The 57,155-nt window shown below is 70.0% G+C and carries 48 protein-coding genes, 1 tRNA gene and 1 pseudogene (1 of these 50 running past the window's edge); 31 read left to right on the top strand and 19 right to left on the bottom strand.

Annotation, left to right across the window (positions count from 1 at the left end; translation table 11 throughout):
* Positions 1–712 precede the first annotated feature (712 nt).
* Positions 713–1,537: an ABC transporter substrate-binding protein gene (locus tag J7I98_RS12670; RefSeq protein WP_214920754.1), complete on the bottom strand. Its 825-nt coding sequence runs from the start codon at positions 1,535–1,537 to the stop codon at positions 713–715.
* A gap of 86 nt (positions 1,538–1,623) precedes the next feature.
* Here J7I98_RS12670 and J7I98_RS12675 point away from each other — a divergent pair, with 86 nt between their 5' ends.
* From J7I98_RS12675 to J7I98_RS12690, 4 genes are all read left to right on the top strand, one after another.
* Positions 1,624–2,559: a helix-turn-helix domain-containing GNAT family N-acetyltransferase gene (locus J7I98_RS12675; protein WP_214920755.1), complete on the top strand. Its 936-nt coding sequence runs from the start codon at positions 1,624–1,626 to the stop codon at positions 2,557–2,559.
* The gene (locus J7I98_RS12680) at positions 2,556–3,350 is read left to right on the top strand and encodes a sugar phosphate isomerase/epimerase (protein WP_214920756.1); all 795 of its coding nucleotides are present in this window, start codon (positions 2,556–2,558) and stop codon (positions 3,348–3,350) included. The genes J7I98_RS12675 and J7I98_RS12680 overlap by 4 nt, the downstream gene beginning before the upstream one ends.
* Before the next feature lie 644 nt (positions 3,351–3,994).
* Positions 3,995–5,668 (top strand): glycoside hydrolase family 3 protein, encoded by a 1,674-nt coding sequence (locus J7I98_RS12685; RefSeq protein WP_251020543.1) that lies wholly within the window; start codon positions 3,995–3,997, stop codon positions 5,666–5,668.
* A gap of 121 nt (positions 5,669–5,789) precedes the next feature.
* Positions 5,790–6,425, top strand: a complete 636-nt coding sequence (locus J7I98_RS12690) for a hypothetical protein (RefSeq protein WP_214920758.1) — start codon at positions 5,790–5,792, stop codon at positions 6,423–6,425.
* A 46-nt stretch (positions 6,426–6,471) separates the two neighbouring features.
* On the opposite strand, the gene J7I98_RS12695 is transcribed toward J7I98_RS12690, so the two are convergent.
* The 5 genes from J7I98_RS12695 to J7I98_RS12715 form a co-directional block, all read right to left on the bottom strand.
* Positions 6,472–7,905: a S28 family serine protease gene (locus tag J7I98_RS12695; RefSeq protein ID WP_214920759.1), complete on the bottom strand. Its 1,434-nt coding sequence runs from the start codon at positions 7,903–7,905 to the stop codon at positions 6,472–6,474.
* 65 nt (positions 7,906–7,970) lie between these two features.
* Entirely contained in the window at positions 7,971–8,360 is a 390-nt protein-coding gene (locus J7I98_RS12700; RefSeq protein ID WP_214920760.1) for a hypothetical protein, read from the bottom strand.
* Between the two features lie 134 nt (positions 8,361–8,494).
* Complete coding sequence (locus J7I98_RS12705; protein WP_214920761.1) at positions 8,495–8,869, bottom strand: hypothetical protein; 375 nt, start codon at positions 8,867–8,869, stop codon at positions 8,495–8,497.
* Positions 8,870–8,938: 69 nt separating this feature from the next.
* Positions 8,939–12,718, bottom strand: coding sequence for an ABC transporter ATP-binding protein (locus tag J7I98_RS12710; RefSeq protein WP_214920762.1), 3,780 nt, complete (start codon positions 12,716–12,718; stop codon positions 8,939–8,941).
* 110 nt (positions 12,719–12,828) lie between these two features.
* Positions 12,829–13,746: a serine hydrolase gene (locus tag J7I98_RS12715; RefSeq protein ID WP_214920763.1), complete on the bottom strand. Its 918-nt coding sequence runs from the start codon at positions 13,744–13,746 to the stop codon at positions 12,829–12,831.
* 87 nt (positions 13,747–13,833) lie between these two features.
* Between J7I98_RS12715 and J7I98_RS12720 the strand changes: the two genes are divergently transcribed.
* Complete coding sequence (locus tag J7I98_RS12720; RefSeq protein WP_214920764.1) at positions 13,834–14,451, top strand: histone deacetylase; 618 nt, start codon at positions 13,834–13,836, stop codon at positions 14,449–14,451.
* Between the two features lie 122 nt (positions 14,452–14,573).
* Positions 14,574–15,050 carry a hypothetical protein gene (locus J7I98_RS12725; protein WP_214920765.1) on the top strand — a complete coding sequence of 159 codons (477 nt, stop codon included), beginning with the start codon at positions 14,574–14,576 and terminating at the stop codon, positions 15,048–15,050.
* A 91-nt stretch (positions 15,051–15,141) separates the two neighbouring features.
* Here J7I98_RS12725 and J7I98_RS12730 read toward each other — a convergent pair whose 3' ends face one another.
* The 3 genes from J7I98_RS12730 to J7I98_RS12740 all read right to left on the bottom strand — a co-directional run bounded on the left by J7I98_RS12730 (position 15,142) and on the right by J7I98_RS12740 (position 19,371).
* Positions 15,142–16,824 carry a thiamine pyrophosphate-binding protein gene (locus tag J7I98_RS12730; protein WP_214920766.1) on the bottom strand — a complete coding sequence of 561 codons (1,683 nt, stop codon included), beginning with the start codon at positions 16,822–16,824 and terminating at the stop codon, positions 15,142–15,144.
* Positions 16,821–17,804, bottom strand: a complete 984-nt coding sequence (gene speB, locus J7I98_RS12735; protein WP_214920767.1) for an agmatinase — start codon at positions 17,802–17,804, stop codon at positions 16,821–16,823. Before speB ends, J7I98_RS12730 begins: the two co-directional genes overlap by 4 nt.
* 82 nt (positions 17,805–17,886) lie before the next feature.
* Positions 17,887–19,371: a sodium:solute symporter gene (locus J7I98_RS12740; protein ID WP_214920768.1), complete on the bottom strand. Its 1,485-nt coding sequence runs from the start codon at positions 19,369–19,371 to the stop codon at positions 17,887–17,889.
* 183 nt (positions 19,372–19,554) lie between these two features.
* Between J7I98_RS12740 and J7I98_RS12745 the strand changes: the two genes are divergently transcribed.
* From J7I98_RS12745 to tesB, 3 genes are all read left to right on the top strand, one after another.
* On the top strand, positions 19,555–21,075 hold the full coding sequence (locus J7I98_RS12745; RefSeq protein WP_251020544.1) for a PucR family transcriptional regulator: 1,521 nt from the start codon (positions 19,555–19,557) through the stop codon (positions 21,073–21,075).
* 107 nt (positions 21,076–21,182) lie between these two features.
* A complete protein-coding gene (locus tag J7I98_RS12750) occupies positions 21,183–22,340 on the top strand; it encodes an acyl-CoA dehydrogenase family protein (protein WP_214920770.1) in 1,158 nt (385 codons plus the stop codon).
* 37 nt (positions 22,341–22,377) lie between these two features.
* A complete protein-coding gene (gene tesB / locus J7I98_RS12755; RefSeq protein ID WP_214920771.1) occupies positions 22,378–23,253 on the top strand; it encodes an acyl-CoA thioesterase II in 876 nt (291 codons plus the stop codon).
* Here tesB and J7I98_RS12760 read toward each other — a convergent pair.
* The 3 genes from J7I98_RS12760 to J7I98_RS12770 all read right to left on the bottom strand — a co-directional run bounded on the left by J7I98_RS12760 (position 23,243) and on the right by J7I98_RS12770 (position 26,031).
* Entirely contained in the window at positions 23,243–24,025 is a 783-nt protein-coding gene (locus J7I98_RS12760; protein WP_214920772.1) for a phosphatase, read from the bottom strand. The genes tesB and J7I98_RS12760 overlap by 11 nt on opposite strands.
* A gap of 106 nt (positions 24,026–24,131) precedes the next feature.
* Positions 24,132–24,755, bottom strand: coding sequence for a TetR/AcrR family transcriptional regulator (locus J7I98_RS12765; protein WP_214920773.1), 624 nt, complete (start codon positions 24,753–24,755; stop codon positions 24,132–24,134).
* Positions 24,756–24,822: 67 nt separating this feature from the next.
* Positions 24,823–26,031 carry a DUF418 domain-containing protein gene (locus J7I98_RS12770; RefSeq protein WP_214920774.1) on the bottom strand — a complete coding sequence of 403 codons (1,209 nt, stop codon included), beginning with the start codon at positions 26,029–26,031 and terminating at the stop codon, positions 24,823–24,825.
* A gap of 243 nt (positions 26,032–26,274) precedes the next feature.
* Between J7I98_RS12770 and J7I98_RS12775 the strand changes: the two genes are divergently transcribed.
* The 10 genes from J7I98_RS12775 to J7I98_RS12820 all read left to right on the top strand — a co-directional run bounded on the left by J7I98_RS12775 (position 26,275) and on the right by J7I98_RS12820 (position 39,345).
* On the top strand, positions 26,275–27,891 hold the full coding sequence (locus J7I98_RS12775) for a carboxyl transferase domain-containing protein (protein ID WP_214920775.1): 1,617 nt from the start codon (positions 26,275–26,277) through the stop codon (positions 27,889–27,891).
* A 13-nt stretch (positions 27,892–27,904) separates the two neighbouring features.
* A complete protein-coding gene (locus J7I98_RS12780) occupies positions 27,905–29,977 on the top strand; it encodes a biotin carboxylase N-terminal domain-containing protein (protein ID WP_214920810.1) in 2,073 nt (690 codons plus the stop codon).
* 8 nt (positions 29,978–29,985) lie between these two features.
* Positions 29,986–30,912 (top strand): hydroxymethylglutaryl-CoA lyase, encoded by a 927-nt coding sequence (locus J7I98_RS12785; RefSeq protein ID WP_214920811.1) that lies wholly within the window; start codon positions 29,986–29,988, stop codon positions 30,910–30,912.
* A gap of 2 nt (positions 30,913–30,914) precedes the next feature.
* Positions 30,915–32,075 carry an acyl-CoA dehydrogenase family protein gene (locus J7I98_RS12790; protein WP_214920776.1) on the top strand — a complete coding sequence of 387 codons (1,161 nt, stop codon included), beginning with the start codon at positions 30,915–30,917 and terminating at the stop codon, positions 32,073–32,075.
* Positions 32,076–32,210: 135 nt separating this feature from the next.
* Positions 32,211–33,236: an ABC transporter substrate-binding protein gene (locus J7I98_RS12795; RefSeq protein WP_214920777.1), complete on the top strand. Its 1,026-nt coding sequence runs from the start codon at positions 32,211–32,213 to the stop codon at positions 33,234–33,236.
* Positions 33,237–33,280: 44 nt separating this feature from the next.
* Positions 33,281–34,156, top strand: a complete 876-nt coding sequence (locus tag J7I98_RS12800) for a siderophore-interacting protein (RefSeq protein WP_214920778.1) — start codon at positions 33,281–33,283, stop codon at positions 34,154–34,156.
* A gap of 162 nt (positions 34,157–34,318) precedes the next feature.
* The gene (locus tag J7I98_RS12805) at positions 34,319–35,785 is read left to right on the top strand and encodes an aspartate aminotransferase family protein (protein ID WP_214920779.1); all 1,467 of its coding nucleotides are present in this window, start codon (positions 34,319–34,321) and stop codon (positions 35,783–35,785) included.
* Positions 35,769–37,034: a lysine N(6)-hydroxylase/L-ornithine N(5)-oxygenase family protein gene (locus tag J7I98_RS12810; protein ID WP_214920780.1), complete on the top strand. Its 1,266-nt coding sequence runs from the start codon at positions 35,769–35,771 to the stop codon at positions 37,032–37,034. Before J7I98_RS12805 ends, J7I98_RS12810 begins: the two co-directional genes overlap by 17 nt.
* On the top strand, positions 37,031–37,576 hold the full coding sequence (locus J7I98_RS12815; protein ID WP_214920781.1) for a GNAT family N-acetyltransferase: 546 nt from the start codon (positions 37,031–37,033) through the stop codon (positions 37,574–37,576). The genes J7I98_RS12810 and J7I98_RS12815 overlap by 4 nt, the downstream gene beginning before the upstream one ends.
* Entirely contained in the window at positions 37,573–39,345 is a 1,773-nt protein-coding gene (locus J7I98_RS12820; protein WP_214920782.1) for an IucA/IucC family siderophore biosynthesis protein, read from the top strand. Before J7I98_RS12815 ends, J7I98_RS12820 begins: the two co-directional genes overlap by 4 nt.
* A gap of 63 nt (positions 39,346–39,408) precedes the next feature.
* On the opposite strand, the gene J7I98_RS12825 is transcribed toward J7I98_RS12820, so the two are convergent.
* Complete coding sequence (locus J7I98_RS12825; RefSeq protein WP_214920783.1) at positions 39,409–41,094, bottom strand: beta-N-acetylhexosaminidase; 1,686 nt, start codon at positions 41,092–41,094, stop codon at positions 39,409–39,411.
* Positions 41,095–41,190: 96 nt separating this feature from the next.
* On the opposite strand from J7I98_RS12825, the gene J7I98_RS12830 reads away from it, so the two are divergent.
* The 3 genes from J7I98_RS12830 (at position 41,191) to glmS (ending at position 44,279) form a co-directional block, all read left to right on the top strand.
* Positions 41,191–42,060 (top strand): DUF4429 domain-containing protein, encoded by an 870-nt coding sequence (locus tag J7I98_RS12830; RefSeq protein ID WP_214920784.1) that lies wholly within the window; start codon positions 41,191–41,193, stop codon positions 42,058–42,060.
* Positions 42,061–42,136: 76 nt separating this feature from the next.
* A complete protein-coding gene (locus tag J7I98_RS12835) occupies positions 42,137–42,421 on the top strand; it encodes a hypothetical protein (protein WP_214920785.1) in 285 nt (94 codons plus the stop codon).
* 40 nt (positions 42,422–42,461) lie between these two features.
* Positions 42,462–44,279: a glutamine--fructose-6-phosphate transaminase (isomerizing) gene (gene glmS / locus J7I98_RS12840; protein WP_214920786.1), complete on the top strand. Its 1,818-nt coding sequence runs from the start codon at positions 42,462–42,464 to the stop codon at positions 44,277–44,279.
* Between the two features lie 144 nt (positions 44,280–44,423).
* On the opposite strand, the gene J7I98_RS12845 is transcribed toward glmS, so the two are convergent.
* Both J7I98_RS12845 and J7I98_RS12850 read right to left on the bottom strand, forming a co-directional pair.
* The gene (locus J7I98_RS12845) at positions 44,424–44,996 is read right to left on the bottom strand and encodes an acetate uptake transporter (RefSeq protein WP_214920787.1); all 573 of its coding nucleotides are present in this window, start codon (positions 44,994–44,996) and stop codon (positions 44,424–44,426) included.
* Positions 44,997–45,143: 147 nt separating this feature from the next.
* Positions 45,144–45,665, bottom strand: coding sequence for a universal stress protein (locus J7I98_RS12850; RefSeq protein WP_214920812.1), 522 nt, complete (start codon positions 45,663–45,665; stop codon positions 45,144–45,146).
* 334 nt (positions 45,666–45,999) lie between these two features.
* Here J7I98_RS12850 and J7I98_RS12855 point away from each other — a divergent pair, with 334 nt between their 5' ends.
* From J7I98_RS12855 to J7I98_RS12875, 5 genes are all read left to right on the top strand, one after another.
* Complete coding sequence (locus tag J7I98_RS12855) at positions 46,000–46,293, top strand: hypothetical protein (protein WP_214920788.1); 294 nt, start codon at positions 46,000–46,002, stop codon at positions 46,291–46,293.
* Positions 46,294–46,661: 368 nt separating this feature from the next.
* Positions 46,662–47,882: a helix-turn-helix domain-containing protein gene (locus J7I98_RS12860; protein WP_214920789.1), complete on the top strand. Its 1,221-nt coding sequence runs from the start codon at positions 46,662–46,664 to the stop codon at positions 47,880–47,882.
* Positions 47,883–47,887: 5 nt separating this feature from the next.
* Positions 47,888–48,490, top strand: a complete 603-nt coding sequence (gene orn / locus J7I98_RS12865; protein WP_214920790.1) for an oligoribonuclease — start codon at positions 47,888–47,890, stop codon at positions 48,488–48,490.
* 90 nt (positions 48,491–48,580) lie between these two features.
* Positions 48,581–48,653 (top strand) — tRNA-His (locus J7I98_RS12870).
* 374 nt (positions 48,654–49,027) lie between these two features.
* Positions 49,028–49,321: a hypothetical protein gene (locus J7I98_RS12875; RefSeq protein ID WP_214920791.1), complete on the top strand. Its 294-nt coding sequence runs from the start codon at positions 49,028–49,030 to the stop codon at positions 49,319–49,321.
* 70 nt (positions 49,322–49,391) lie between these two features.
* On the opposite strand, the pseudogene J7I98_RS12880 reads toward J7I98_RS12875, so the two are convergent.
* Positions 49,392–49,535: pseudogene (locus J7I98_RS12880) on the bottom strand (IS5/IS1182 family transposase); the annotation flags it as partial.
* Between the two features lie 65 nt (positions 49,536–49,600).
* On the bottom strand, positions 49,601–50,656 hold the full coding sequence (locus tag J7I98_RS12885) for a LacI family DNA-binding transcriptional regulator (protein ID WP_214920792.1): 1,056 nt from the start codon (positions 50,654–50,656) through the stop codon (positions 49,601–49,603).
* A 259-nt stretch (positions 50,657–50,915) separates the two neighbouring features.
* On the opposite strand from J7I98_RS12885, the gene J7I98_RS12890 reads away from it, so the two are divergent.
* The 4 genes from J7I98_RS12890 to J7I98_RS12905 are packed head-to-tail and all read left to right on the top strand — an operon-like array spanning position 50,916 to position 55,557.
* A complete protein-coding gene (locus J7I98_RS12890; RefSeq protein WP_214920793.1) occupies positions 50,916–52,250 on the top strand; it encodes an extracellular solute-binding protein in 1,335 nt (444 codons plus the stop codon).
* Positions 52,250–53,266 carry a carbohydrate ABC transporter permease gene (locus J7I98_RS12895; RefSeq protein ID WP_214920794.1) on the top strand — a complete coding sequence of 339 codons (1,017 nt, stop codon included), beginning with the start codon at positions 52,250–52,252 and terminating at the stop codon, positions 53,264–53,266. Before J7I98_RS12890 ends, J7I98_RS12895 begins: the two co-directional genes overlap by 1 nt.
* On the top strand, positions 53,263–54,111 hold the full coding sequence (locus tag J7I98_RS12900) for a carbohydrate ABC transporter permease (protein ID WP_214920795.1): 849 nt from the start codon (positions 53,263–53,265) through the stop codon (positions 54,109–54,111). Before J7I98_RS12895 ends, J7I98_RS12900 begins: the two co-directional genes overlap by 4 nt.
* A 36-nt stretch (positions 54,112–54,147) precedes the next feature.
* The gene (locus tag J7I98_RS12905) at positions 54,148–55,557 is read left to right on the top strand and encodes a GH1 family beta-glucosidase (protein WP_214920796.1); all 1,410 of its coding nucleotides are present in this window, start codon (positions 54,148–54,150) and stop codon (positions 55,555–55,557) included.
* Positions 55,558–55,611: 54 nt separating this feature from the next.
* Here J7I98_RS12905 and J7I98_RS12910 read toward each other — a convergent pair whose 3' ends face one another.
* Both J7I98_RS12910 and J7I98_RS12915 read right to left on the bottom strand, forming a co-directional pair.
* Complete coding sequence (locus tag J7I98_RS12910) at positions 55,612–56,505, bottom strand: proline iminopeptidase-family hydrolase (RefSeq protein ID WP_214920797.1); 894 nt, start codon at positions 56,503–56,505, stop codon at positions 55,612–55,614.
* On the bottom strand, positions 56,496–57,155 hold the 3' portion of the coding sequence (locus J7I98_RS12915; protein WP_214920798.1) for an alpha/beta fold hydrolase. The gene runs 192 nt beyond the window's last position; only the last 660 of its 852 coding nucleotides appear in the window; its start codon lies off the right edge, out of view; it ends in the stop codon at positions 56,496–56,498. The genes J7I98_RS12910 and J7I98_RS12915 overlap by 10 nt, the downstream gene beginning before the upstream one ends.

Raw genomic sequence — 57,155 nt, forward strand, 5'->3', positions numbered from 1 at the left:
GCGGGGTTTGGCTTGCGCCGCGTGCGTCCGTGCGGAGTTTGGCTTGCGCCGCGTGCGTCCGTGCGGGGTTTGGCTTGCGCCGCGTGGGTCTGTGCGGGGTTTGGCTTGCGCCGGTGGTCGTGGTGCGGGGTCGGGCCGCTCCGGGGGCGCCATTCGGGACTGCATGATTTAGCTGCGGGGCGGGGCTTTGTTTGCGAGGCCAGTAATTCGCGCACAAATCACGCTTTACGTCCCGAACAGCGCCCCCTGCGCGACCCGCCCCCTCGCCGCCGTTCGCATCCTGGTTCAGGCGGCCCGGTACCGGCGCCGGTCGGTGTTCAACGGTGTACGGGAGGGGGACGGGGCCGTAGGGAGTGGTGTTCGGGACGTAAAACGTGATGTGTGCGCGGGACGCCGGGAGGCTTTCGGTGACCCGGGAACGCAGCTAAATCATGCAGTCCCGGACGCCGCTCCCGTAGGCCCCGGCCCCCGGCACCACCACCGGCCCCGCACCGCCCTGGCCCCGGTACTCCGACAGGCCCCGTCCTAGCGCCGATGGGTGGCGTCGACCCGCTCGCGTCGGCGGGTTTCCGGCCGGAGGTCCGGGCGTTGCCCCCGGGAAGGCACAGCATGCAGTCCCGGACGCCGCTCCCGTAGGCCCCGGCCCCCGGCATCACCACCGGGCCTCGCAGCGCCCCCGCCCCCGGTGCTCCGACAGGCCCCGCAGCGCCCCCTACGTCTCCGCCAGCGCCTCCGCCAGGCCCCCGAAGAGCCCCGCCTGCGCCGCCCGGCTCGCCGGGAGTTCCGGGTTCCAGGGGAGGACGTGGACGTTGCCCAGGTGGGCGGGGTCCAGGGGGGAGGCGTTCATGCGGGTGTCGGCGAGGACCACGCGGGGGGCCAGCGCGGCCGCCTCCGGCCAGGTGACCGTCGACCAGTTCGCGCCGCCCTCCGCGGGCGGGTCCAGCAGGCGTACGCCCAGCTCGGCCAGGGCGCGCAGGTCCGGCCAGGCGTGGGGCCTGGCGAGGTGGACCTGGTCGTCGCCGGCCGGGGAGAGCGCCAGCACCGGGGCCTTCGCGGCGACCGTACGGAGGCGCTCGCGCGCGGCGTCGAGCGCAACCGCGGGCTCCGCGCCGCCGAGTGACGCGGCCAGCTCGGCGAAGCGCGCCCGGATCTCGTCCAGTGAGCGCCCTTGCCCCACATCGAGTACGGCGACCGGAACCTGCTCCTCCAGGTGCTTCGCCGCGTCCGGCGCGATGCCGTACACCTGGCCGCCGCCGTAGCTGACGGCGACGACGAGGTCGGTTCCGGCCGCCAGAAGCCGGTCGGGGTCGAACGCGCCGCCCGCGCCGAAGTACGTCACGTCGCCCACCGGGAGCGTGCCCGCCTTCGCCCGGTCGGGGGCCTCACCGTCGTGGTACGAGCCGAAGATGCCGAGGGGGCGCAGGCCGTGGTCCCAGAGGGTCGCGCCGGCCTGGATGTACGCGACGACCCGCGTCGGCCGCTGCCCGGCCGACGCCAACTGGCCGCGGTCATCGGTGAATTCCCATATCTCTGTCATGGCCGGAGTCCTGCCCCGTGGGGGGCTTCCGTACGCGACCACCCCGACATACCGTTGACTCAGTCAAGGAAATGCCGGAGTGGATCATGGCCGTTCAGGAAATTCGCGCGTTCAACCGCTTCTACACGAATCTCATCGGCGCGCTCGATTACAGCCGCCACCTCTACACCCCGTACACACTGACCGAATCCCGCGTCCTGTACGAGCTGACCCACTCCCCGCATACGGACGCGGCGGACCTGCGCACCCGCCTGTCGCTGGACGCCGGTTACTTGAGCCGGCTGCTGGCCAAGTTCGAGCGGGACGGGCTGATCGAGCGGAGCCCGTCCGAGGAGGACGCGCGGCGCCGGCGGGTCAGCCTGACAGCCAGGGGCCGGGAAGCGGCGGCCCTCCTCGACGAGCGCTCGCGCGAAGCCGTCGGCTCGCTGCTTTCCGGCGTACGGCCGGAGGAACGCCCACGCCTCACCGCGGCGATGCGCACGGTCCGGGAGATTCTCAGCAGCAGTACGCCGTACGCCCCCGAAGCGCCGGTGCTGCGCGACCCCGTGCCGGGCGACCTCGGCTGGATCGTGCAGCGGCACGGCGCGCTGTACGCCGCCGAGTTCGGCTGGAACGCCGACTTCGAGGGCCTCGTCGCCCGTATCGTCGCGGACTTCGCCCAGGACCACGACCCCCACCTGGAGCGCGTCTGGATCGCCGAGCTCGACGGCCGGCCGGTGGGTTCGGTGATGTGCGTACGGGACGACGCCCCCGGCACCGCCCGGCTACGCCTCCTGCTGGTCGACCCCTCGGCGCGCGGCCACGGCCTGGGTGAACGACTGGTCCGAACGGTCGTGGACTTCGCATACGAGGTGGGGTACCGGGAAGTCGTGCTGTGGACGAACGATGTGCTGACCGCCGCCCGGAAGATCTACCAGCGCGCCGGATTCACACTCGTCGCCGAGAAGCCGCACCGCTCGTACGGAGCGGACCTGGTAGGCCAGGACTGGCGGCTCCCCCTCCAAGAAGGAGCATCGAAGTGAAGTACGCGTTCTCCACCCTCGGGGTGCCCGGCATGCCGGTCAGCGACGTACTGCGCCTGGCGACCGGGACCGGCTACGCCGGCGTGGAGCTGCGCGCCCACCCCGAGGAGCCGGTCCACCCCGGCATCGGAGCGAGCGAACGCGCGGATGCGGTGGGCGAGTTCGAACGGGCGGGCGTCGAGATCCTGGCTCTGGCCGGGTACGCCCGCGTGGCGGCCCCCGGCGACGACGCCGCCGTGCACGAGGAACTCGACGCCCTGCTGACCCTCGCCCGCGACCTCGGCGCCCCGTACGTCCGCGTCTTCCCCGGCGGCGGCGACGAGCAGAGTCAGGAGGAGGCCGACGCGACGGCGGCGCGGCGCCTGGGCCGGGCCGCCGAAACCGCCGCCGACCTGGGCGTACGCATCCTGCTGGAAACCCACGACTCCCACCGCACGGGCGCGGCGGCCTCCCGCGTCCTGGGCCCGGTCGGCCACAAGAACGTGGGCGCGCTGTGGGACGTCATGCACACCTGGCTGGGCGGCGAGACCCCGGCGGCAACCCACGCCGTACTCGCCCCGCACCTCGGATACACCCAGGTCAAGGACATCGCATCGGCGGACGACACGACTCCGCTCGCGCTGGGGACCGGTGTGCTGCCACTCGGCGAGTGCGTAGCGCTGCTCGACGACGACGACTGGCTGTGCTGGGAGTACGAGAAGCGGTGGTATCCGGAGGCGGCAGAGCTGCCGGGGCTGCTGACGGCCGGGCGGGAGTATCTGGAGGGGCTCGCCGGGCACCGGTCAGGCTGACGACTTCTCGGGCACGACCGGCGCGGGTCAGGACGTTGGAGGCGCCCCAGCAGGCCGCCGCGCCGATGAGCACCGAGGCGGTACGGATGCTCCAGCGGCACTGGCCGCCAGAGGCAGCGGCGCCGGTGCACGGCCCGGCGTAGGCGCGGACCGCGTCACACGTGCGCGATCTCAGCCCTTCCGCACCATTTCCGCGAATTCCCGCATCTTCGGGAACCCTCCGCGCGCCCCCTCCGTCCAACCGGCGTACTGCCGGTGAGTCTCCGCAGAGCGGTGTCGGCTCTCGCTGCTGGCTGCGATCGCTGACCCCCCTCTCCAACCGCCTGCGGCCGGCAGCGCAGCCGCCACCGGTGCGCCCCCCTCCAAATGCGCCGGTGGCGGCTTCAACTTTGCGCGGCGCCTTGACCTGGCAGTTACTTTCCGGATATCCGTGACTCCTTGGCAGTTTCCTTCAACTCCCTTGTCGAGTACGGCCGGAAGGAGCTCACGTGCACCACCACCGCACATCCAGAGGCACCTCCAGACGCACCCTGCTCATCGCCACAGCCACGGCCGCAGTAGCTGCGGCTACCACAGCCACCGCCTCCCCCGTCGCTGCTGACAGTGCCTCGACTCGCGACCGTCTCAAGCGCCTCATCTCCCGGATGAGCCTGGAGGAGAAGGTCGGCCAGCTCTTCGTCATGCGCGTGTACGGCCACTCCGCGACCGAGCCCGACCAGGCCGACATCGACCTCAATCTCAAGGAGATCGGGGTCAGGACCGCCGCCGAGCTCGTCGCGAAGTACCACGTCGGCGGCATCATCTACTTCGCCTGGGCGCACAACACCCGCGACCCGCACCAGATCGCCGACCTCTCCAACGGCATCCAGCGGGCAGGGCTCGCCCAGAGCACGCCCCTCCCCCTCCTCATCTCCACCGACCAGGAGCACGGCATCGTCGCCCGCGTCGGCAAGCCCGCCACCCTCGTGCCCGGCGCGATGGCGCTCGGGGCGGGCGGGTCGACCCGTGACGCGCGCAAGGCGGCGCGGATCGCGGGGACCGAGCTGGCGGCGATGGGCATCGTGCAGAACTACGCGCCCGTCGCCGACGTCAACGTCAACCCCGCCAACCCCGTCATCGGCGTACGGTCCTTCGGGGCCGACCCGCAGGCCGTAGCGGGCATGGTCGCCGCGCAGGTCAAGGGCTATCAGGGGGCCGGGATCGCGGCCACGTCCAAGCACTTCCCCGGGCACGGCGACACCAAGGACGACAGTCACTACGCCCTCCCCACCATCCACCACACCGCCGAGCAGTGGGAGCAGTTGGACGCCCCGCCGTTCCGGGCCGCGATCGCCGCCGGCATCGACTCGATCATGACCGCGCACATCGTGGTGCCCGCGCTCGACCCCGCCAAGGACCCGGCCACGCTCTCCCGGCCGATCCTCACCGGCGTACTGCGCGAGCGGCTCGGCTACGACGGAGTCGTCGTCACCGACTCCCTCACCATGGCGGGCGTACGCCAGAAGTACGGCGACGACCGGGTGCCCGTCCTCGCCCTCCTCGCCGGGTGCGACCAGCTGCTGAACCCGCCGGACCTGCCCGTCGCCTGGAACGCCGTCCTCAAGGCCGTCAAGGACGGCGAGGTGAGCATGAGCCGGTTGGAAGAGTCCGTGCTGCGGATCCTGCGGCTCAAGGCCAAGCTCGGGCTGTTCCGCGATCCCTATGTGTCCCACGAGGGAGTCGACCGGACCGTGGGCATGCGTTCGCACCTCTCCGCGGCCGACCGGATCGCCGAGGGGACCACCACCCTGCTGGCCAACACCGGCGGGCTGCTGCCGCTCAGCCGTCGCACGCACAGAAATGTGCTGGTCGTCGGGGCCGATCCCGCATCCCCCTCCGGGAGCACCGGGCCGCCCACCACCGTCATCGCCGGAGCGTTCACCGAGCTGGGCTTCAACGCCACCGCCCTGTCCACCGGGATCACCCCCACCCAGGCGAAGATCGACGAGGCGGTCGCCGCCGCCAAGGGGAAGGACGCGGTGGTCGTGGGGACGTACAACGTGTCCGCGACCAGCCCGCAGCGCACCCTCGTCAGTGCGCTCGCGGCCACCGGGGTGCCCGTCGTCTGCCTCGCCATCCGCAATCCGTACGACATCGCCCGGCTCAGCGGGTTCGCCGCGAGTGTGGCGGCGTACTCCTGGACCGACGTGGAACTCCGTGCGGCGGTCCGGGTCATCGCCGGAAAGACCCGCCCCGAGGGGAGGCTGCCCGTACCGATACAGCGCGCGGACGATCCGGCGACGGTGCTGTATCCGGTCGGGTACGGGCTGACTTATTAGGCGTACGCCTCATACGCCGCACCACCGGCGCACCACCCCCGATAGGCGCAAAGCCCCCCGCGCGTCTGGCGTGTGCCCGCTCCGGCGGGTCACGCTGTGTGGACGTATCGGGGGGTTCGGCATGCGGATGGATCGGTTCACGGGGGTGGTGTGTCCCCTGTTGCTTGCGGTGGCGATGTCGCTGACCGCTTGTCAGAGGGCGCCCGAGGGGGGCGGCGGCGGTTCCGGCGGCGCGCTCGCCGGCACGGTCACGCCGTCGGGGTACGGCGCGACCTTCCTCGGCATCGACGAATGCAGCTCGCACGGGTCGCTGCGCGGACGCGACTTCCGCGAAGTGCCCTGCGTCAGTGAGAAGGCCGCCGCCCGGGTCCTGGCCCGGCACGAGGGGCGGCCCGCCGACGGGCCCGCGTGCCCGGCCCGTACGGACTTCGTGCTGCACATCTCGGAGAGCCGGCCCGCGTTCGACGAGGACGGCGACGGAGCTGTGGCGCGCGGTTTCGCCTGCATGCGCAATCTGGAGGAACCGCATCCGGGCGATCCGGGCAGGGGCGGCGGCCCGCGCACCGTCGTCGGGGACTGCGTCTACACCGCGAGCAAGGGGCAGGTGAAGGAGACGCCGTGCGACGGGTCGGGCGAGACGGCCCCGCAGTTCAGGGTGGCGGCCGCGGTGCAGCGGCGGGCGCAGTGCCCGCCCCCGACGCAGTTGTACGTACAGCTGGGCGGGGACAAGGCGGTGGGCTGCGCCCGCCGCGTGTGAGTCACCACAACGACGGCGGGCACAGCCCACGGTGCAAGGAGGAGCGTTACGGCCTCAGGGTCTGCTCGCGCTGCACGTCACGCTTGTCGAGCTTCGCGTCGAAACCGGTCAGCCTCTTGGCCTTCGCCGGGTCCGCCTGGACGGCGGCCGGGGCCACACCCGCCCATTCGAGGATCGCCGCGGTCGCCTTCGCCTTCTCGGCGGGGGCGAGGCCCGCCACATTGGCGCCGTGGTTGGCGCCGGGCGCGGTGTAGACGTACGCATCACGTGCGCCCTTGCCGAGGCGGAACGGCTCGGCGCTCCACGGGTCGTTCTGCCCGTTCACGAACATCATCCGCGTGGCGTTGTGCCGCACCCAGCTGTCCACGTCCCGCATCGCGCTCGGGCTGAACTTCATCGGGATGTCGCGCGGCACGTAGACGCGCGGCTGGAAGAAGTCCGGGCCGTACTTCATGAGGCCGTCGAGGTGCGGGTACTTGACCTGCGGTGCGCCCAGCTGGGTGCCCGCCTGGTAGTAGTACGGCGTGTACGTCGCCAGGCTCTGGTCGCTGTAGGCGGCGAAGCCGGAGATCGCGTCGACGTAGTCGTAGATCACCTGGTCGGAGGAGTCCGCGGCGGGTACGTCCGCGCAGTCCGCCGCCCGGCTGTACTGCCAGAAGGCCCACACGAAGTCGAGAACCGTGGACTCGTACGCCTTGTCCAGGCTGCCGACGGTGTCGAAGGTGGCGTTGTTGGCGTCCGCCCACTCCTTGACCTTGGCGCTCAGCGGGGCACGCCGCTCAAGTGCCTCCCGCTGTACGGCGTTCAGGGCGTCGCGGCACTCCTTGGTGCCGACGTTGCGGAAGAAGCGGTCGTACGCCGCGTCCTCCTTGTTCACCACGTCGTTGGGCGCGACGTACGCGACGACGCCGTCCATGTCGCGCGGGTAGAAGCGCTCGTAGTACGTCGCGGTCATGCCGCCCTTGGAGCCGCCGGTGGAGATCCACTTCTTGGAGTAGATCTTCTTCAGCGCCTTGAAGATGCGGTGCTGGTCGCTCGCGGCCTGCTTGATGTCGAGCTTCGACCAGTCGGCCGGCGACGGCCGGGACGGGGTGAAGAAGCGGTACTCCATCGACACCTGGTTGCCGTCGATGATCGCCGTCGGCTCACTGCGCCGAGGGGTCGTCGAGACGTTGTAGCCACTGGTGAAGAAGACCGTCGGGCGGCTGGTGTCCTTGTGCAGCAAGGTGATCCGCTGCTTGAAGGTGCCCTTGGACGGGTGCCGGTGGTCGACCGGCTGGGTGTAGTTCAGTACGAAATAGCGGTAGCCGGTGTACGGCTTCTCCTCGACCAGGCTCATGCCCGGTATCGCGAGTATTCGTTCCTTTATGTCCGGCTCTGCGGCGGTGGTGACCGCCCCGGCCGGTGCGGCGCTGCCGATTCCCACGGTGCCTATGAGCACCACCAGCGACAGCAGCCATCTGAGCGCCTTGCGCCCCATTCGCCCTCCCCTGTAGTCACAGACGACGGGGCGAACCTAGCCGGGCAACTCCCGTACCACCAGGGTCAGCAGAGAATCCAGCCAGTGGAGACCTTCCTGATGCCGATCGAACCCTCGGCCCGTACACACCTGTTGAGGGCGTAGACCTTCACCGGGCCGGCTCGGTGCGTGAAGTGGCCGCTGTCCTTGGCGGTGCGGCTGCCGCGCGCCTGGATGGTGACGGACATGTGCCGTCGCACACCGGGGCTCTTGGAGACGGTCATGGCGCAGACGTAACGGCGGCTCTTGTAGATGCGCAGTTCGCCGGTCGCGAAGGAGACCGTTTTCACCTTGCGGCCGGCGCAGGTCGAGTCTGCGGCCTCGGCGCTCTGGGCGCCGGGGCCCGCAAGGGTCAGGCCTGCGGCCGCGATCAGGATCGCAAGTCCGTATATGCCGTATTTCAAGTGTTTTCTCATCGCCCCACCGAACACTCGTACCCCTTTCCCCCACAGGAGCGTACGTGCGTACGGACGCACAAGAGGCACGGCGCGGTTGCAGCTGAATTCGTGGCGGAATTCGGCGCGAAACTTCGGGCGGAGCCTCGAAAGTCCTACTTCGCGGCGACGACCAGCAGCAGGAAGAGCCCCTCCATGGCGAGTTGGACCCACAGGGCCGCCCTGCGGATCCGCTCCGACTCCCTTACGCGGGACGGTACGAAGAGGACGACGCACCACGCCACGAAAGCGGCGGTCAGCGCCGCCGTGAACACCCAGCCGGGCGCGGAGGCACCGCAGTACTCACCCCCGTGCATGAGGCAGCGCCCACCCTGTTCGGTCGAGACGGACACCACCCAGGCGACCACCGTGCCGGGGATCAGCAGCACGGCCGCCACCACCGAGGCGATGCGCAGCCGGACGGCGGTCCTGGAAGCGGGCGGGGGCGTGCTGACGTCCTGCATCCAGCCCTCGTGGTCGACCTTGTTCATGCCCCTGATCCAACAGGAGCCGGTCCGGCCGCGGACCGGCTCCCGTACTCATGTGCGCCGCTGACGTACTCAGACGGCCGCGGGCTCGTCCTCCCCCACGAACGTGCGCCACAGCCGGGCGTACGTCCCGTCCAGGGCCAGCAGTTCGTCGTGCGTGCCGTCCTCGACCACCCGGCCGTGATCCATGACCACCACCCGGTCCGCGCGCGCCGCCGTCGTCAGGCGGTGGGCGACGACCAGGGTGGTGCGGCGGCCGGTGGATGGGGTCTCCCCTGCTCGAACGGAGTTGAGAGCTTGGGGAAGGTCGGTGGCCCGCCTGACCGCAGCCTCGGTCGCCAGGTCCAGGGCAGCGGTCGCCTCGTCGAGGAGCAGGACGTCGGGGTCGACGAGTTCGGCGCGGGCGAGGGCGATGAGCTGGCGCTGGCCCGCGGAGAGGTTGCGGCCGCGCTCGGCGACGTCGTGGAGGTAGCCGCCGTCCAGCGTCGCGATCATGTCGTGCGCGCCGACCGCCCGGGCCGCCGCCTCGACCTCGGCATCGGTCGCCTCGGGCCGCCCGTAGGCGATCGCGTCGCGGACCGTACCGGCGAAGAGGTACGCCTCCTGCGGTACGACGCCCAGGCGGTGCCGGTACGCCGTGATGTCGAGGTCGCGCAGGTCGGCGCCGTCGGCGGTGATGCGGCCCTTCGTCGGGTCGTAGAAGCGCGCGACGAGCTTGACCAGAGTCGACTTGCCCGCGCCGGTCTCGCCGACGAAGGCGACGGACTGGCCGGCGGGGATGCGCAGGTCGATGCCGATGAGGGCCTCTTCCTCGTCGCCGGCCCCTTCCTTCGCATACGTGAAATGCACGTCCTCGAAGGCGATTTCGCCGCGCAGTGACGGGACGGCCTTCGGCCTGTCGGCGTCGCCGGTCGACGCCGGCTCCTGGAGGAGCTCCTGGATGCGCCGCAGCGAGACGGTGGCCTGCTGGTAGCCGTCGAAGACCTGGGAGAGCTGCTGTACGGGCGCGAAGAACAGGTCGATGTAGAGGAGGTAGGCGACCAGCGCACCGGTGGTCAGCGTGCCCGCGTCCACCCGCCCCGCGCCCACGATCAGCACCGCGGCGGCGGCGACGGACGACAGGAGCTGCACGAACGGGAAGTACACCGAGATCAGCCACTGACCGCGCACCCGCGCCTGCCGGTAGCTCGCACTGCGCTCCGCGAACCGCACCGCGCCCCTGCGCTCGCGCCGGAACGCCTGGACGATGCGCAGCCCGGACACGGACTCCTGGAGGTCGGCGTTGACGAGACCGACCCGGTCACGCGCCAGCTCGTACGCCGCCACGCTCTTCTTCCGGAAGAAGTACGTGCCGATGACGAGGACCGGCAGCGTCGCGAAGACGACCAGCGCCAGCTGCACATCGATGACGACGAGCGCGACCATGATGCCGAAGAAGGTGACGAGGGAGACGAAGGCGGTGACGAGCCCGGTCTGCAGAAATGTCGACAAAGCGTCAACATCGGTCGTCATGCGGGTCATGATGCGGCCGGTCAGCTCGCGCTCGTAGTAGTCCAGACCGAGCCGCTGGAGCTGGGCGAAGATCTTGAGGCGGAGCGCATACAGAACACGCTCGCCGGTCCGCCCTGTCATCCGTATCTCGCCGGTCTGCGCCGCCCACTGCACGACTACGGACAGCAGCGCGAGCCCGGCGGCCGTCCAGACCGCGCCGAGCGCGAGCTGGGTGACGCCTTCGTCGATGCCGTGCCGGATCAGGATCGGCAGCAGCAGCCCCATCCCGGCGTCGAGAGCCACGAGGAGCAGGCTGAACAGCAACGGCAGCCCGAAGCCGCGCAGCAGGCGGCGCAGGCCGTACGACTCCTCCGGCTGGACGGCGCGGGCCTCGTCGACGGCGGGGATGTCGTCGGCCGGGGGCAGCGCGTCGACCTGGGCGAGGAGCTCGGGGGTGGCAGGCATGCCGGGCGCGTGGTCGGTGGCCTTGTCGGGGGCACTCTCGTCGCGCACCCACAGGTCGGGCGTGATGCCGCGCTCGGCGTCGAACTCGGCGTCCAGTTCGGCCTGAACGGTCCGGTCCTCGGCCGGTTCCGGAGCCTTGAGGAGCGTGTGCCCGGGCGATACACCGCCGAGCTCGTCGGGGTCGGTCAGCAGCCGCCGGTAGAGCGCCGAGCGCTGCTGGAGCTCGTCGTGCGTGCCGATGTCGGCGAGGCGCCCGCCGTCGAGCACGGCGATGCGGTCGGCGAGGTTGAGGGTGGAGCGGCGGTGGGCGATGAGCAGCGTCGTGCGCCCGGCCATGACGGACTTCAGCGCCTCGTGGATCTCGTGCTCGACCCGGGCGTCGACGGCGGACGTGGCGTCGTCGAGGAGGAGCAGCCGGGGGTCGGTGAGGATGGCGCGGGCGAGGGCGATGCGCTGGCGCTGGCCGCCGGAGAGGGTGAGGCCGTGCTCGCCGACGGTCGTGTCGTAGCCGGCCGGCAGCTCGGCGATGAAGCGGTCGGCCTGGGCGGCGCGGGCGGCGGTCTCGATCTGCTCGTCCGTCGCGTCGGGGTACCCGTAGGCGATGTTGGCCCGGACGGTGTCGGAGAACAGGAAGCTGTCCTCGGGTACGAGCCCGATGGCGGCCCGGAGCGAGTCCATGGTGAGCTCGCGGACGTCGTGCCCGCCGACGAGGACGGCGCCGTGCGACACGTCGTAGAAGCGCGGCAGGAGGAGCGAGATCGTGGACTTTCCGCTGCCGGAGGAGCCGACGACGGCGACGGTCTCGCCGGACCGGATCTCCAGCGAGAAGCCGTCGAGGACGGGCCGCTCGTCGTCGTAACCGAAGCTCACGTCGTCGAACTCGACGGTCGCCTCGGTATCGGCCGGAAGTTCCTTGGTGCCGTCCGCGATGGACGGCTCGGTGTCGATCAGCTCCAGTACGCGCTCGACACCGGCCCTGGCCTGCTGCGCGACGGTGAGCACCATGGCCAGCATCCGGACCGGCCCGACGAGCTGCGCAAGATAGGCGGAGAAGGCGACGAACGTGCCGAGAGTGATCTCGCCGCGCGTCGCCAGCCAGCCGCCGAGCGCCAGCATCGCGACCTGCCCCAGGGCGGGCACGGACTGGAGGGCCGGGGTGTACCGGGAATTCAGCCTGACGGTGCGCATCCGCCCGGCGAAGAGCCGTCGGCCGACCTCGCGCAGCTTGCCGGTCTCCTGGTCCTCCTGCCCGAAGCCCTTGACGACGCGTACGCCGGACACGGCGCCGTCGACGACGCCCGCGACGGCGGCGGCCTGCCCCTGGGCGTACCAGGTGGCGGGGAAGAGCCGGACGCGGCTCCGCTTGGCGATGAACCACAGGGCGGGGGCGACGGCGAGCGCGACCAGGGTGAGCAGCGGCGAGAGCCACGCCATGATCACGAGGGAAATCCCGAAGAGCAGGAAGTTGCCGATGGTCATGGGCAGCATGAAGAGCAGGCCCTGGATCAGCTGAAGGTCGCTGGTGGCACGCCCGACGACCTGCCCGGTGGACAACTCGTCCTGCCGCCTCCCGTCGAGCCGGGTGATCGTCCCGTACATCTCGGTACGTAGATCGTGCTGGACGTCGAGGGCGAGGCGGCCGCCGTAGTAGCGGCGGATGTACGTGAGGACGTACACGACAACGGCTGCGGCTATCAGGAGCCCGGTCCAGACGGCGAGCGAGCGCGAATGGTCACCGATGACGTCGTCGATGACGATTTTGGTGATCAGCGGCACGAGGGCCATGACCGCCATGCCGCCGAGCGACGACCCGAGCGCGAGGACGACATTGCGCCGGTACCGCCAGGCGTACCCGGCCAGCCGCCGTGCCCACCCTTGATCTGCCGCCGACGCCACTGATGCCTCCCGATCGTCCTGCTCTACCGGAAGGCACCAACGCGGCCGGGGGCCGTTTTCATCCCGCTGCAACAAAGACGGGTCTCTGGTCCTAGGACCGTACGAGTTCGTCAGCTCTGCGGCACGGCGGGGATCACCTCGCACGGTGTTTCCGTCGGGGCGTACAGCGTCGAGGCGCGGGCCGTCGGGTTGAGGGCCTTGTGGACCGCCCGGGACACGGCCTGGATGGTGTTCACGCCGTCGTCCATGGTCGCGTTGTCCTGCGTGAGGAGCGTGATCGCGTAGTTGTGGCCGCCGCCCGTGAACGCACCGATGGAGTGCACCCGCCAGCCGTGCGTGGCGCGGGGCAGCCAGCCGTTCTTGACCTGGATGGTGGTGGTGGCCGGGGCGCCGGCGGGAGTGCCCCAGCGCTGGGAGGGGACGACCCTGCTCATCAAGCCGAGGGTGTACGACCGCGAATTGTCGCTCAGGACGGTGTTCTTCGCAGTGAGCAGCGCGAGCAGCTTCTGCTCGTCACGCGCGGTGATCTGCGTCAGCCCCCAGTAGCCGCGGGTGCCCGGGACGGTCTGCGTCATCCCGGCGGCCTGCAAGAACGCCTTGATCTTGGTCATGCCGAGCTGGCGCCACAGCGTGCTCGTGGCGCTGTTGTCCGACTTGGTGATCATGGCGGTGGCGAGCCTGTGCTCCGTGGACGTGAGGTAGCGGTTGGTCTTCTTGGCGTCCCACAGCAGCGCGGCGAGGACGGTCACCTTGACCACGCTGGCGGAGTCGTACTTCTGGGTGGAACGCAGGGTGCAGGTGGTCTTGGTGGTGCGGTCGTACAGCGAGATCGCCGTCGTGGACTTCCGTCCCTTGAGCGCCGCGGTGATGTCCGTGGTCAGCTTGGCCGCCAGCCCCGCCTTGCCCGAGGTGCACACCACCGTCGGCGCGACGGCGGCTGCGGCGGGCGCCGCGGCGGCGACGGGCACCAGTACACCCACGGCTAGAACTGCGGCGATTGTGCCGCGAGTTATTCGGTTGTGCGTCATAGTGTGGCTTCCGTCCCCTCGTGCTTCTTGTACAGATGACACGTCGGAGACGGAAAGGTTGTACGGGACGCGGGAGCGGGACGCGCTATGGACGGCCATGTCTGGTACACGGCTTACGGCTCCAACATGCATACGGACCGCCTGTCGTTCTACATCGCGGGCGGTCGTCCGCCGGGAGCCTCCAGGACCTACCCAGGGTGCCGGGATCAACGCGCCCCGGAAAGATCTGTCCCGGTCGAGCTGGAAGGCGCACTGTACTTCGCCACGGAGTCTCCGGTGTGGACCGGTGGGCGGGCCTTCTACGATCCCGGGGCGAAGGGGCGGGTATTGGGCCGGGCGCACCTGGTGACGGTTGAGCAGTTCGCGGACATCGCAGCTCAGGAGATGTACCGGGAGCCGGGCGGCGGCCTCGACCTGACCGAGGCTCTGAGCCGCGGCAGGGCCACGCTGGGCAGCGGCCACTACGAAACGCTCATTCACCCGGGCGCGCTGGACGGCTTACCGATGCTCACCTTCACGGCTCCATGGGGCATCGACGACGTCGAGTGGAACAGGCCGTCCGTCGAATACGTGCGGTACCTGTCCGCAGGGCTGCTGGAGACGGGCGCGTGGGACGCGGCCACCATTGCGGCCTATGTCGCAGCTTGCCCGGGAGCCGCCGGGCACTGGAGCGCGCGCGAGATCGCGGACCTCATCTCGTACTGAATCACGTACTGACCGGACGTACGGGGACTGCTGATGGGCGATCAGGCTGCGAACGGTAGCCTGCACCGGTCAACATCGCGTTGACCTTCTGTCGTGCCGTCAACCATCGGGGTCACTCAGCCATGTCCGCACAGCCGCCGCCCTACCAGAATCACCCTCCGCAGCAGCCGTACGGCGGGTATCCGCAGCCGCAGCCCGGGCCTCAGGGACCACAGCGGCCGCAGCGGCCGCAGACGCACCCAGTTCAGGGGCTGCTCGCCGCCCTCGTTGTCCTGGCGCTCTTCGGCGGTGGGGCCTGGTACGTGTACGACTACAACACCAATCCCAACGGCGGCAAGGCCAAGGAACAAGCCGCCGTGGACGCGCAGAACGAGAAGGACAAGAAGCACGAGCCCGAGGTCGGCGACTGCGTCAAGATCCAGGACCCCGAAGGCGAGCCGCTGCCGACGATCGTCGACTGCGGTTCCGCCGAGGCGGAGTACAAGACGGGCGACATGCTGTACGGCCCGGACATGGAATGCGGGTCGAAGTTCGACTACGGCATTCAGTACCACAGCAGTCGAGGCGGCGACCACACGCTGTGCTTCAACAAGGTCTGACCTTCGGCCTGCTTTACCCCTTTCCTGCCTTTCCGGTTTCCGGCCGTCGCCCGCAGCAGCGGGCGGCGGCCGGAGCCGTTTTCCGCGCAGGTCAGAGGTGCGTCGGGGCGAACATCCGCAGCAGGGCCGGGAGTACGACCACCGACGGGCCCGGGGCCGACAGTGCCTTCGCCAGGTCCTCGCTCAGCGACTCCGGCGTCGTACGCATCGCCGGTACGCAGAAGGATTCGGCCAGGGCGACGAAGTCGGGGCGGGCGAGTTCCGTGCCCGTGGCCTCGTCGAAGGCGTCGGTCATGTACTCGCGGAGGATGCCGTAGCCGCCGTCGTCCACGATCAGCCAGGTGACCGGGAAGTTGTGCTGGCGGGCAGTGGCCAGTTCCGCGAGGGAGTACATCGCGCCGCCGTCGCCCGACACCGCGAGCACCGGCGTCGTCGGGTCGGCCGCCGCAGCGCCGATCGCCGCCGGGAAGCCGTAGCCGAGGCCGCCCGCGCCCTGGGCCGAGTGCATGGTGTTGGGGCGGCGGGCGTCGAAGGCCGACCACGCCCAGTACGCCAGAATCGTCATGTCCCAGAAGCTGGGGGCCGTGTCCGGCAGCGCCTCGCGGACGGACGCCAGCACCTGACGCTCCAGGGTCAGATCCTGGGCCTCGATACGGGCCCGGATCTTCTCCCGCACCTCGGCCACGCGTTCCGCCGCCGTCGCGTCCTCGCGGGGTTCCACCGTCTCCAGCAGCGCCGACAGCGCCAGTCGGGCGTCGGCGTGGATGCCGAGAGCGGGGTGGTTGGACTCCAGCTTGCCGAGGTCCGCGTCGATCTGGATCACGCGGCCGCGCGGCTTGAACGTGTAGTAGTTCGAGGAGAGTTCGCCCAGCCCCGAGCCGACGACCAGGAGCACGTCCGCGTCTTCGAGGAAGTCCGTCGTGTGGCGGTCCTCCAGCCACGACTGGAGCGAGAGCGGGTGCTCCCACGGGAACGCGCCCTTGCCGCCGAAGGTGGTGACGACCGGCGCGTTCAGCGTCTCGGCGAGTGCGAGCAGCTTTCCGGAGGCGTCGGAGCGTACGACACCGCCGCCCGCGACAACCGCGGGGCGGGCGGCCGTCGACAGCAAGTGGGCCGCCACAGCAGTCAGTTCGGGGCGCGGCGCCAGGTCGTGCGGCGTCGCGTCCATCGCCGTGACGCGGGGGAGAGTCGTCTCCGCGAGGAGTACGTCCTGGGGGATCTCGATCCACACCGGGCCGTGCGGGGCCGTGAGGGCCGATTCCCAGGCCTCGGCGATCGCCGACGGGATCTGCGAAGCCGTACGGACCGTGTGGACCGACTTCACGATGTCGCGGAACGACGCCTTCTGGTCGCGGAGTTCGTGCAGGTAGCCGTGCCGGCCGCCGCCGATCCCGGCCGACGGGACCTGGCTGCTGATCGCGAGGACGGGGGCCGAAGCCGCCGCCGCCTCCTGCAGCGCGGCCAGCGACATCAGGGCGCCCGGGCCCGTGGAGAGGAGCAGCGGGGCCGCCTCGCCGGTGATGCGGCCGTACGCGTCGGCGGCGAAGCCCGCGTTGTTCTCGACGCGCAGGCCGACGTACGACAGCGAGGAGCGGCGCAGCGCGTCGAACATGCCGAGCGCGTGCTGGCCGGGGAGGCCGAAGACCGTGGTCGCGCCGAGTCCGGTCAGGGTCTCGACGACCAGGTCGCCGCCGTTGCGGCCGGCGGGCGGGTTCAGCGCCGCCTCGGTCTGTGCGGCGGTGGGGCGCAGCACCAGGTCGTGGTCGTGGGTCACTGCGACGACCCCGCCGTCCTCGCCGCCGCGATCTGCCGGGACATGATCGTCGTCAGCTCGTACGCCGTGTGGGAGGCGGCGACGGAGGTGATCTCCGCGTGGTCGTACGCCGGGGCGACCTCGACGACGTCCGCCGAGACCAGGTTGCAGGAGGACAGGCCCCGCAGGATCTCCAGGAGCTCGCGGGAGGTCATGCCGCCCGCCTCGGGGGTGCCGGTGCCGGGGGCGTGGGCCGGGTCGAGGCAGTCGATGTCGATGGAGATGTACAGCGGGCGGTCGCCGATCCGCTGGCGGAGCTGGTCGGCGACCTCGTCGGCGCCGCGCCGGTAGACGTCGGAGGAGGTGACGATGCCGAAGCCCATCTTCTCGTCGTCGGTCAGGTCCTGCTTGCCGTACAGCGGGCCACGGATGCCCACGTGGGAGAGCGCCTCGGTGTCGAGGATGCCCTCCTCGACGGCCCGGCGGAACGGCGTGCCGTGGGTGTACTCGGCACCGAAGTACGTGTCCCAGGTGTCGAGGTGCGCGTCGAAGTGCAGCAGGGCGACCGGGCCGTGCTTCTTCGCGACGGAGCGCAGGAGGGGAAGCGCGATGGTGTGGTCGCCGCCGAGCGTCATCATGCGGGCGCCCGTGCCGAGGAGGTCGTCGGCCGCGGCCTCGATCGTCTCGACGGCCTCGTTGATGTTGAACGGGTTGGCGGAGATGTCACCGGCGTCCGCGACCTGGGCGAGCGCGAAGGGCGACGCGTCCTGCGCCGGGTTGTACGGGCGCAGGAGGCGCGACGCCTCACGGATCGCGTTGCCGCCGAAGCGTGCGCCGGGGCGGTAGGAGACCCCGGAGTCGAAGGGCACACCGACAATGGCGACGTCGGCGGTGCCGACCTCGTCGAGGCGGGGCAGCCGCGCGAACGTCGCGGGGCCCGCGTACCGCGGGATGCGGGAGGAGTCGACGGGGCCGCGCGGCTGGTTCTCGCTGCTGCTCATGTGAAATGCCTTCTTCCGGACGCTTCGTTGCGCTTACTTGCGCTTCATTGCGTTTCTTTGCTGTTCGTTGCGTTATACGACTTTAGCCGGGTGTGGGGACGTACTCGGACTCGGCCTCGGGCTCGGGTTCCGCCCCGCGGCCCGCCAGCCGCTCGCGCCAGGCGGCCAGCACCGCGGCGTCGGTCGGGCGGGTGGCCAGGCTGGCGACGACGTACGCCGCGAGGGCCAGCAACAGGCCGTAGTAGACGGGCTCGTTGGCAAGGATGCCGTACACCGCCATCAGACCGACGACCGCGACTCCGCCGACGGTCACGGACGCCAGCGCGCCGTACACCGTGCCGCGCTTCCAGAGCAGACCGCCGAGGATCGGCACCAGCAGGCCGCCGACCAGGAGGTTGTAGGCGACGGTGAGGGCCTCGACGACGTTGTTGAGCGCGATCGCTATGCAGATGACGCCGATGCCCATGATCAGGGTGAAGGCGCGGTTGCCGCGCACCTCGTCGTGCGCCTCGTCGCCGTCGTCCGCCCGCGATACGACGCCGCGCAGCCGGGACCAGATGTCGTTGTTGGCGACCGTGGCGCAGGCGATCAGCGCGCCGGACGAGGTCGACATCACGGCGGCCAGCGCCGCAGCGAGGACCAGGCCGCGGACGCCCATCGGCAGCTCGTCCCTGACGATGGTCGCGAAGGCGTCGTCCGCGTTGGCGAGGTTCGGGTAGAGGACCTTGGCGGCGGTGCCGATGACGGCGCCGGCGAGGGCGTACACCAGGCAGTACGTACCGGCGACCGTGCCGCCGTACCGCGCGACCTTGTCGCTGCGGGCCGTGAAGACGCGCTGCCAGATGTCCTGGCCGATCAGCATGCCGAAGGTATAGATCAGCACGTACGTGAAGATCGTCTCGCCGCCGATGCCCAGCGGGTCGAAGTACTCGGTGGGCAGCTTCGCCTTCATCTCGCTGAAGCCGCCCGCCTTGACGACCGCGATCGGCAGGAGCAGGAGCAGCACGCCGATCGTCTTGACGACGAACTGCACCATGTCGGTGAGAGTGATCGACCACATGCCACCGAGCGTCGAGTACGCGACGACGATGGCGCCGCCGAGGATGATCGACACTTCGCGGTCCATGCTGAAGATGACGTCGAAGATCGTGGCGTACGCGATGGTGGAAGTGACGGCGAGCATGAGCGTGTACGCCCACATGACGACGCCCGAGATGATGCCGGCGCGGCCGCCGCCGTACCGGAGATCGAGCATCTCGGAGACGGTGTAGACCTTCAGGCGGGCAATGCGCGCGGAGAAGAAGATGCTGAGCGCGAGGAGTCCGAGGCCGATGGCGAAGACCATCCAGGCGCCGGAGAGGCCGTACTGGTAGCCGAGGCCGACGCCGCCGATGGTGGAGGCGCCGCCGAGGACAATGGCGGCCATCGTGCCGGAGTACATGGACGGGCCGAGTCGGCGGCCCGCCACCAGGAATTCGCTCTTGGACTTGGCGCGGCGCATGCCCCACCAGCCCATGGCCAGCATTCCGGCCAAGTAGATGACGATCACTGTGTAGTCGATGGCCATGGGCCCTCCTTCGCGCAACCTCAGTGGCGTGTCGTGCAGGGATCTCAGGGAGTCCGGCGGCTCTTGTGCGGGGACATCCGCCCGTACCCGCGGCCGCCGGTCGGCACGACAGTAGGTGGCCGGAAGGCAACGCTGAAGTGTACGTTTCATCCATCCTCACGAGCCCATATGGATGGACCATCCATGCAGGAACCATCACCCGCCTCCCCACCGTCCCCGGCGATCCCGCTGGCCGCACTGCTGGCCCGGGAGGATCTCGGACTGCGCCGGATCGCGGGCCCCGAGGACGCCGACGTGCACTGGGTGCACACCTCGGAGATGGCCGACCCGTACCCGTACCTGCTGGGCGGCGAGCTGCTGCTCACGGCGGGCGTCCTGCTGACGGACGCGGACCACTACGTGTCCCGGGTCGCTCAGGCGGGTGCGGCGGCGCTCGGTTTCGGCGTCGCGCCGGTGTACGACACGGTCCCTCCGGCGCTGGTCGAGGCGTGCGACCGCTACGGCCTGCCCCTTCTGGAGGTCCCGCCGCCGACCACGTTCACGGCGATCGCCCGCGCGGTGTGGCGCCTGATGGCGGAGGCCCGCCACCGCGAGCTGCGCCGCGTGACCGAGGCCCAACAGGGCCTGGCGACGGCGGCGGCCCGCCCCGACCCGGTCCCGGCGGTCCTGAACCAGCTCACGGCGAGGCTGGGCGGCGCGTGGGCGGTACTCCTGTCGCCGGAGGGCGCCCCGCTGGCGGCAGCCGGCAGCCCGCCTCCCCCGGAGGCGCAGACCGCCCTGACCCACCTGGCCCGGGTGGTGAACCCCTCGGGAAGGGGTGGGGTGGGGGAGATCTCCGCCCCCAGGGCCGCGCCCTCCTCCGCCACCGACGCCGTCGGCGGCACCCATCTCGCCGCCTACGCCCTCACCGGCGGCCAGGACCTCGTCCTCGGGGTTGCCTCCGAGCGGCGTACGGCCGGGGACCACACCATCGCCGGGGTCGCCGTCGTACTGCTGTCGCTGCTGACCACGCCCCACCAGGGCACCGCCGAAGCCGGCCGCGCCGCCGCGCTGGTGCGGCTGCTGCTGGGGGCGGACCCCGCCGACGTGGCGCCGGAGCTGGGCGCGGGCGAGTGGACGGCGGTGCACGCCCGGCCGACCGGCCAGGGCAGGGGCGCGGCGGGGAGCACCGCAGCGGGCGCCCCCCGGGGCCCGCTCGCCGCCGCAGCGCTCGGGGCCGCGCTCGGCAGCGCGCTGGTGGACGCGGCGGAGGACGGCGGGGTGCGGGTCCTGGTGAGCGGAGCCCGCGACATCGCGCCGCAGCCCGGCTGGACGCTCGGCGTGAGCTCCCCCGTCCCCGCGCGCGACCTCCCGGCGGCCGACACCCGCGCCGCCCAGGCGGTACGCCGCGCCGAGGCCACCCGCAGCCCCCTGGTGCGGGACCGGGGGGAGCCCGGGGCGGGCGTCGCATCGCTGGTCGCGCCGGACGAAGCCCGGGCGCACGCTCGCGCGCAGCTGGCACCGATCGCGGCCTCCCCGGCGCTCACCGAGACGCTGCGCACCTGGCTGTCGCTGCACGGGAGCTGGGACCGTACGGCCGTCGCGCTGGACGTACACCGCAATACGGTCCGCCAGCGCATCGCCCGCTGCGCGACCCTCCTCGGGGCCGACCTCGACGACGCGGACGTACGGATGGACCTCTGGTTCGCGCTGCGCTGGCTGTGACGCGTACGACCGTCCCGCACCCTCGACAGCCCCGGTGACCACCCGGTAACTTAGGAATGAGCAAGCGCTTAGACAATGCAGCAGAGCCCAGAGGGAGGGCGTGACCCGTGCGCCGTAGCGTGTACAACGAGGACCACGAGGCGTTCCGGGAGACCATCCGGGCCTTCATCGAGGCCGAGGTAGTCCCGGTCTACGACGAGTGGTTTGCGGCGGGCCAAGCGCCTCGCGACTTCTACTACAAGCTCGGTGAGCTGGGCGTCTTCGGCATCGAGGTGCCGGAGGAGTTCGGCGGCGCGGGCCTGGAGACCTTCAAGTTCGAGGCCGTCATGGCCGAGGAGACCGCCCGCGCAGGCGTCAACTTCGGCGGCTCCGGCGTGCACGTCCTGCTCTGCCTGCCGTACCTCAAGGCGTACGCGACGGACGAGCAGAAGAAGCGCTGGCTGCCCGACTTCGTGTCCGGCGAGACGATGTACGCCATCGCCATGACCGAGCCCGGCACCGGCTCCGACCTCGCGGGCATGAAGACCACCGCCAAGCTCTCCGAGGACGGCACGCACTACGTCCTCAACGGCGCCAAGACCTTCATCACCGGTGGCGTCCACGCGGACCGTGTCATCGTCTGCGCCCGTACGGCCGCCCCCACCGCCGAGGACCGCCGTCACGGCATCTCGCTCTTCGTCGTCGACACCAAGGCCGAGGGCTACGCGGTCGGCCGCAAGCTCGACAAGCTGGGGCTGAAGACCTCCGACACCGCCGAGCTCTCCTTCACCGACGTCAAGGTCCCGGCCGAGGACCTCCTCGGTGAGGAGAACAAGGGCTTCTACTACCTCGGCCAGAACCTGCCGCAGGAGCGCCTCGGCATCGCGGTCGGCGCGTACGCCCAGGCCAAGGCCGCGATCCGGTTCGCGCAGCAGTACGTCGAGGAGCGCACCGTCTTCGGCAAGCCGGTGGCCGCGTTCCAGAACACCAAGTTCGAACTGGCCGCCTGCAAGGCCGAGGTGGACGCCGCCGAGGCGGTCGTCGACCGCGCCATCGAGGCCATCGACGCCGGTGAGCTGACCGCGGCCGAGGCCGCGTCCGCGAAGCTGTTCTGCACCGAGGTCGCGCACCGCGTCATCGACAAGTGCCTCCAGCTGCACGGCGGTTACGGCTTCATGAACGAGTACCCGATCGCCCGCCTGTACGCGGACAACCGCGTCAACCGCATCTACGGCGGCACCAGCGAGGTCATGAAGATGATCATCGCGAAGGACATGGGCCTGTAAGACCCGCCTCCTTCAACGGCCCTGTAGAACTGCCCTCATGAACAAGGCACTCGACGCCCTCCTCGATCTGCTCGACCTGGAGCAGATCGAGGAGGACATCTTCCGAGGCGTGAGCCGTCCGGCGATCGTCCCCCGCGTCTTCGGCGGTCAGGTCGCGGCCCAGGCCCTCGTCGCCGCGGGCCGCACCGTGCCGGCCGACCGCCTCGCCCACTCCCTCCACGCGTACTTCCTGCGCGCGGGGGACCCGGGGGCGCCGATCGTCTATACGGTCGACCGCATCCGCGACGGCCGTTCGTTCACCACGCGCCGCGTCGTGGCGGTCCAGCACGGCCAGCCGATCTTCCACCTCTCCGCGTCGTTCCAGACGTACGAAGAGGGCCTGGAACACCAGGCGCCGATGCCGCCGTCCCCCTCCCCGGAAACGCTCCCCACCGCCGCGCAGATGCTCCCGGCGTACGCGGACCACTTCCGCGACCCCGCCGTCGTCGACCGGCTGCTCGAAGCCCGCGCGGCAGTTGATCTGCGCTACGTCGACGCCCCGCCGTACGGCACCGTCGGCGAACCGCGCGACCCGAGCTCGCAGGTCTGGTTCCGTACGAACGGCAAACTCGCCGACGACCCGCTCCTCCACGTCTGCCTGGCGACCTACGTCTCCGACATGACGCTGCTCGACTCGGTGCTGCTCGCCCACGGGCGGGGTGGCTGGGCGGTGGGCGACGTGGTCGGGGCCTCCCTCGACCACGCGATGTGGTTCCACCGGCCCTTCCGGGCGGACGAATGGCTGCTGTACGACCAGGAGTCGCCGTCGGCGTCGGGCGGACGGGGGCTGGGCCAGGCCAGGATCTACACGCAGGACGGGCGGCTGGCGATCACCGTCATCCAGGAGGGCGTGGTCCGCGTCCCTAGGCGATGAGTCCTGCCGCATCGAGCAGATACTCCGTCAGCGGCTCGTAGTACCGCGGGTCGACGACATGGTCGTCGAGCGGAACGGCCACCTGAAGGGTGCCTTCAGCCTCGCCGATGAAAAGGGCGGGGTCGTTGCAGTCGGCGTACCCGACGGAGTCGATCCCGCGCTGCCCAGCGCGCCCGGCCCAGCCGTGGTCGGCGACGACGAGGTCGGGCAGCGCGCTTCCCTCGGCCTCCAGCGCGTCCAGAATGGCGTTCATCGGCTCCGGCGAATGGGTGTGCCACAGGCTGGCGCCACGCTCGAAGAGAGCGACGTCGGCGAACTGGACGACGTACCCCTCGTCCGCGACGAGCCCGCCCGGAATCCGCACGATGTCGCACCCGGCGGCCCGCAGCCCGGCCGCAGTCCTGCTGTGTACGTCGATCAGCGCACCGGGGTGCCCGGTCGCGAACAGCACCCGCTGCTTCCCGGCGGCGGCCTTGCGCAGCCGGGCGGCCATCCGGTCGAGGGCGTCGACGGTCAGCTCGGGGTCAATGGTGTCCTGCCCTGCGCGGTGCTCGGGATCGTCACTTACGCCGCAGCGCTCCGCCATGACGGCGAGGACGTCCTGCTCGTCGGCCCACCTGTCCCCCAGCTCCAGACCCAGCCAGTAGTGGCGGTCGCCGTTGGCGAGCTTGCGGTAGTGGGAGAGGTTGTTGTCGCGGGGGGTGGCGACGTCTCCGGCGATACGGGTGCGGACTAGGTGGTCGACGAGGGCGGCACGGCTGGGTATCGGCATGAACCCATTGTGCCGTCAGGCGAGCACGGCGCGCTGGACGCTGGGCCGAAGGCCCCACCTCCGGCCCGTCGGGGTTTCCCCCGGACGGAGTCCGGGAGGCGCTCCCTCAGCCGACCCCCGCCGGCGCCAACGCCCCGAACGCCCCGTGCGCAAGCCTCCGCAGCAGGCCCTCCATCGCCGCCCGCCCCGGCAGCCCACTGCCGTAAGAACCGAGGTGCGGGGTCGAGTTGAGCAGCCCGAACACCGCGTGCACCGCCGACCGCGCCTCCGCCTCCGGCACATCCGAATTCAGCTCCCGCACCACCGCCACCCACAACTCGACGTACTGGCGCTGAAGCTGCCGTACCCGCTTGCGGTCACTGTCCCTGAGGCGGTCCAGTTCACGGTCGTGCAGGGTGATGAGGGGGCGGTCGTCGAGGGCGAAGTCGATGTGGCCGTCGATGAGGGAGGCGAGGACGGCCTCCGGGCTGCCGTCGGCAGCCTCCGCAACGGCCCGCTGCCTGCCGCCGTCCAGCAGCCGCTCACTGATGCCGACGAGCAGCTCGGCGAGCATGGCGTCCTTGCCCGGGAAGTGGCGGTAGAGACCGGGGCCGCTGATCCCTACGGCGGCGCCTATCTCGTCGACGCCCACACCGTGGAAGCCGCGTTCGGCAAAGAGGCGCGCGGCCTCCTTGAGGATCTGCTCGCGGCGGGTCGGAGCCGCGACGCGTGCGGCGGCGTTGGTGCTCATGCGTCCATTCTAAACCGGTAGGTTAGCGGGCGTTAACCTCTGCGAAACAGGCCCTCCGACCAGCACCTTACGGGCGCCCGCCGACCGTCACCGCCCGCAGCACCCACTCCACAGGCCCCAGCCGGTACCGGCGCATCAGCCGACCGCTGAGGGCGAGCTGTGCGCCGTACAGGACGAGCGCCCCGCACACCACGACCGCGGCGCCCACCCGGCCGTACAGACCGAGCCCGTAGCCGGTGAAGACCAGCGCCATGACTAGCGACTGGCTCAAGTAGTTGGTGAGCGCCATCCGCCCGGCGGGAGCCAGCCGGGCGGCGACGCGCCCGCCGCGACGGGTGCGCAGCCAAAGGAGCAGGGCACTGGCGTACGCGGCGGAGAGGGCCGGTGCCGTGATCGTGCCGACGGCGATGGCGAGCAGTTCCCAGCGCCCCGGGAGGGGGCCCGTAGCACCCGCCGCCATGAAGAGCGCCCCGGGCAGGCCGGCGCACAGGCCGATCAGGCACAGGCGGCGCAGCCGGGCCGGAGTGGCACGGCTGATCCACTGCCGCTTGCCGGCGGCGAAGCCCGCCAGGAAGGCGGCGACGACGAAGCCGCCCATGAGCACCGCCGCGGCGAGGTACTCGGGCCAGGCCCCGACATTCGCACCGACGACGTCGGCGAAGCCGCCACGGTAGGCAGCGGTGAGCCGCGCCGCTTCGGCACCCATTTCGGCGTCCACCTCGGCCTCGTACGAGGCCCCGCCGAGCAGCCCGAGCAGGCCGACGAGCAGCAGCAGGCAGCCCGCGACGGCGAAGACCCAGATCGCGGCGGTGCGCGCGGCGGCGGGCGCGGCGCGGCGGGCGGCAAGCAGGAGGAGACCGAATACGGCGTACATCATCAGGATGTCGCCGGTGTAGAGGAATGCCGCGTGCAGCAGGCCGAGGACGAACAGGCCGAGCAGGCGACGCGCCATGCGGGGCACGAAGCGGGCACCGGCGCGCTCGGCCGAGCCGATCTGGAGCGTGAAGCTGTAGCCGAAGAGGAAGGAGAAGAGCAGATAGAACTTGGCCTGCGCGAAGGCCACCACCAGCCATCCGGCGACACCGTCGGCACCGGAACCCGCGGCACTGCCGAGCCCCGCGACGTCCAGCCCGGACATGGTCATGACGTTGACCAGGAGAATCCCGCCCAGCGCGAATCCGCGCAGCGCGTCGACCTCCAGGAGGCGCCGCCCGGAAGGCGTGGGCGTGGGCGTGGGCGGATGCACCGGCCCCGTTGTCGTTGTCTCGTGGGCCATACGCCCGTCCCCCGTGTGCTGTTCGGTCCGATGTCGCGACCGGAGCATGACAGCCCGCCCGCCGGGGCGCGTCGCTCCACAGCACGAAAACGCGTCGCTCCACAGCACGAAAAGGGGTCATCCCGGAGGACGAAATCCACCGGGAAGGTTCACCCTGGACAGGGAGGTTAGCGCTCGTTAACCTGAAGGCGCGAGCGTTAACGCTCATTAACATCACATCGACCGGGCAAGGGGGCTCAGGAGATGCGGCAGGCACCGGTGCTTTCCAGCACCGCCGATCCGGCAGCCGAGGCATGGCGGGCCAATGAAGCGGCCCATCAGGATCTCGTGGACGGACTGCGGGACAGGCTGGCCGCGGCGCGGCTCGGCGGCGGTGAGAAGGCCCGTGCCCGGCACACCGCACGCGGCAAGCTGCTGCCCCGCGACCGCGTGGACACGCTCCTCGACCCCGGGTCGCCGTTCCTCGAGCTGGCTCCGCTGGCGGCCGAGGACATGTACGGCGGGGCCGCCCCGGCGGCCGGGGTGATCGCGGGGATCGGCCGGGTCAGCGGCCGGGAGTGCGTGATCGTCGCCAACGACGCCACCGTCAAGGGCGGCACGTACTACCCGATGACCGTCAAGAAGCACCTGCGGGCGCAGGAGGTGGCGCTCGAAAACCGGCTGCCCTGCCTGTACTTGGTGGACTCCGGCGGCGCCTTCCTGCCCATGCAGGACGAGGTCTTCCCGGACCGGGAGCACTTCGGGCGCATCTTCTACAACCAGGCCCGGATGTCGGGCGCGGGCATTCCGCAGATCGCGGCGGTGCTCGGGTCCTGCACGGCGGGCGGGGCGTACGTCCCGGCGATGAGCGACGAAGCAGTCATCGTCCGCAACCAGGGCACGATCTTCCTGGGCGGGCCGCCGCTGGTGAAGGCGGCCACCGGCGAGGTCGTCACGGCCGAGGAGCTGGGCGGCGGCGAAGTCCACTCCCGTACCTCCGGAGTCACGGACCATCTCGCGGAGGACGACGCACACGCCCTGCGGATCGTCCGGAACATCGTCGCGACGCTGCCGGCGCGCGGCGCGCTGCCGTGGTCGGTCGAGCCGGTCGAGGAGCCGAAGGTCGACCCGGCGGGACTGTACGGGGCGGTCCCGGTGGACTCCCGTACGCCCTACGACGCACGCGAAGTGATCGCACGGGTCGTCGACGGTTCGCGATTCCAGGAGTTCAAGGCGGAGTTCGGGCAGACCCTGGTCACCGGCTTCGCCCGTATCCACGGGCACCCGGTCGGCATCGTCGCCAACAACGGCATCCTGTTCTCCGAATCCGCCCAGAAGGGCGCGCACTTCATCGAGCTGTGCGACCAGCGCGGCATCCCCCTGGTCTTCCTCCAGAACATCTCCGGCTTCATGGTCGGCAGGGACTACGAAGCGGGCGGCATCGCCAAGCACGGCGCGAAGATGGTGACGGCGGTGGCGTGCACCCGGGTGCCGAAGCTGACGGTCGTCGTCGGCGGGTCGTACGGCGCGGGGAACTACTCGATGTGCGGCCGGGCGTACTCCCCCCGCTTCCTGTGGATGTGGCCCAACGCCAAGATCTCGGTGATGGGTGGCGAGCAGGCGGCCTCGGTCCTTGCGACGGTCAAGCGCGACCAGTTGGAGGCGCGCGGGCAGTCCTGGGCCCCCGAGGACGAGGAGGCCTTCAAGGATCCGATCCGCGCGCAGTACGAGCAGCAGGGCAATGCCTATTACGCGACGGCGCGTTTGTGGGACGACGGCGTGATCGACCCGCTGGAAACGCGGCAGGTGCTCGGCCTGGCCCTCACGGCCTGCGCCAACGCCCCGCTGCCCGAGCCCGCCTTCGGCGTCTTCCGGATGTGAGTGACAGATGACGATGTTCGACACAGTGCTGGTCGCCAACCGCGGTGAGATCGCGGTCCGCGTCATCCGTACGCTCAGGGAGCTGGGCGTGCGCTCGGTCGCGGTCTTCAGCGACGCGGACGCGGACGCCCGGCATGTACGGGAGGCGGACACGGCGGTCCGCATCGGCCCGGCGGCGGCGTCCGAGAGCTACCTGCGTACGGACCGCCTGCTGGACGCGGCTGCCCGTACGGGCGCGCAGGCCGTCCACCCCGGCTACGGCTTCCTCGCCGAGAACGCGGCCTTCGCACAGGCCTGCGAGGACGCGGGTCTTGCCTTCATCGGCCCGCCCTCCTCCGCCATTGCCCTGATGGGCGACAAGATCCGGGCGAAGGAGACGGTACGGGCGGCGGGCGTCCCCGTCGTCCCCGGCTCGTCCGGCAGCGGCCTGACCGACGCCGAACTGGCCGCCGCCGCACGGGAGATCGGCATGCCGGTCCTCCTGAAGCCCTCGGCCGGGGGCGGCGGCAAGGGCATGCGGCTGACGCGGGTCGAGTCCGCGCTGGCGGACGAGATCGCGGCGGCGCGGCGCGAGGCGCGGGCGTCGTTCGGGGACGACACGCTGCTCGTGGAGCGGTGGATCGACCGGCCCCGGCACATCGAGATCCAGGTCCTGGCGGACGCCCACGGCAATGTGATCCACCTGGGCGAGCGCGAGTGCTCGCTCCAGCGCCGCCACCAGAAGATCATCGAAGAGGCCCCCTCGGTCCTCCTCGACGAAGCCACCCGCGCCGCGATGGGCGAGGCGGCGGTCCAGGCGGCGCGCTCCTGCGGCTACCGGGGGGCAGGCACGGTGGAGTTCATCGTCCCGGGCAACGACCCCTCGTCGTACTACTTCATGGAGATGAACACCCGCCTCCAGGTCGAGCACCCGGTGACAGAGCTGATCACCGGCCTGGACCTGGTGGAGTGGCAGCTGCGGGTCGCGTCCGGCGAGCAACTCCCCTTCAGCCAGAAGGACATCACCTTCACCGGCCACGCGGTCGAGGCCCGTATCTGCGCGGAGGATCCGTCACGGGGCTTCCTCCCGTCCGGCGGCACAGTCCTGTCCCTGTACGAGCCGCAGGGGTGGGGGTCCCCCCTGTTCGAGCGGAGCCGAGAATTCGGGGGAGGGGTGCGCACGGACTCGGGCCTCACGCAGGGCACGGAGGTCGGCAGCATCTACGACCCGATGCTGTCGAAGGTCATCGCGTACGCCCCCGACCGCCCCACGGCCCTGCGCCGCCTGCGCGCGGCCCTGGCGGACACGGTCACCCTGGGCGTCCCGACGAACGCGGGCTTCCTGCGCCGCCTGCTGGCCCACCCGGACGTCGTATCGGGCGACCTGGACACGGGCCTGGTGGAGCGCGACGTGGACGGCCTGATCCCGGACGGCGTCCCACCGGAGGTCTACGCGGCGGCGGCGCTGCTGCGGACCGGGGGAAGCGGCTCCGCCGCTCCGGGCTGGGCGGACCCCTTTTCCGCCCGCTCCGGCTGGCGCCTCGGCGGCACCCCGGCCTGGACAGTGCACCACGCCCGCGTACCGGGCCACGAGCCGGTGGCCGTCCAGCTGCGCAGCACCGCAGCGGGCACGGAGATCCTGATCCCCGTCGCGGAGGCGTCGGGCGGCGCGGAGCCACCGGCCGCCGCCGGGGCCAGGCTCGTCGACGTCACCCCGCACCGCCTCACCGTCGAACTCGCCGGCATCACCCACACCTTCAGCCACGCCACCGGCCCGGAGGGCATCTGGCTCGGCCGGGACGGCGACTCCTGGCACGTCCAGGACTACGACCCGGTCGCCGCCGCCCTCAGCGGCAGTGCGCGCTCCGGGGTCGACACCCTCGCCGCGCCCATGCCCGGGACCGTCACCGTCGTCAAGGTGGCCGTCGGGGACCACGTCGACGCGGGGCAGAGCCTCCTCGTCGTCGAGGCCATGAAGATGGAGCACGTCATCTCCGCCCCGCACGCAGGCACCGTCACCGAGCTCGACGTGACACCGGGCTCGACCGTCGCCATGGACCAGGTCCTGGCCGTCGTCGTCCCGGAGACCCCTGAGGAGGAGCTGTGACGCTTCCCATGGCGGTACCGGCAGAAGGTCTGCCGGCCCGCGTACGCATCCACGAAGTCGGCGCACGCGACGGCCTCCAGAACGAGAAGACGGTCGTACCGACCGAGGTGAAGGCCGAGTTCGTCCACCGCCTCGCCGGCGCCGGGCTCCGCACCATCGAGGCGACCAGCTTCGTGCACCCCAAGTGGGTGCCCCAACTGGCCGACGCGGAACAGCTGTTCCCGCTCGTCCAGGATCTGGCGGACACAGTCGCGCTCCCCGTTCTCGTACCGAACGAACGCGGGCTCGACCGCGCCCTCGCTCTCGGCGCCCGCCGCATCGCCGTATTCGGCAGCGCGACCGAGACCTTCGCGAGCCGCAACCTCAACCGGACCGTCGACGAGTCGCTCGCCATGTTCGAGCCCGTCGTCGCCAAGGCCCGCACCGACAGGATCCATGTCCGCGGCTACCTGTCGATGTGCTTCGGCGACCCCTGGGAGGGCCCGGTCCCGATCCGCCAAGTGGTCGGCGTGGCCAAACGGCTGATGGACCTGGGCTGCGACGAGCTGAGCCTCGGCGACACCATCGGCGTGGCCACCCCCGGCCACGTCCGGGCCCTGCTCGCCGCGCTCGGCGAGGCGGGCGTCCCGGCCTCCGCGATCGGTGTCCACTTCCACGACACCTACGGCCAGGCCCTCGCCAACACCTACGCCGCGCTCCAGCACGGCGTCACCACCGTGGACGCCTCCGCGGGCGGCCTCGGCGGCTGTCCGTACGCGAAGAGCGCCACCGGAAACCTCGCCACCGAAGACCTCGTGTGGATGCTCGACGGCCTCGGTATCGAAACCGGGGTCGACCTCGGCCGCCTCACCGCCACAAGCGCGTGGATGGCCGAACGGCTGGGCCGCCCCAGCCCCTCCCGCACCGTGCGTGCCCTGTCCCACAAGGAGTCGTAGCCATGCCCCTCGACCACCGCCTCTCCCCCGAGCACGAAGAACTCCGCCGTACGGTCGAGGAGTTCGCCCACGACGTCGTGGCGCCGAAGATCGGCGACCTGTACGAGCGCCACGAGTTCCCGTACGAAATCGTCCGCGAAATGGGCAGGATGGGCCTCTTCGGGCTCCCCTTCCCCGAGGAGTACGGCGGCATGGGCGGCGACTACCTCGCCCTCGGCATCGCCCTGGAAGAGCTCGCCCGCGTCGACTCGTCGGTGGCCATCACCCTCGAAGCCGGGGTCTCCCTCGGCGCGATGCCGGTCTACCGCTTCGGCACGGAGGAGCAGAAGCAGGAGTGGCTCCCCCGGCTCTGCTCGGGCGAGATGCTCGGTGCCTTCGGCCTGACCGAGCCCGACTGCGGCTCGGACGCGGGCGGCACGAAGACCACCGCACGCCGGGACGGCGACGAGTGGGTGATCAACGGTTCCAAGTGCTTCATCACCAACTCCGGCACCGACATCACCGGCCTGGTCACGGTCACCGCGGTCACCGGCCGCAAGCCCGACGGCAAGCCGGAGATCTCCGCGATCATCGTGCCCTCCGGCACCCCGGGCTTCACGGTCGCCGCCCCTTACTCCAAGGTCGGCTGGAACGCCTCGGACACCCGCGAGCTGTCCTTCTCCGACGTCCGGGTCCCCCTGGGCAACCTCCTCGGCGAAGAGGGCCGTGGTTACGCCCAGTTCCTGCGCATCCTCGACGAGGGCCGCGTGGCCATCTCGGCACTTGCGACGGGCCTGGCCCAGGGCTGCGTCGACGAGTCGGTGACGTACGCGAAGGAGCGCCACACCTTCGGCCGCCCCATCGGCTCCAACCAGGCCATCCAGTTCAAGATCGCCGACATGGAGATGCGGGCACACATGGCCCGTATCGGCTGGCGTGACGCGGCGTCACGCCTGGTCCACGGCGAGCCGTTCAAGAAGGAGGCGGCGCTGGCCAAGCTCTACTCCTCCACGGTCGCCGTCGACAACGCCCGCGAAGCCACCCAGATCCACGGCGGCTACGGCTTCATGAACGAGTACCCGGTGGCCAGAATGTGGCGGGACTCCAAGATCCTGGAGATCGGCGAGGGCACGAGCGAGGTCCAGCGCATGCTGATCGCCCGTGAGCTGGGCCTCTCCGGCTGACAACCCCGCCCCGGCGGGCGCTTCGTGCGGGCGGCTCTGGGAACCACCGGCTGGACAAGACGTGAGGTTAGGCTAACCTACCCTCGAACTCGTCCCCCGGTGGACCCAGCCGCACGTACGAAAGCAGACACCGTCATGCCTCACGCCCGAGCTTCCCACCTCTCCCGCCGCGGCCTGCTCGCCGTCGGCGGCGCCATCGGCGTCGGCGCCGCGCTCACCGCCTGCGGCAACACCGCCGCGAAAAGCGAGGAGAAGGCCGCCGGGAAGACCGGTCCCTGGTCCTTCAAGGACGACCGCGGCAAGACGGTGAAGGCCAAGACCACGCCCAAGAACATCGTCGCGTTCACCGGCACCGCGGCCGCGCTCCACGACTTCGGCGTCGAGGTCAAGGGTGTTTTCGGCCCGACCAAGACCGCTGACGGCAAGGCCGACGTCCAGGCCGGCGACCTCGATGTGAACAAGGTCAAGATCCTCGGCAACGCCTACGACAAGTTCAACGTCGAGGCGTACGTCGCCCTCCAGCCCGACGTGCTGGTCACGGCGATGTGGGAGAAGGACAAGCTCTGGTACGTCCCCGAGGCGTCCACCAAGAAGATCCTCGATGTCGGCGCTCCGACCGTCGCCCTGTGGGCCGCCGAGACCACCGTCCCCAAGGCGATCCAGCGCCACGCCGACCTCGCCGAGTCGCTCGGTGCCGACGTCAGGACCAAGAAGGTCACCGAGGCCAAGACCCGCTTCGAGAAGGCCGCCGAGCGCCTGCGTCAGGCCGCCAAGGCCAACCCGAAGGTCAAGGTCATGATCGGCTCCGCGAGCCCCGACCTCTTCTATGTCTCCCTCGCGAAGATGTCCGCCGACACGCTCTACTTCCAGGAGCTGGGCGTGAAGTTCGTCGAGCCGAAGGTGGACGCGGCCGGCTTCTTCGAGAGCCTCAGCTGGGAGAACGTCGACAAGTACCCGGCCGACATCATCATGATGGACAACCGGACCGCGGTCCTCCAGCCGGCCGACATCAAGGACAAGCCGACCTGGACCCGCCTGCCCGCCGTCAAGGCCGGTCAGGTCATCCCGCGCACCACGGAGCCGATCTACTCCTACGACAAGTGCGCGCCGATCCTCGAGGACCTCGCCGAGGCCATCGAGAAGGCCAAGAAGGTCGCCTGACCCGTCCCACCAACTCCAAAAGCAGCACGGCCAGGAGGTCACGCATGACTGCGACAGCCGCCGAACCCGTAACCGCCCCGTTCCGCTTCTTCGGCCTGACGGTCGTGCGGACCCAGCGGCTGAGCCCCTCCCTGGTCAGGGTGGTCTTCGGAGGCGAGGCCCTGCGGGGCTTCGCCTCCGGCGGCCGGGACCAGAGCTGCTCCCTCTTCCTGCCGCACCCCGGCCAGGCGGAGCCGGTGCTGCCGCCGGAGACGGCCCCGGACTGGTTCGCGGCGTACCGCGCGCTGCCCGACGACGTACGGGCCGTCATGCGCTCGTACACCGTGCGCGGCCAGCGCCGTGCCGACGACGGGACGACCGAGGTCGACATCGACTTCGCACTCCATGAGGACGGCGGCCCGGCCTGCCGCTGGGCGCAGCAGGCGAGTCCGGGTGACCGGGTCGTGGTGCTCGGTCCCGCGCTGGAGGACAACACCGCCGTACGTTTCCGCCCGCCCGAGGACACCGACTGGGTCCTGATGTGGGCCGACGAGACGGCGTTGCCCGCGGCTGCCGCCGCATTGGAGTGGCTTCCGGCCGGCACGAAGGCCAAGGTGTGGATCGAGGTCCAGCACCCCGGCGACCGCCTGGAGTTGACCACGGCGGCCGACGCGGAGATCACCTGGCTGGTACGGGACGAGGGCGCGCCCTCCGCCGTCGACGCGGTGCGCGCGGTGCCTGCCGCCGAGCTGCCCGAAGGCACGCCGTACGCCTGGATCGCGGGTGAGTCGTCGTGCGTACGGGCGCTGCGCCGCCATCTCGTCCAGGAGCGCCGGTTCGACCGCAGGCGCGTGACGTTCGTGGGCTACTGGCGCCGCGGGCTGAGCGAGGAGCAGCTGCGCGAGCGGGCCGGGACCGAGTCCCAGGACGAAGACGCCTGAGCAGTACCCGTGTTACCCGGGTAACCCGAGTTGGCCCCTGGGGGGCGAGGGTTCGTTGCGATGTGAACTTAGGTTAGGCTAACCTAACCTAAACACGTCGGGCCCTCGCCCCCCTCTCCTGTCCTGAGGGCGCGACGAATCCCGTACCCGGGAGGACAGTTCATGCGCTCACACCTGCTCAACGACAAGACCGCCGCGCGGTATCGCCGGACCGCCACCGCAGCGGTCGAGCGGGTGGCGGACCAAATCGCCGCGACCGACCGGCCGTTCACCGGCATCACCCCGGACGAGCTCGCCCCCAGGTTCGACTCGATCGACCTCGACCAGCCGCTGGGCGACTCCGCCGCCGCCCTGGACGAGCTCGAATCCGTCTACCTCCGCGACGCCGTCTACTTCCACCACCCGCGCTACCTGGCCCACCTCAACTGCCCGGTAGTCATCCCCGCCGTCACCGCCGAGGCCGTGCTCTCCGCCGTCAACTCCTCCCTCGACACCTGGGACCAGAGCGCGGGCGCCACCCTCATCGAGCGCCGCCTCGTCGACTGGACCGCGGGCCGCATCGGCTTCACCACCGCCGCGGACGGCGGAGCGGCCGACGGCGTGTTCACCAGCGGCGGCTCCCAGTCCAACCTCCAGGCGCTGCTCCTCGCCCGCGAGGAGGCCAAGTCCGCGGACCCGTCGGACACCTCGAAGCTGCGGATCTTCGCCTCCGAGTGCGGCCACTTCAGCGTCCAGAAGTCCGCGAAACTCCTCGGCCTGGGCCCCGACTCCGTCGTCACCGTCCCGTGCGACCGCGACAAGCGCATGCAGACCGTGGCGCTCGCCCGCGAGCTGGCGCGCTGCGTCGACGAGGGCCTGATCCCCATGGCCGTCGTCGCCACCGCCGGCACCACCGACTTCGGCTCCATCGACCCGCTGACCGAGATCGCCGCCCTCTGCGAGGGATACGGCGCCTGGCTGCACGTCGACGCCGCATACGGATGCGGCCTGCTGGCCTCCCGTACCCGCCGCCACCTCCTCGACGGCATCGAGCGCGCCGACTCGGTCACCGTGGACTACCACAAGTCCTTCTTCCAGCCGGTGAGTTCGAGCGCCCTGCTGGTGCGCGACGGAGCCACCCTGCGCCATGCGACGTACCACGCCGACTACCTGAACCCGCGCCGGATGGCCGAGGAGCGCATCCCCAACCAGGTCGACAAGTCCCTCCAGACGACCCGCCGCTTCGACGCGCTCAAGCTCTGGATGACGCTGCGCACCATGGGCGCGGACGGCGTCGGCGAGCTCTTCGACGAGGTCTGCGACCTGGCCGCCGACGGCTGGAAGCTGCTCGCCGGCGACCCGCGCTACGACGTCGTCACCCAGCCCAGCCTCTCCACCCTCGTCTTCCGCTACATACCGTCCGACGTCACCAGCCCCGCGGTGATCGACCGCGCCAATCTGTACGCCCGCAAGGCGCTGTTCGCGTCCGGCGACGCCGTGGTGGCCGGGACGACCGTCGGCGGCAAGCACTACCTCAAGTTCACCCTTCTCAATCCCGAGACGACGCTCAGCGACATCGCGGCCGTCCTCGACCTCATCGCCGGCCACGCCGAGCAGTACCTGGGAGAGTCCCTTGTCCACGCCTCTTGATTTCATCGGTATCGGTCTCGGTCCGTTCAACCTCGGGCTCGCCTGCCTGACCGAGCCGATCGACGAGCTCGAAGGCCTCTTCCTCGAAACCAAGCCGAACTTCGAGTGGCACTCGGGGATGTTCCTCGAAGGCGCCCACCTCCAGACGCCTTTCATGTCGGACCTGGTCACCATGGCCGACCCCACGTCGCCGTACTCCTTCCTCAACTACCTGAAGGAATCCGGGCGGCTGTACTCCTTCTACATCCGGGAGAACTTCTACCCGCTGCGGACCGAGTACAACGACTACTGCCGCTGGGCCGCCGCGAAGCTCAGCAGCATCCGCTTCAACCAGACGGTCGCCTCGGTCGCGTACGACGGCGAGGCCGAGCTGTACGTCGTCACCACCCAGGACACCACCTACCGCGCCCGCCGCATCGTCCTGGGCACCGGCACGCCGCCGTACATCCCGGACGCCTGCCAGGACCTCGGCGGTGACCTCATCCACAATTCCCGCTACGTGGACAGCAAAGAGGCGCTCCAGGCCAAGAAGTCCATCACCCTGGTCGGCAGCGGACAGAGCGCCGCGGAGATCTTCTACGACCTGCTCGCCGAGATCGACGTGCACGGCTACCGGCTCAACTGGGTCACCCGCTCGCCGCGCTTCTTCCCGCTGGAGTACACCAAGCTCACGCTGGAGATGACCTCCCCGGAGTACGTCGACTACTTCCACGCCCTCCCGGAGGCCACCCGCTACCGGCTGGAGTCGCAGCAGAAGAACCTCTTCAAGGGCATCGACTCGGAGCTGATCGACGCCATCTTCGACCTGCTCTACCAGAAGAACCTCAAGGGCCCGATCCCCGCCCGGCTCATCACCAACTCCTCGCTCGACACGGCGAGTTACGACGCCGACAGCGCGACGTACACCCTGGGCCTGCACCAGGACGAGCAGGAGAAGGACTTCGAGCTGAGCACCGAGGGCCTGATCCTGGCGACCGGCTACCGCTACCGCACCCCCGCCTTCCTGGAGGGCGTGAAGGACCGGATCCGCTGGGACGGCCAGGGCCGCTACGACGTCGCCCGCAACTACAGCATCGACACGTCGGGCAGCGAGATCTTCCTGCAGAACGCCGCCGTGCACACCCACAGCATCACCTCCCCCGACCTGGGCATGGGCGCGTACCGCAACGCGTACATCATCGGCGAGCTGCTGGGCTCCGAGTACTACCCGGTCGAAAAGGCCATCGCTTTCCAGGAGTTCGCCATATGAGCAACACGCCGTTCACGGTCCGTCCCCTCGACCCCTTCGCCGACGCCGAGCTGGTGCACGGCTGGGTCACCCACCCCAAGGCCGCCTTCTGGATGATGCAGGAGGCCTCGCTGCCCGACGTCGAGCGCGAGTACATGGCGATATCGGCGGCCGAGCACCACGACGCCTTCATCGGGCTGCACGACGGCACCCCCGCCTTCCTCATGGAGCGCTACGACCCGTCGAAGGTCGAGCTGGTCGGGCTGTACGACGCCGAGCCCGGCGACGTGGGCATGCACTTCCTGGTCGCGCCGACCGACACGCCCGTCCACGGCTTCACCCGCGCCGTGATCACCGCCGTCATGGAGACGCTGTTCGCCGACCCGGCGACCGAGCGGATCGTCGTCGAGCCGGACATACGCAACACCGCCGTGCACGCCCTCAACGAGGCCGTCGGCTTTGTCCCCGCCCGCGAGATCGCCAAGCCCGAGAAGGACGCGCTGCTGAGCTTCTGCACCCGCGCGCAGTTCGAGGCAGCGGCAGCCGTGGGGGTGGCCAAGTGAACCCCGTGTCGCACCTCACGCCCGAGCGCTGGGCGGCCGCCAACCGGCAGCTGATCCGCAAGGGCCTCTCCGAGTTCGCCCATGAGCGCCTGATCACCCCGCAGAACCTCGGCGACGACCGGTTCAGCGTCCGCAGCGACGACTCCGCGACCGAGTACCGCTTCACGGCCCGCCGGTTCGCCCTGGACCACTGGCAGGTGTTCCCGGAGTCGATCACCCGCCACCGGGGCAGCGAGCAGCTCCCGCTCGACGCCCTGGAGTTCATCATCGAACTGCGCGGCGCGCTGAGCCTGAGCGACGAGATCCTGCCGGTCTACCTGGAGGAGATCTCCTCCACCCTCGCCGGTACGGCCTACAAGGCGACCAAGCCCGCCGTCCGCGCCGCCGAGCTCGCCCGCAGCGACTTCCAGGCCGTCGAGACGGGGATGACCGAGGGCCATCCCTGTTTCGTCGCCAACAACGGCCGGCTCGGCTTCGGCGTGGACGAGTACCGTGCGTACGCCCCCGAGGCGGCGAGCGAGATCCGGCTGATCTGGCTGGCGGCCCGCCGCGACCGCACCACCTTCACAGCCGGCACCGGGATCGAGTACGAGACGTTCATCCGCGCCGAGCTCGGTGACGCGGCCGTCGACGGCTTCGCCCGCACCCTGGCCGAGCAGGGCCTGGACCTGGCCGACTACCTCCTCGTCCCCGCCCACCCCTGGCAGTGGTGGAACAAGCTGTCCGTCACCTTCGCCGCCGAGGTCGCCCAGCAGCGGCTGGTCTTCCTGGGCGAGGGCGACGACGCCTACCTGGCCCAGCAGTCGATCCGTACGTTCTTCAATACGAGCGACCCGGCCAAGCACTACGTCAAGACGGCGCTGTCCGTCATCAACATGGGCTTCATGCGCGGACTTTCGGCCGCCTACATGGAGGCCACGCCCGCCATCAACGACTGGCTGGCCAACCTGATCGACAGCGACGGCGTCCTGAAGGCGGCCCGCTTCTCGATCATCCGCGAGCGGGCTGCGGTCGGCTACCGCCACCTGGAGTACGAGGCCGCCACCGACCGGTACTCGCCGTACCGCAAGATGCTCGCCGCGCTGTGGCGGGAGAGCCCGGTGCAGTCCCTGACGGGCGGCGAGCGGCTCGCCACCATGGCCTCGCTGCTCCACGTCGACCACGAGGGCGCGTCGTTCGCGGGCGCGCTGGTCGAGGAGTCCGGCCTGGCACCCACCGAGTGGCTGCGCCGCTACCTGGACGCCTACCTGCTGCCGGTGCTGCACTGCTTCTACGCGTACGACCTGGTGTTCATGCCGCACGGCGAGAACGTGATCCTGGTCGTCGAGGACGGCATCGTCCAGCGCGCGATCTTCAAGGACATCGCCGAGGAGATCTGCGTAATGGACCCGGACGCGGTCCTTCCGCCGACGGTCGAGCGGGTCCGCGCCGAGGTGCCCGAGGACATGAAGCTGCTGTCGGTGTTCACCGATGTCTTCGACTGCTTCTTCCGCTTCCTGGGCGCGACGCTCGCCACGGAGGGCGTCCTGGACGAGGACGCGTTCTGGCGGACGGTCGCCGAGTGCGTCACCGCGTACCAGGACTCGGTGCCGGAGCTCGCGGACAAGTTCCAGCAGTACGACCTCTTCACGGACGCGTTCGCGCTGTCCTGCCTGAACCGGCTCCAGCTGCGCAACAACAAGCAGATGGTCGACCTTCAGGACCCGTCGGGAGCGCTCCAGCTCATCGGCACGCTCGACAACCCGATCGCGCGCCACGCACGCGCCTGACCGGGACGAACAGCGGGCGGGCGCCCGTGTCCAAGGCCCTCACGGACGCCCGCCGCACCATCTCTACTCCTCAGGCCAGGGCACCTTCGACGACCGGTGGTAGTCGATCCCCAGCGCGGAGAACCGCGGCCCCTGCGCCGCGAGCCGCACCTTGTACTTGCTCCAGTCGTGCGTCGACGCGGGCGACCAGCCGATCTCGGCGATCCCCGGCAGCCTCGGGAACGCCATGAATTCGATGTGGTCGTTGGTCGAGACGGTCTCCGACCACATCGGCGCCTCGACGCCCAGGACGGACTCGGCCGGCGCACCCGGCAGGTACGTCTGCGGGTTCCAGTCGTACGAGCGGTCCACCTCCACATACCCCGCCCAGGAGAGCCCGAGCGGCGTGCTCTTGTCGTACTTCATGTCGAGGTACGCCCGGTCGGCCGGCGACAGCACCAGCCTGGCCCCGTTTTTGGCGGCCTTGGCGACCTGCGCCTTCTCCGCCGCGGGCGTCTTGTCGAGGCCCCAGTACTGGGCGACGGCGCCCTTGACCGGCTTGGCGCCCGTCAGCTGGTGCCAGCCCATCACCGTCTTGCCGTACTTGCCGACGACGGACTGTGCCTTGTCCATGAAGGCGACGTAGTCGTCGTGCGAGGTGGAGTGCGCCTCGTCGCCGCCGATGTGGATGTACTTGCCGGGTGTCATCTCGGCGATCTCACGCACCACGTCGTCCACGAAGTCGTACGTGACGGCCTTGGGCACGCACAGCGAGCTGAAGCCGACGTTCGTCCCCGTGTAGAGGGGCGGCGCGACGCCGTTGCAGTTCAGCTGGGCGTACGAGGCGAGCGCCGCGTTGGTGTGTCCCGGCAGGTCGATCTCGGGGACGACCTCCAGGTGGCGGGAGGCGGCGTACTCCAGGATCTCCTGGTAGTCGGCCTTGGTGTAGTAGCCGCCGGGGCCGCCGCCGACCTGTGTCGAGCCGCCGTACGTCGCCAGCCGGGCCCAGGAGTCTATGGCGATACGCCAGCCCTGGTCGTCGGAGAGGTGCAGGTGCAGCTTGTTGACCTTGTACAGGGCCATTTGGTCGATATAGCGCTTGACCTGCGCGACGGTGAAGAAGTGCCGCGACACGTCGAGCATCGCGCCCCGGTAGCCGTAGCGCGGCGCGTCCGTGATGGTGCCGCCCGCGACCGTCCACGGCCCGTCCTGCACGGTGTCCTTCTCGACCGCCGCCGGCAGCAGCTGACGCAGCGTCTGCACGCCGTGGAAGAGGCCGGCGGGCTTGGGGGCGGTGATGGTGACGCCGTCCTGGCCGGACTCCAGCGTGTAGCCCTCGTCGCCGAGGGAGTCGGCCCCGGAACCGAGCCGCAGCCGGATGCCGCCCCGCCCATCCCATTCATCCCAATCGTTCCATTCGGAGACGGGTAGGGCGTACCCGGTGGAGGGGCGCAGGATGTCCGCCAGGTAGGTGCCGATCTGCCGCGCCTCGGGCGAGCCGGCTTCGACCTTGATCCGCGTCCGCCTCGTGAGGGTGTACGAAGGCCCGCCCTCGGAGACGGATGCGGGCGCCGGAATCACTTGGCCCAACGGTCTGGCCTCTGCAGCACGTTGAGTGGCGGCGGGGGCGGCCGCGAAACTCGTGGCACCGGCTGCGACGACGAGCAGCAGCGGTGCCAACAAGAGAGGAAGCGTTCTGCGTTGACTCACGGGCGGGTCCCTTCGGCGGGGCTTCGCAACTGTGGTGTTGTGCAGACGAACGGTCACCATGGGTATCGCGCGCCTCACTTCGGGGTCAAGGTGTAGACCACTTCTCCGCGGTCGGACATGAGGTTTCCCCCGCGAGCGGATGGGAGAATCCCCCGCATGGCCGAAGTCATCCAGAAAGACGGGACGTGGACCTTCGACGGGGACACGGTCCGGATCGTGCCCGGCAGCGACAAGGGGGTGAGCCTGCTGAGGAAGCACCTCGGCGAAATCGCCGTACCGCTGGGTGCATTGGCGGGAGTCTTCCACGAGCCCGGCAAGAAGTCGGGGAGGCTGCGGCTGCGGCTGCGCGACGGCGCCGACCCGCTGCTCCAGATCACCGGCGGAAAGCTGGAGGACGGTTCCGACCCGTACCGGCTGACCGTGGAGAACGACCGCACCGGGGTCGCCGAGTACTTCGTCGACGAGGTGCGCAACGCGCTGCTGATCGAGCAGGTGGGCACCGGGCCGGTCGACAGCTATCTGCTGCCGGGGCCCGCCGTGCCGATGACGGTGGGCGCGGGTGACGCCACCGTCACCTTCGACGGCGAGCGGATCCGGCTGGAGTGGAACTGGAAGACCGAGGAGTCGAAGTCGTCGGGCGGTGTCCGCACGATCGCGCTCGCCGATGTGACGGCGGTGCAGTGGCTGCCCGCGATCGGCCTGGAGAACGGCTACCTCCGCTTCGTCGTGGCGAACGCCTCGACCAAGGCCCCGCCCAAGTACGACCCGCACGCCGTCGACCTGTGGGGGTTCAAGAAGGACCCGCTGATGGCCCTGGTCGCGGCGGCTGTCGTGGCCCGGCTGCCGCACCCGCGGGCGCCGCGCGCGCCCGAGGCCCCGGCTCCCGCGGCGCCCGCGCCGGCCGCCGGGGACGATCACGACGTACTGCTGCGCAGGCTGCGCGAGCTCGGCGAGCTGCACCGGGCCGGAATCCTCACGGACGAGGAGTTCACCACCGCCAAGCAGGCCGTCCTGAAGCGCCTCTGATCGCGATCATGGCGATTTCTGCCCGATTCCGGGCAGGATTCTTGCGAAACCCTTGGCGACCCAGCACTATCAACGGGTGCTCGAACGCCGAACGTCCAGCTCGTCGCACGACGACCTCATTGACCACCTGGTCCGCAGCACCGCGCTACCGCGCGGTGAGGCCGCCCGGGTGGTGCTCGACGTACTGGCGTACTTCGACGAGACGACCGAGGAATTCGTCCGCCGCCGCCACCGCGAAATGCAGTCCGGCGGCCAGGTGAACGAGGCGATCTTCGAGCGGATCGCGGCCGAGCTGCCGCACCGCGCCGTGGCGCCGCCGGAGCTCTCGCTCCGCCAGCTGCGCCGCATCGTCTACGGCTGACGCGGCCGAGCACACACAACGACTGAGGGGTAGAGACTTTATGTGCGGGATTGTCGGTTATATCGGCAAGCGTGACGTTGCTCCGCTGCTGCTGGAAGGCCTCCAGCGGCTGGAGTACCGGGGGTACGACTCGGCGGGCGTCGTGATCAACAGCCCGAAGGCCAGCGGCCTGAAGATGGTCAAGGCAAAGGGCCGCGTCCGCGACCTGGAGGCCCGCGTCCCCAAGCGCTTCACCGGCACCACCGGCATCGCCCACACCCGCTGGGCCACCCACGGCGCCCCGAGCGACGAGAACGCCCACCCGCACCTGAACGCCGAGAACAACGTCGCCGTCGTGCACAACGGCATCATCGACAACGCCTCCGAGCTGCGCGCCAAGCTGGTCGCCGACGGCGTCGAGTTCCTCTCCGAGACCGACACCGAGGTGCTCGTCCACCTCGTGGCCCGCTCCCAGGCCGAGTCGCTGGAGGAGAAGGTCCGCGAGGCGCTGCGCCACGTCGAGGGCACGTACGGCATCGCCGTCATGCACGCCGACTTCTCCGACCGCATCGTCGTCGCCCGCAACGGCTCGCCGGTCGTCCTCGGCATCGGCGAGAAGGAGATGTTCGTCGCCTCCGACATCGCGGCGCTCGTCTCCCACACCCGCCAGGTCGTCACCCTCGAAGACGGCGAGATGGCCACCCTCAAGGCCGACGACTTCCGTACGTACACCACCGAGGGCTCGCGTACGACGGCCACGCCGACCACCGTGGAGTGGGAGGCCGAGTCGTACGACATGGGCGGCCACGACACGTACATGCACAAGGAGATCTCCGAGCAGGCCGACGCCGTGGACCGCGTGCTGCGCGGCCGCATCGACGACCGCTTCTCCACCGTGCACCTCGGTGGCCTGAACCTCGACGCCCGCGAGGCGCGCGGCATCCGCCGGGTGAAGATCCTCGGCTGCGGCACCTCGTACCACGCGGGCATGATCGGCGCCCAGCTGATCGAGGAGCTGGCCCGCATCCCCGCCGACGCGGAGCCCGCGTCCGAGTTCCGCTACCGCAACCCGGTCGTGGACCCCGACACCCTCTATGTCGCGGTCTCCCAGTCCGGTGAGACGTACGACGTCCTGGCGGCCGTGCAGGAGCTCAAGCGCAAGGGCGCGCGCGTCCTCGGCGTGGTCAATGTCGTCGGCTCGGCGATCGCCCGTGAGGCCGACGGCGGCATGTACGTGCACGCCGGGCCCGAGGTCTGTGTCGTCTCCACCAAGTGCTTCACCAACACGGTGGTCGCCTTCGCGCTGCTCGCGCTGCACCTGGGCCGTATCCGCGACCTGTCGGTCTCGGACGGCAAGCGGCTCATCGCGGGCCTGCGGAAGCTGCCCGGCCAGATCGCCGAGATCCTGGAGGGCGAGGACGAGATCAAGAAGCTGGCCGAGGAGTACGCCGGCGCCCAGTCGATGATGTTCATCGGCCGTGTGCGCGGCTACCCGGTGGCGCTTGAGGCCTCCCTCAAGCTGAAGGAGATCTCGTACATCCACGCCGAGGCGTACCCGGCCTCCGAGCTCAAGCACGGCCCGCTCGCGCTGATCGAGCCCGCGCTGCCGACGGTCGCGATCGTCCCCGACGACGATCTGCTGGAGAAGAACCGCGCGGCGCTGGAGGAGATCAAGGCGCGCAGCGGCCGGATCCTGGCGGTCGCGCACCGCGAGCAGGAAAAGGCCGACCACACCATTGTGGTGCCGAAGAACGAGACCGAGCTGGACCCGATTCTGATGGGCATTCCGCTCCAACTCCTCGCATACCACACGGCGTTGGCCATGGGTCGCGACATCGACAAGCCGCGCAACCTCGCCAAGTCGGTGACGGTCGAGTAATTCCCGTACGCCCGTAGCAAAAGGGGCGGTCCCGTCGTGCGCGCCACCTGCGCACGACGGGACCGCCCTCTTGCCTGTCGGCGTAGCCCTCCCCCATGGCCTCAAGGGCATGGGAGGGACCCCCACGCCGACATATGGCTGCTGTCAGCCGGTGGCCGTCACCCCCCGACCGGCAGCGCGGTGCGGCAGTGCGGTGGGCCACTTGGCCAGCGCGGCCGTGGCCCCGTACCAAGCGGCGAGGCCGCCGAGCGCGGCCACCCAGCCGCCGGCCTTCGTCAGTGCGTCGGCTTCGGCGAACTGCGCGACGCCGAGGAGCAGGAGGGAGAGGAACAGGAGCCCGTACATGCCCCGCTCCAGCATTCCGCTGCCAGACGCCCCCAGCGTGAGGCTGAGCGCCAGCAGCGCCCACAGCAGCAGGAAGAGGCCCGTGGCGTCGGTGGAGACGTTGGGCTCACCCGCGCCCATGCCCCAGGTGAACCAGAAGGCGCCGAGCCCGGCGAAGGCCGTACCGGCGAACGCGCTGCCCGCGCGGAATTCGAAGAGCCCGGCCACGAAGAGCGCCATGCCGCCGACGAAGAGTGCGAGCGAGACGGCGTCGGCCGCTGTCACGCCGTCGATGACACCGGTGTGTCCGATGCCGAATGCCAGCAGAGTCAGTCCGAGTGCGAGGTGTCCGAGGATCGAGGTGGTACTTCCCGCAGAGACGCCATTGTCCACGGCGGGCTCCCTTCATGCACGGTGTGCTGTCCCAGTGATCCTTGTCTACCCTTCACAAGCGCACAATCCACCTCTACGCACGGGTAGATTTGTCGACTGTCAAGCGCGGATTGCAGCCATCCCACCGGGGACCAGGGGGAGTTGGGGCTACGGAATCACAATGACGGGGCGCTGCGCGCGCCGTGCGAGCCGCCCGGCCACCGAGCCGAAGATGCGCCCCACGATGCCGTGCGTCGACCCGACCACGATCGCGTCGGCCGAGTACTCCTGGCCGACCTCCTCCAGCTCGTGGCAGATGTCGCCGCCGCGCTCGACGAGGATCCACGGCACTTCGGCGAGGTAGTCCGCGCAGGCGAGCTCCAGGCCGAGCACCTCGGTGCGATGATCCGGTACGTCGACGAACACCGGCGGTTCACATCCCGCCCACACGGTGGTCGGCAGTCTGTTGGCCACGTGGACGATGATCAGGCCTGAGCCCGACCGCACCGCCATGCCGATGGCGTACGAAAGCGCCCGCTCACTCGATGTCGAGCCGTCGAAGCCGACGACGACACCGTGCTGGAAAGCGGGATCGCACGAATGACGTGTTTGTTCCACCGCGCGGAGGTCGTCCATGGGATCGGCGACCTGCTTGCGGTCCGCGGGTTCGGGGGTTTCGTGACCGGCCATGGGTGTCTCGGCGAAGAAGTCCTCTGGGGAGGGGTCGCTTTTATTGGGAAACAGTGGCAACGAGCGATGGAGCCTGTGTCCGGGAATCATCTTCCCAAGCCCATACCCCCAAGGGTACGGCGACACTCCTCTCCTGCCCAGAGCCCGCCGTCCCTCACGCGGCGTTCCAGGGAGCATGCACGAGCCCGGCCCGTAAGGCAATGGCGGTTGCCCCTTACAGACGTCCCCTGACGCACCCCTGACACCCCGGGCACCCCACAGACCGGCACGGAGTGACTCCTGACACCTTCCGCCCGTTAGCTACGCGCCCACCCGCGTACGAAAGGGACCCGCCGTGCCCAGCACCCCGACCGACTCCACCGACGCGGCCGGCGACGTGATCCGCTGGGCGGCGTTCTGCTGTGCGCTGGTACCTGTCGTGCTCGTCATGTACGGGACATCATTCGGCGGGGCGGCCGCGGCCGCCGTGGGGCTGGCCACCGTGACCATGGCCTGCCGGGTCCTGCTGCGCCGGTCCGAGCGCGCCGCGGCCAGGGAAGCGGCGGCCGGGGCGGCAGCCCGGGCGACAGCGGGAGCGGGGGCGCACCGGGGCGGTCGGCACGCCGGGAGAAGTGCGCCGGGAGAATGACGGTCTCGCACGTACGAGCCCGTATCTTTTCAGCCAACTTCACGGCCTGACCCAACCCTTGGCGGAATGGGTCCCCAACCCTGGTGCCACCAGGCATGAAAGGACCGCATCCGGCGCACGCACCCTACGGGGACGGGCCATGTGCCAGAGGCGTACTTCCCTGCAAGGCCCTTGAGTGGAACGCTTCGTGATCGAATGCTTCACGCCAAGTTGCCATGTCGACATAGTGCCGGATGACGAACTTGTCACGCCGACACCACGGGACACAGTAGATTCGATCATGGGTATATACGGCGGGGGAATCATGCAGGACCGAGGGGAAACGTGCAGGACCGAGAGGACGCGAACACCGAGGGGGGCTTAGCGTCATGAGCCAGGACTCCACTGCCGTACCGGAGGCCGCACGGAAGCTCTCCGGACGCCGCCGCCGGGAGATCGTCGCAGTGCTGCTCTTCAGCGGCGGCCCCATTTTCGAGAGCTCCATCCCGCTCTCTGTGTTCGGCATTGACCGGCAGGACGCAGGAGTGCCCCGTTACCGGCTACTGGTGTGCGCCGGCGAGGACGGACCGCTTCGCACCACCGGAGGGCTGGAACTGACCGCCCCCTACGGCCTGGAGGCGATGAGCAGAGCGGGCACCGTCGTCGTACCGGCGTGGCGGTCCATCACCTCGCCGCCACCGCCGGAAGCGCTCGACGCACTGCGCCGGGCGCACGAGGAGGGCGCCCGCATCGTCGGGCTGTGCACCGGCGCGTTCGTGCTGGCTGCCGCGGGGCTGCTCGACGGGCGACCCGCGACGACGCACTGGATGTACGCACCGACGCTCGCCAAGCGCTATCCGTCGGTGCACGTCGATCCGCGCGAGCTCTTCGTCGACGACGGCGACGTACTGACGTCGGCAGGCACGGCGGCCGGAATCGATCTGTGCCTGCACATCGTGCGTACGGACCACGGCACCGAGGCCGCAGGCGCTCTGGCCCGCAGGCTCGTCGTGCCGCCGCGTCGCAGTGGCGGGCAGGAGCGCTATCTCGACAGGTCTTTACCGGAGGAGATCGGCGCCGACCCGCTGGCCGAGGTCGTCGCCTGGGCGCTGGAGCACCTCCACGAGCAGTTCGACGTGGAGACCCTCGCCGCGCGCGCCTATATGAGCCGCCGCACCTTCGACCGGCGTTTCCGGTCGCTCACCGGGAGCGCTCCCCTGCAGTGGCTGATCACTCAGCGGGTGCTCCAGGCGCAGCGGCTCCTGGAAACGTCCGACTATTCGGTCGACGAGGTCGCGGGCCGCTGCGGCTTCCGCTCGCCGGTCGCGCTGCGCGGGCATTTCCGGCGCCAGCTGGGCTCATCGCCCGCCGCGTACCGGGCCGCCTACCGGGCCCGGCGCCCGCAGAGCGAGATCCAGTCGGTCCCGTCCGGGGCCGGCCAGGCCCAAGACCCGGTGCCGCAGCAGGCCAGGCGCGCGGCGGCCGCCAGCATGCCCGCGGGACCCGCGGCGACCTCGTCGACGGCGCAGGATCCCGGCAAACCCAGCTCCGATGTCTACACCCCGGGCCGTCCGACCCTGCCCGGCCAGCGGGAACGCCCCGTAGGGTGAGACACATGAACGACCGCATGGTGTGGATCGACTGCGAGATGACCGGGCTCTCGCTGACGGACGACGCACTTATCGAGGTGGCCGCACTGGTCACCGACTCGGAGCTGAACGTGCTCGGCGAAGGGGTGGACATCGTGATCCGCCCGCCGGACGCGGCCCTGGTGACCATGCCCGAGGTGGTGCGGCAGATGCACACCGCCTCGGGCCTCCTCGACGAGCTGGCGGGCGGTACGACGCTCGCCGACGCCGAGGAGCAGGTCATGGAGTACGTGCGCCGACACGTCAAGGAGCCCGGCAAGGCGCCGCTGTGCGGCAACTCGGTCGGCACCGACCGTGGTTTCCTGCTGCGCGACATGTCGAAGCTGGAGGCCTATCTCCACTACCGGATCGTCGATGTGTCGTCCATCAAGGAGCTGGCCCGCCGCTGGTATCCGAGGGCGTACTTCAACAGCCCGCCGAAAAACGGCAACCACCGGGCGCTCGCCGACATCCGCGACTCCATCACCGAGCTGCGCTACTACCGGGAGGCGGTCTTCGTGCCGCAGCCCGGGCCCGACTCCGAAACGGCGAAGAAAATCGCCGCGAAGTACGCCCGGCCTGCGGAATAGGCACACGGTGAGGCCGGGCTAAACCCGGGAGCGAGCACCCGCCGGGACCCTGTACACTTTTCCTCAGCCGGTCGGAAACGACCGGCCACGGTGGGTGTAGCTCAGTTGGTAGAGCACCTGGTTGTGGTCCAGGTGGCCGCGGGTTCAAGTCCCGTCACTCACCCTGAACGAAAAAGGTCTGACCTGTGAAAACAGGTCAGACCTTTTTCGTGTTCCCAACTTTGGGAACACAGCGGGAACACAGAGGCGCCCCAAGCCAGTCGTTTCGTCTGCACGACGCTGCCCCGCCCGAGGGCGCGAAGCACGAAGGGTTCGCCGACGCAAGGGTCGCGACGACCACCGCGGCGTGACGGTGGCGTTCCGCGTCGGACGGGCTCAGACCCACGCTTGGAAGGCAGGACCAAGGATGCCTCCGCAGCAAGATCACGAAATTCCGGCGCGTCGCAGGTGTTTTGAGGGTATTTCATACTAACCTCCCGTAACTGTACGAAGTCGATCCATCACGGATCGCACCCACCTCGCTCCACCGGAGATGACATGCGCAAGTTTCGCAAGGCTGCCGTCCTGGTTGCTGCCCTCGCCAGCGTCGGACTCGTGAGTGCCGGCACTGCCCACGCCGGCGGCCATGGGCACGGCCACCACAAGGGCGGCGACCACTTCAACATCAAGCAGAGCTCCGAGTGCAAGTCGCACGACCTGAACGTCGACGTCCTCGGCCAGGTCGGCATCCTCAACGGCGCGCTGGGCAGCGCGCTCAACGGCGAGGGCCACCCGGGCGCACAGGACACCCACCTCGGTTCGAGCATGGGCTGCGACAACAGCGCCTTCTAAGACCTGTCCCGTGAATGATCTTTGAGTGGGTGGATGGGGGCGTGGCCGGTGGCTGTTCCGGCCACGCCCCCTATCCGACGAGGTTGAGGTCGTGCAGGCGGGTGATTCCGGGCATGGCGTGGTGCACGCTCTCTCCCCTGAGGCGGCAGTCGCGCAGGATCTTCGAGCACTTCATGCGTGCGAAGACGTGCTCGACGCGGGCCCGGAAACGCCTCGACCCGATCGATCCGAGCCCCTGACCTGGAAACAGGTCAGGGGCTCGCTTCGTGTTACGGCGCCTTACGACGACGTACGGGTCACCAGCTCCGTCGGGAACACGACCTGGCGCGGGGCCGCCCTGCGGGGGCTCTCCGGGCGGTGGTCGGCGATCTCCTCCAGCAGGACGCGGGTCATCTCGCGGCCCATCTCCTCGATCGGCACGCGGACACTGGTCAGCGGCGGGTCCATATGGCGGGCAATGGGCGAGTCGTCGAATCCGACCAGCGCCACATCCCCGGGAACATTGCGGCCGTGCTCGCGCAGGACCTGGCGGGCGCCCGCAGCCATCACGTCCGACGCGGCGAAAACGGCGTCCAGGTGCGGATGGCGTTCGAGCAGTTCTGTCATGGCGCGGCGGCCGCCCTCCTCGGTGAAGTCGGCGGGGGCGATCAGCCGCTCGTCGGCGTCGAGGCCCGCCTCGGCCAGGGCCTGGCGGTAGCCGTCGAGGCGGCACTGGGCGCCGTACACCTCCAGCCGCCCCGTGATGGTCGCTATCGTGCGGCGGCCGCGGGATATGAGGTGCGTCACAGCGCCGCGCGCGCCCGTCACATTGTCCGCGTCGACGCAGGCCAGCGGCTCGTGTTCGGAGCGGCGGCCGCTGATGACGGCCGGGATGCCGAGCTGGACCAGGAGTTCGGGCAGCGGATCGTCCGCGCGTACGGAGACGAGCAGGACACCGTCGACGCGGTGGCCGGCCAGGTAGTTGGCCAGGCGGCTGCGCTCGCGGTCGTTGCCGACGATGGTCAGCAGCAGCTGCATCTCGGTGCTGTCGAGCGCGGCGCTTACGCCCCTGACGATATCGGAGAAGTACGGCTCGGCGAAGAAGCGGGACTCGACCTCGGGGACGACGAGCGCGATGGCGTCGGTGCGGTTGGCTGCGAGGGCCCTGGCCGCGCGGTTCGGTACGTATCCCAGCTCGTCGACGGCCGCCTCGACGGCGGCGCGGGTCTCGTCGCTGACGCGGGGGGAGCCGTTGACGACCCGGGAGACGGTGCCCCGGCCGACACCGGCGCGTGCCGCCACTTCTTCAAGAGTCGGCCGCCCGCCGCTCCGGCCCCGGATTCCGCGAGTCACCATGTCCGACCTCCCCACACTGTGCGCCGTCCGGCGCTGCGCAATATCTCATAGCGGTCTCGGACCACAAATCTCGCCGTCCGGTGCCTTGACACCCCCGCAGGGAGCCGCGAACCTTCAACACATCACACATGGGAGCGCTCCCACAGTACCTGACCCATACACATCCCGCACGTTCCCCGCCCGGACAGCAGAGTCAACTCACGGGTGCACCAACGCAGTTGGCCGGGGGGTCGGCACGTCAGGGCTCAAGGAGGACGCAATGCGAAACAGCACCCGAACAGCTCGTCGGGCGGTGACCGTCGCCGCCGTCGTCGCGCTCGGTGCAGGCCTGCTGGGCGGCTGCGCCGAGGACAGCGACGAGGGTGGCAGCGGCTCCGGAGGCGGCAAAAAGGACGGCAAAGGCAGAACGGTCATCCAGATCGGGACCTTCGGCGTCTTCGGCTACAAGCAGGCGGGGCTCTACGACGCGTACATGAAGCTGCACCCGGACGTCCTCATCAAGGAGGACGTGACCGAGCGGGTCGACACGTACTACCCCGAGCTGCTGACGCACCTCGCCGCCAACAGCGGCCTCCAGGACATCCAGGCCATAGAGGTCGGGAACATCAACGAGATCGCCACCACCCAGGCCGACAAGTTCGAGGACCTGTCCAAGGCGCCCGGCGTCGACAAGTCGAAGTGGCTGGACTGGAAATGGGCACAGGCGTCCACCAAGGACGGGCGAACGGTCGCGCTCGGTACGGACATCGGGCCGATGGGCATGTGTTACCGGAAGGACCTCTTCCAGAAGGCCGGGCTGCCGACGGACCGTGAGGCCGTCGGCAAGCTGTGGGCAGGCGACTGGCAGAAGTACGTCGACACCGGCAAGGACTACAAGGCGAAGGCCCCCAAGGGAACCACCTTCACCGACTCGGCCGCCGGTCTCTTCGCCGCCGTCAACAACGGCTATGCGGAGCGTTTCTACGACAGCGACGGCAAGCTGATCCACAAGGACAGCCCGGCCGTGAAGACGGCCTGGGACCTGGCGATGCAGGCGGCCGAGGGCGGACTGACCGGCAGGCTCAAGCAGTTCGACAAGGCCTGGGACCAGGCGTACGCCAACGGAACCTTCGCCACCGTCTCCTGCCCGCCGTGGATGCTCGGTTACATCAAGGAGAAGGCGGGCAAGGACGGCGAGGACAAGTGGGACGTCGCGGCGGCCCCGAAGCCCGCAAACTGGGGCGGCTCGTTCATCGGCGTACCCAAGTCGGCCAAGAACAAGGCCGAGGCGATCAAGCTCGCGGCCTGGCTGACCGCACCCGAACAGCAGGCGAAGCTCTTCGACAAGCAGGCGAGCTTCCCCTCCACCCCGTCGGCGTACGACATGCCGGTCGTCTCGGGCGCCAAGAACCCCTACTTCGGTGACGCCCCGACCGGGCGGCTCTTCGCCGAGGCCGCCAAGGGCATCCCGACGCTGGTGATCGGACCGAAGGACCAGCAGATCGGCACCGCATTCGGTGATGTCGGCATCCTCCAGGTGGAACAGCAGGGCAAGAGCCCCGAGCAGGGCTGGAAGGCGGCCCTGAAGGAGATCGACAACGCGGTGGACGGCTGATGCGTCCGTACACCGATCAGGCTGCGTCCTCCGCCACGGGGGACGCGGCCGCGGCCGGGCCACACCCAGCAGCGGTCGAGCGGCCGGGGGGCGGCGACCGTCGCCGGGTGTGGCGGAGCAGGCGCTACCGCTGGGACATCAAGTACAGCCCGTACGCCTTCGTCGCGCCCTTCTTCGTCTTCTTCGCCGCCTTCGGGGTCTTCCCGCTCCTCTATACGGGCTGGTCGTCGCTGCACCGCGTGTCGCTGGCCGCGCCGAACGACATGCAGTGGGTGGGCCTGCGGAATTACACGCGTCTGCTGGAGGACGAGTTCTTCTGGAATGCGCTGCGCAACACCTTCACCATCGGGGTCATCTCGACGGTGCCGCAGTTGCTGATGGCGCTGGGGATCGCGCATCTGCTCAACTACCGGCTGCGCGCCTCGGGTTTCTTCCGGGTCGCGATCCTCACCCCGTACGCCACCTCGGTGGCGGCCGCGACCCTCGTCTTCGTCCTGCTCTTCGGACGCGACTACGGGATGATCAACTGGGCGCTGGATGCGGTGGGGTTGGGGAAGGTCGACTGGCAGAGCGGGACCTTGTCGTCACAGGTCGCGGTCTCGACCATCGTGATCTGGCGGTGGACCGGATACAACGCGCTGATCTATCTGGCCGCGATGCAGGCCGTACCGAACGATCTGTACGAGTCGGCGGCGCTGGACGGGGCGACGCGGTGGCAGCAGTTCATCCATGTGACTGTCCCGTCGCTGCGGCCGACGATCCTCTTCACGGTCGTCGTCTCCACGATCGGCGCGACGCAGTTGTTCGGTGAGCCGCTGCTGTTCGGCGGGGCGAGCGGGCAGAAGGGCGGGGCGTCGCACCAGTTCCAGACGCTGGGGCTCTATCTGTACGAGCAGGGGTGGTTCAACTTCCATCTCGGCCGGGCCTCCGCGATCGCGTGGGCGATGTTCCTGATTCTCCTTATCGTCGCGGGCATCAATCTGCTGGTCGCCCGCCGTCTGAGGAAGAGCCAATGACGAAACTCCTGCGTGCTCGCGCCGGGCGCCATCTGCACGGCGGTCCCCTCACCTACGCCGTGCTGACCGTCTTCACCCTCGGGTCACTGTTCCCCCTCGTCTGGACGGCGATCGCGGCCTCCCGCAACAACACCCGGCTGTCCCAGACGCCGCCACCGTTCTGGTTCGGCGGGAACCTCTTCAAGAATCTCCAGACCGCCTGGACCGACGCCAACATGGGCCTCGCGCTGCTCAATACGGCGGTGGTGGCCGGGACGATCGCGCTGGGGACCGTCCTCTTCTCGACGCTTGCCGGTTTCGCCTTCGCCAAGCTGCGCTTCCGCTTCAAGAATCTGCTGATGCTGCTCGTCGTCGCCACGATGATGGTGCCGCCTCAGCTGAGCGTCGTACCTCTGTTCATGACCGTTGCCGAGCTGGAGTGGACCGACCAGCTCCAGGCCGTCATCCTGCCCACCCTGGTCAGCGCCTTCGGGGTCTTCTTCATGCGCCAGTACCTGGTGCAGGCGCTGCCCAGCGAACTGGTCGAGGCGGCCAGGGTGGACGGCGCGAGCAGTCTGCGGATCATCTGGCACATCGTCTTCCCGGCCGCCAGGCCCGCGATGGCGGTACTCGGGATGCTGACCTTCGTGGCCGCCTGGAACGACTTCTTCTGGCCGATCATCGCGCTGACCCAGGACAACCCGACCGTGCAGGTGGCACTCGCCAACCTCGGTCAGGGCTTCGTCCCCGACCAGTCGGTCATCATGGCCGGCGCGCTGCTCGGCACGCTCCCGCTGCTGCTCGCCTTCGTGATCTTCGGCAGGCAGATCGTGGGCGGAATCATGCAGGGCGCGGTCAAGGGCTGACCTGCGTCCCCTCCTTCTTACACCGGGAGCACATCCATGCCTGAGAGCTTTCCGCCCGGCTTCCTGTGGGGCGCCGCCACTGCCGCGTACCAGATCGAGGGCGCGGCACAGGAGGACGGCCGTACGCCGTCGATCTGGGACACCTTCAGTCATACGCCGGGCAAGGTGCTCGGCGGTGACACCGGCGACGTGGCCGTCGACCACTACCACCGCATGCGTGACGACGTACGGATGATGGCCGACCTGGGCCTGACGGCGTACCGCTTCTCCGTCTCCTGGCCGCGCGTGCAGCCGACCGGCCGGGGCCCGGCCGTCCAGCGCGGCCTGGACTTCTACCGAGCGCTGACCGACGAGCTGCTCGCGGCGGGCATCCAGCCCAGCCTGACGCTCTACCACTGGGACCTGCCGCAGGAACTGGAAGACGCGGGCGGTTGGCCGGCGCGCGACACGGCGTACCACTTCGCCGAGTACGCGGGCCTGGTCGCCGACGCCCTGCGCGACCGCGTCGAACTGTGGACCACCCTCAACGAGCCCTGGTGCAGCGCCTTTCTGGGGTACGGGTCCGGGGTGCACGCCCCGGGACGCACCGACCCGGTGGCCGCCCTGCGCGCCGCTCACCACCTCAACCTGGGCCACGGCCTCGCCACCCGGGCGCTGCGCGCCGCGCTGCCGGGCCGTGCGCGGATCGGGGTCGCCCTCAACCCGAGCGCGGTACGGCCGCTGACGCAGTCGCCGGGCGATGTGGACGCGGCACGCCGTATCGACGCGCTGGCGAACCGCGTCTTCACCGGCCCGATGCTGACGGGCGAGTACCCGGCGGACCTTCTGACCGACACCGCGCACTTGACGGACTGGTCGTTCGTACGGGAGGGCGATACGGCGACGGCGGGTCAGCGGCTCGACGTCCTGGGCATCAACTACTACGCCCCGACGGTGGTTTCGGCGGCCGCAGCCGGTGAGGGCTCACGCCGGGACGGCCACGGCGCCAGCGACCACTCCCCCTGGCCGGGCTCGGAGTCCGTCACCTTCCACCAGCCGCCGGGCGAACTGACGGCAATGGACTGGTCCGTCGACCCGACAGGGCTGTACGACCTGCTGATGCGGTACGCCCATGAATCCCCCGGCACCACGCTGATGATCACCGAAAACGGCGCGGCGTACGACGACAAACCGACCCCCGACGGCTCGGTCCACGACCCGGACCGCATCCGCTACCTGCACGGCCACCTGGCAGCGGTGCACCGGGCGATCGCGGACGGGGCGGACGTACGCGGCTACTTCCTGTGGTCCCTGATGGACAACTTCGAGTGGGCATACGGCTACAGCAAGCGTTTCGGCGCGGTGTACGTGGATTACGAGACTCAGGCACGTACGCCGAAGTCGAGTGCGGGGTGGTACGGGAAGGTGGCTCGGACGGGCGAACTGCCGGAGGCGCCGGTGGGCTGACCACGAGGCAGTCGCCGGGCGGCGACGGTCACGACCCGCACGGCGTCACCGGCGCTACGGGGCGGCCGTTTCCGCCCGGTGGAGGAACGACTCGAGAACCTGGCGGAAGCGTTCCGGTTCCTCGGCCGAGGGCAGGTGTGCGCTCTGCTCGAAGACGACCCACTCGGCGCCACGGATACCGTCGGCCAGCGGCCGGACCACGGTTGGGGTCGTCACGTCGTAGCGACCTGAGGTCACAAGTACGGGCAGGTCCAGCTCGCCCAGGCGGGCGGTGATGTCCCAGTCCTTCAGGTTGCCCGTCACGTTCCACTCCGCGCCCCACATGGTCTCGTACACGTCCTCGCGCCAGTTCGTGACGGAGCGCATGAGGTGATCGGGCCAGGGATCGAGCCGGCAGAGCCACCGCTTGTGGAAGGCCATGGTGGCTTCCACGTATGCGTCGTCGCCGGTCGTACCGTCCGCTTCGTGCCGGTCGATGACCTCCTGGACCTCAGGGGGAAGGGATTCCTTCAGCCGGCGTGCCTCGGCTTCATAGGCGGGGGCGCCGGCAATGGGGCCGGCCAGGACCAGGCCGACCAGTCCGGCCGGCCGGCCGAGCACGTACTCGAGGGCCACCTGGCTGCCCCACGAATGACCGAGAATGTGCAGCCGGCCGAGCCCGAGCTCCTCGCGCACGGCGGCGACTTCGTCGACGAAGGTGTCCATGACCCACAGGCCCGGGTCGTCCGGGTGGTCGGAGCGGCCGCAGCCGAGCTGGTCGTAGAAGACAACCGGGCGCCCGTTCTCACCGGCCAGCGCCGCCAGGTCTTCCAGATAGTCGTGGGGGCAGCCCGGCCCACCGTTGATCACGAGCAGGGGCAGCTTCCCGTCGGGCGCGGGCAATTCGCCCACGATCTGGTACCAGGTGCGGTACTCACGGAACGGAACGGTTCCTTCGGTCACGGCCACGAGGTGGCCTCCCGGCCGTGCAGGAACCCCAGGAGTGCCGCCGTGAGTTCGGCCGGGGCGTCCTCCTGGACCAAGTGGCCCGCGCCCTCGATCGGTACGAAGGTCGCGCACGGGATCAGGGCGTCGAGCTCCCTGCCCCGGGCAATCGGGATCCACGTGTCGTCCGTGCCCCAGCAGATCAGCACGGGCGGGGCCAGTTCGCCGTAACGGCGCTGGATTTCGTCGGTGTAGCGCTCGTCGGCCTGGGCGATCTGGCGGTAGAAGGCCGGCTGGCCCAGGTCGCCCAGCCAGGGCTCCACGAGGCGGTCCAGGACCGCCGGGTGCAGGCCGGAGGAGCTTGCCGACGTGATGTATTCGCGTACGAGCGCACCGTGCAGGGCGGACGGCAGTTGCTCGAAGACAGCCGGATGTTCTCCGACGAGACGGAAGAAGGGCGAGCCCCACGGCGCGAGCGCCACCGGGTCCACCAGCGCCAGCGCCCGGTAGTGCGCGCCGTGCAGCAGATGCGCTCGCAGGGCCACCGCCCCGCCGAAGTCGTGGGCCACGATCTGGGGGTCCGGCAGGTTCCAGTGGACCAGGAGGTCGGCGAAGACACGGGCCTGCGCGGCCAGCGACACGTCCTGGCCCGCTGCCTTCTCCGAGACGCCGTA

The organism is Streptomyces sp. ISL-98 (assembly GCF_018614055.1).
Taxonomy (GTDB): domain Bacteria; phylum Actinomycetota; class Actinomycetes; order Streptomycetales; family Streptomycetaceae; genus Streptomyces; species Streptomyces spiramyceticus.

What these genes read in the sequence shown, in the direction of transcription:
- J7I98_RS12670 (WP_214920754.1), bottom strand. Translation starts at nt 1,537, where the DNA reads ATGACAGAGATATGGGAATTCACCGATGACCGCGGCCAGTTGGCGTCG.
- J7I98_RS12675 (WP_214920755.1), top strand. Translation starts at nt 1,624, where the DNA reads ATGGCCGTTCAGGAAATTCGCGCGTTCAACCGCTTCTACACGAATCTC.
- J7I98_RS12685 (WP_251020543.1), top strand. Translation starts at nt 3,995, where the DNA reads ATGAGCCTGGAGGAGAAGGTCGGCCAGCTCTTCGTCATGCGCGTGTAC.
- J7I98_RS12690 (WP_214920758.1), top strand. Translation starts at nt 5,790, where the DNA reads ATGCGGATGGATCGGTTCACGGGGGTGGTGTGTCCCCTGTTGCTTGCG.
- J7I98_RS12695 (WP_214920759.1), bottom strand. Translation starts at nt 7,905, where the DNA reads ATGGGGCGCAAGGCGCTCAGATGGCTGCTGTCGCTGGTGGTGCTCATA.
- J7I98_RS12700 (WP_214920760.1), bottom strand. Translation starts at nt 8,360, where the DNA reads ATGAGAAAACACTTGAAATACGGCATATACGGACTTGCGATCCTGATC.
- J7I98_RS12705 (WP_214920761.1), bottom strand. Translation starts at nt 8,869, where the DNA reads ATGAACAAGGTCGACCACGAGGGCTGGATGCAGGACGTCAGCACGCCC.
- J7I98_RS12715 (WP_214920763.1), bottom strand. Translation starts at nt 13,746, where the DNA reads ATGACGCACAACCGAATAACTCGCGGCACAATCGCCGCAGTTCTAGCC.
- J7I98_RS12720 (WP_214920764.1), top strand. Translation starts at nt 13,834, where the DNA reads ATGGACGGCCATGTCTGGTACACGGCTTACGGCTCCAACATGCATACG.
- J7I98_RS12725 (WP_214920765.1), top strand. Translation starts at nt 14,574, where the DNA reads ATGTCCGCACAGCCGCCGCCCTACCAGAATCACCCTCCGCAGCAGCCG.
- speB (WP_214920767.1), bottom strand. Translation starts at nt 17,804, where the DNA reads ATGAGCAGCAGCGAGAACCAGCCGCGCGGCCCCGTCGACTCCTCCCGC.
- J7I98_RS12740 (WP_214920768.1), bottom strand. Translation starts at nt 19,371, where the DNA reads ATGGCCATCGACTACACAGTGATCGTCATCTACTTGGCCGGAATGCTG.
- J7I98_RS12745 (WP_251020544.1), top strand. Translation starts at nt 19,555, where the DNA reads ATGCAGGAACCATCACCCGCCTCCCCACCGTCCCCGGCGATCCCGCTG.
- tesB (WP_214920771.1), top strand. Translation starts at nt 22,378, where the DNA reads ATGAACAAGGCACTCGACGCCCTCCTCGATCTGCTCGACCTGGAGCAG.
- J7I98_RS12760 (WP_214920772.1), bottom strand. Translation starts at nt 24,025, where the DNA reads ATGCCGATACCCAGCCGTGCCGCCCTCGTCGACCACCTAGTCCGCACC.
- J7I98_RS12765 (WP_214920773.1), bottom strand. Translation starts at nt 24,755, where the DNA reads ATGAGCACCAACGCCGCCGCACGCGTCGCGGCTCCGACCCGCCGCGAG.
- J7I98_RS12770 (WP_214920774.1), bottom strand. Translation starts at nt 26,031, where the DNA reads ATGGCCCACGAGACAACGACAACGGGGCCGGTGCATCCGCCCACGCCC.
- J7I98_RS12775 (WP_214920775.1), top strand. Translation starts at nt 26,275, where the DNA reads ATGCGGCAGGCACCGGTGCTTTCCAGCACCGCCGATCCGGCAGCCGAG.
- J7I98_RS12780 (WP_214920810.1), top strand. Translation starts at nt 27,905, where the DNA reads ATGTTCGACACAGTGCTGGTCGCCAACCGCGGTGAGATCGCGGTCCGC.
- J7I98_RS12785 (WP_214920811.1), top strand. Translation starts at nt 29,986, where the DNA reads ATGGCGGTACCGGCAGAAGGTCTGCCGGCCCGCGTACGCATCCACGAA.
- J7I98_RS12790 (WP_214920776.1), top strand. Translation starts at nt 30,915, where the DNA reads ATGCCCCTCGACCACCGCCTCTCCCCCGAGCACGAAGAACTCCGCCGT.
- J7I98_RS12795 (WP_214920777.1), top strand. Translation starts at nt 32,211, where the DNA reads ATGCCTCACGCCCGAGCTTCCCACCTCTCCCGCCGCGGCCTGCTCGCC.
- J7I98_RS12800 (WP_214920778.1), top strand. Translation starts at nt 33,281, where the DNA reads ATGACTGCGACAGCCGCCGAACCCGTAACCGCCCCGTTCCGCTTCTTC.
- J7I98_RS12805 (WP_214920779.1), top strand. Translation starts at nt 34,319, where the DNA reads ATGCGCTCACACCTGCTCAACGACAAGACCGCCGCGCGGTATCGCCGG.
- J7I98_RS12815 (WP_214920781.1), top strand. Translation starts at nt 37,031, where the DNA reads ATGAGCAACACGCCGTTCACGGTCCGTCCCCTCGACCCCTTCGCCGAC.
- J7I98_RS12825 (WP_214920783.1), bottom strand. Translation starts at nt 41,094, where the DNA reads ATGGTGACCGTTCGTCTGCACAACACCACAGTTGCGAAGCCCCGCCGA.
- J7I98_RS12830 (WP_214920784.1), top strand. Translation starts at nt 41,191, where the DNA reads ATGGCCGAAGTCATCCAGAAAGACGGGACGTGGACCTTCGACGGGGAC.
- glmS (WP_214920786.1), top strand. Translation starts at nt 42,462, where the DNA reads ATGTGCGGGATTGTCGGTTATATCGGCAAGCGTGACGTTGCTCCGCTG.
- J7I98_RS12850 (WP_214920812.1), bottom strand. Translation starts at nt 45,665, where the DNA reads ATGGCCGGTCACGAAACCCCCGAACCCGCGGACCGCAAGCAGGTCGCC.
- J7I98_RS12860 (WP_214920789.1), top strand. Translation starts at nt 46,662, where the DNA reads ATGAGCCAGGACTCCACTGCCGTACCGGAGGCCGCACGGAAGCTCTCC.
- orn (WP_214920790.1), top strand. Translation starts at nt 47,888, where the DNA reads ATGAACGACCGCATGGTGTGGATCGACTGCGAGATGACCGGGCTCTCG.
- J7I98_RS12875 (WP_214920791.1), top strand. Translation starts at nt 49,028, where the DNA reads ATGCGCAAGTTTCGCAAGGCTGCCGTCCTGGTTGCTGCCCTCGCCAGC.
- J7I98_RS12885 (WP_214920792.1), bottom strand. Translation starts at nt 50,656, where the DNA reads ATGGTGACTCGCGGAATCCGGGGCCGGAGCGGCGGGCGGCCGACTCTT.
- J7I98_RS12890 (WP_214920793.1), top strand. Translation starts at nt 50,916, where the DNA reads ATGCGAAACAGCACCCGAACAGCTCGTCGGGCGGTGACCGTCGCCGCC.
- J7I98_RS12895 (WP_214920794.1), top strand. Translation starts at nt 52,250, where the DNA reads ATGCGTCCGTACACCGATCAGGCTGCGTCCTCCGCCACGGGGGACGCG.
- J7I98_RS12900 (WP_214920795.1), top strand. Translation starts at nt 53,263, where the DNA reads ATGACGAAACTCCTGCGTGCTCGCGCCGGGCGCCATCTGCACGGCGGT.
- J7I98_RS12905 (WP_214920796.1), top strand. Translation starts at nt 54,148, where the DNA reads ATGCCTGAGAGCTTTCCGCCCGGCTTCCTGTGGGGCGCCGCCACTGCC.